The organism is Paenibacillus endoradicis, from assembly GCF_024721975.1.
Window position 1 is genome coordinate 57,672 of record NZ_JANQBB010000008.1, and the last position, 57,671, is coordinate 115,342.

At 38.2% G+C, this 57,671-nt stretch carries 44 protein-coding genes and 1 other annotated feature (1 of these 45 only partly in view); of the genes, 34 read left to right on the top strand and 10 right to left on the bottom strand.

The annotated features are described in order from the left end of the window. Positions 1-348: 348 nt before the first annotated feature. The gene (locus NV377_RS22255; protein WP_258203014.1) at positions 349-1,149 is read left to right on the top strand and encodes a polysaccharide deacetylase family protein; all 801 of its coding nucleotides are present in this window, start codon (positions 349-351) and stop codon (positions 1,147-1,149) included. A gap of 262 nt (positions 1,150-1,411) precedes the next feature. Here NV377_RS22255 and trxB read toward each other — a convergent pair whose 3' ends face one another. Next, positions 1,412-2,347 carry a thioredoxin-disulfide reductase gene (trxB, locus tag NV377_RS22260; RefSeq protein ID WP_258203015.1) on the bottom strand — a complete coding sequence of 312 codons (936 nt, stop codon included), beginning with the start codon at positions 2,345-2,347 and terminating at the stop codon, positions 1,412-1,414. Between the two features lie 345 nt (positions 2,348-2,692). Here trxB and NV377_RS22265 point away from each other — a divergent pair, with 345 nt between their 5' ends. From NV377_RS22265 to NV377_RS22285, 5 genes are all read left to right on the top strand, one after another. After that, the gene (locus NV377_RS22265) at positions 2,693-3,799 is read left to right on the top strand and encodes a GntR family transcriptional regulator (protein ID WP_258203016.1); all 1,107 of its coding nucleotides are present in this window, start codon (positions 2,693-2,695) and stop codon (positions 3,797-3,799) included. Between the two features lie 302 nt (positions 3,800-4,101). After that, complete coding sequence (gene araD / locus NV377_RS22270; protein ID WP_258203187.1) at positions 4,102-4,797, top strand: L-ribulose-5-phosphate 4-epimerase; 696 nt, start codon at positions 4,102-4,104, stop codon at positions 4,795-4,797. A 12-nt stretch (positions 4,798-4,809) separates the two neighbouring features. Next, complete coding sequence (locus NV377_RS22275) at positions 4,810-6,477, top strand: ribulokinase (protein ID WP_258203017.1); 1,668 nt, start codon at positions 4,810-4,812, stop codon at positions 6,475-6,477. A 389-nt stretch (positions 6,478-6,866) separates the two neighbouring features. Beyond that, on the top strand, positions 6,867-8,081 hold the full coding sequence (locus tag NV377_RS22280; RefSeq protein WP_258203018.1) for a hypothetical protein: 1,215 nt from the start codon (positions 6,867-6,869) through the stop codon (positions 8,079-8,081). Between the two features lie 142 nt (positions 8,082-8,223). After that, entirely contained in the window at positions 8,224-9,333 is a 1,110-nt protein-coding gene (locus tag NV377_RS22285; RefSeq protein WP_258203019.1) for a S1C family serine protease, read from the top strand. A 146-nt stretch (positions 9,334-9,479) separates the two neighbouring features. Here the strand turns inward: NV377_RS22285 and NV377_RS22290 are convergent, their stop codons facing one another. Together NV377_RS22290 and NV377_RS22295 are read right to left on the bottom strand one after the other, a co-directional pair. After that, complete coding sequence (locus NV377_RS22290) at positions 9,480-10,421, bottom strand: hypothetical protein (RefSeq protein WP_258203020.1); 942 nt, start codon at positions 10,419-10,421, stop codon at positions 9,480-9,482. Between the two features lie 225 nt (positions 10,422-10,646). Further along, positions 10,647-11,258: a superoxide dismutase gene (locus tag NV377_RS22295; protein ID WP_258203021.1), complete on the bottom strand. Its 612-nt coding sequence runs from the start codon at positions 11,256-11,258 to the stop codon at positions 10,647-10,649. Positions 11,259-11,564: 306 nt separating this feature from the next. On the opposite strand from NV377_RS22295, the gene NV377_RS22300 reads away from it, so the two are divergent. The 7 genes from NV377_RS22300 to NV377_RS22330 all read left to right on the top strand — a co-directional run bounded on the left by NV377_RS22300 (position 11,565) and on the right by NV377_RS22330 (position 16,991). Then, positions 11,565-11,987: a GNAT family N-acetyltransferase gene (locus tag NV377_RS22300; protein ID WP_258203022.1), complete on the top strand. Its 423-nt coding sequence runs from the start codon at positions 11,565-11,567 to the stop codon at positions 11,985-11,987. Between the two features lie 237 nt (positions 11,988-12,224). Next, positions 12,225-12,749, top strand: coding sequence for a signal peptidase I (lepB, locus tag NV377_RS22305; RefSeq protein ID WP_258203023.1), 525 nt, complete (start codon positions 12,225-12,227; stop codon positions 12,747-12,749). 15 nt (positions 12,750-12,764) lie between these two features. Continuing rightward, positions 12,765-13,199 (top strand): ribonuclease HI, encoded by a 435-nt coding sequence (gene rnhA, locus NV377_RS22310; protein WP_258203024.1) that lies wholly within the window; start codon positions 12,765-12,767, stop codon positions 13,197-13,199. A 3-nt stretch (positions 13,200-13,202) separates the two neighbouring features. Then, positions 13,203-14,351 carry a tRNA epoxyqueuosine(34) reductase QueG gene (gene queG / locus NV377_RS22315; protein ID WP_258203025.1) on the top strand — a complete coding sequence of 383 codons (1,149 nt, stop codon included), beginning with the start codon at positions 13,203-13,205 and terminating at the stop codon, positions 14,349-14,351. 81 nt (positions 14,352-14,432) lie between these two features. Then, on the top strand, positions 14,433-14,651 hold the full coding sequence (locus NV377_RS22320) for a YneF family protein (protein WP_258203026.1): 219 nt from the start codon (positions 14,433-14,435) through the stop codon (positions 14,649-14,651). A gap of 34 nt (positions 14,652-14,685) precedes the next feature. Then, positions 14,686-15,279: a GTP cyclohydrolase I FolE gene (folE, locus tag NV377_RS22325; RefSeq protein ID WP_258203027.1), complete on the top strand. Its 594-nt coding sequence runs from the start codon at positions 14,686-14,688 to the stop codon at positions 15,277-15,279. 233 nt (positions 15,280-15,512) lie between these two features. Further along, positions 15,513-16,991: a UDP-N-acetylmuramoyl-L-alanyl-D-glutamate--2,6-diaminopimelate ligase gene (locus NV377_RS22330; protein WP_258203028.1), complete on the top strand. Its 1,479-nt coding sequence runs from the start codon at positions 15,513-15,515 to the stop codon at positions 16,989-16,991. Positions 16,992-17,129: 138 nt separating this feature from the next. On the opposite strand, the gene NV377_RS22335 is transcribed toward NV377_RS22330, so the two are convergent. Then, the gene (locus NV377_RS22335) at positions 17,130-17,834 is read right to left on the bottom strand and encodes a class I SAM-dependent methyltransferase (protein ID WP_258203029.1); all 705 of its coding nucleotides are present in this window, start codon (positions 17,832-17,834) and stop codon (positions 17,130-17,132) included. Positions 17,835-18,122: 288 nt separating this feature from the next. Here NV377_RS22335 and NV377_RS22340 point away from each other — a divergent pair, with 288 nt between their 5' ends. Continuing rightward, a complete protein-coding gene (locus NV377_RS22340; protein ID WP_258203030.1) occupies positions 18,123-19,232 on the top strand; it encodes an NAD(P)-dependent alcohol dehydrogenase in 1,110 nt (369 codons plus the stop codon). 141 nt (positions 19,233-19,373) lie between these two features. On the opposite strand, the gene NV377_RS22345 is transcribed toward NV377_RS22340, so the two are convergent. Beyond that, complete coding sequence (locus NV377_RS22345; protein WP_258203031.1) at positions 19,374-20,360, bottom strand: alpha/beta hydrolase; 987 nt, start codon at positions 20,358-20,360, stop codon at positions 19,374-19,376. A gap of 357 nt (positions 20,361-20,717) precedes the next feature. On the opposite strand from NV377_RS22345, the gene NV377_RS22350 reads away from it, so the two are divergent. From NV377_RS22350 to NV377_RS22370, 5 genes are all read left to right on the top strand, one after another. Next, positions 20,718-21,470, top strand: coding sequence for an IclR family transcriptional regulator (locus NV377_RS22350; RefSeq protein ID WP_258203032.1), 753 nt, complete (start codon positions 20,718-20,720; stop codon positions 21,468-21,470). 420 nt (positions 21,471-21,890) lie between these two features. Continuing rightward, entirely contained in the window at positions 21,891-23,642 is a 1,752-nt protein-coding gene (locus NV377_RS22355) for a methyl-accepting chemotaxis protein (RefSeq protein ID WP_258203033.1), read from the top strand. 365 nt (positions 23,643-24,007) lie between these two features. Then, positions 24,008-25,231, top strand: a complete 1,224-nt coding sequence (locus NV377_RS22360) for an amidohydrolase (RefSeq protein WP_258203034.1) — start codon at positions 24,008-24,010, stop codon at positions 25,229-25,231. A gap of 182 nt (positions 25,232-25,413) precedes the next feature. Next, positions 25,414-26,649 (top strand): peptidase, encoded by a 1,236-nt coding sequence (locus NV377_RS22365; RefSeq protein ID WP_258203035.1) that lies wholly within the window; start codon positions 25,414-25,416, stop codon positions 26,647-26,649. 221 nt (positions 26,650-26,870) lie between these two features. Then, the gene (locus tag NV377_RS22370) at positions 26,871-27,560 is read left to right on the top strand and encodes a SurA N-terminal domain-containing protein (protein ID WP_258203036.1); all 690 of its coding nucleotides are present in this window, start codon (positions 26,871-26,873) and stop codon (positions 27,558-27,560) included. Positions 27,561-27,629: 69 nt separating this feature from the next. On the opposite strand, the gene acnA is transcribed toward NV377_RS22370, so the two are convergent. Then, positions 27,630-30,341 carry an aconitate hydratase AcnA gene (gene acnA / locus NV377_RS22375; RefSeq protein ID WP_308860213.1) on the bottom strand — a complete coding sequence of 904 codons (2,712 nt, stop codon included), beginning with the start codon at positions 30,339-30,341 and terminating at the stop codon, positions 27,630-27,632. Between the two features lie 847 nt (positions 30,342-31,188). Here acnA and NV377_RS22380 point away from each other — a divergent pair. From NV377_RS22380 to NV377_RS22405, 6 genes are all read left to right on the top strand, one after another. Next, positions 31,189-32,412, top strand: coding sequence for an amidase domain-containing protein (locus NV377_RS22380; RefSeq protein WP_258203038.1), 1,224 nt, complete (start codon positions 31,189-31,191; stop codon positions 32,410-32,412). Between the two features lie 108 nt (positions 32,413-32,520). Further along, complete coding sequence (locus NV377_RS22385) at positions 32,521-33,633, top strand: D-alanine--D-alanine ligase (protein WP_258203039.1); 1,113 nt, start codon at positions 32,521-32,523, stop codon at positions 33,631-33,633. 150 nt (positions 33,634-33,783) lie between these two features. Then, the gene (locus tag NV377_RS22390) at positions 33,784-34,098 is read left to right on the top strand and encodes a hypothetical protein (RefSeq protein WP_258203188.1); all 315 of its coding nucleotides are present in this window, start codon (positions 33,784-33,786) and stop codon (positions 34,096-34,098) included. Positions 34,099-34,101: 3 nt separating this feature from the next. Continuing rightward, positions 34,102-35,124: a UV DNA damage repair endonuclease UvsE gene (uvsE, locus tag NV377_RS22395; RefSeq protein WP_258203040.1), complete on the top strand. Its 1,023-nt coding sequence runs from the start codon at positions 34,102-34,104 to the stop codon at positions 35,122-35,124. Between the two features lie 199 nt (positions 35,125-35,323). Then, positions 35,324-36,172: an inositol monophosphatase family protein gene (locus NV377_RS22400; RefSeq protein WP_258203041.1), complete on the top strand. Its 849-nt coding sequence runs from the start codon at positions 35,324-35,326 to the stop codon at positions 36,170-36,172. 183 nt (positions 36,173-36,355) lie between these two features. Further along, positions 36,356-37,630 carry a methyl-accepting chemotaxis protein gene (locus NV377_RS22405; RefSeq protein WP_258203042.1) on the top strand — a complete coding sequence of 425 codons (1,275 nt, stop codon included), beginning with the start codon at positions 36,356-36,358 and terminating at the stop codon, positions 37,628-37,630. Between the two features lie 200 nt (positions 37,631-37,830). On the opposite strand, the gene NV377_RS22410 is transcribed toward NV377_RS22405, so the two are convergent. Further along, the gene (locus tag NV377_RS22410) at positions 37,831-39,456 is read right to left on the bottom strand and encodes a response regulator transcription factor (RefSeq protein WP_258203043.1); all 1,626 of its coding nucleotides are present in this window, start codon (positions 39,454-39,456) and stop codon (positions 37,831-37,833) included. Between the two features lie 2 nt (positions 39,457-39,458). Further along, positions 39,459-41,282 (bottom strand): cache domain-containing sensor histidine kinase, encoded by a 1,824-nt coding sequence (locus NV377_RS22415; protein ID WP_258203044.1) that lies wholly within the window; start codon positions 41,280-41,282, stop codon positions 39,459-39,461. 102 nt (positions 41,283-41,384) lie between these two features. Between NV377_RS22415 and NV377_RS22420 the strand changes: the two genes are divergently transcribed. The 7 genes from NV377_RS22420 (at position 41,385) to yicI (ending at position 52,987) form a co-directional block, all read left to right on the top strand. Next, positions 41,385-42,263 (top strand): carbohydrate ABC transporter permease, encoded by an 879-nt coding sequence (locus NV377_RS22420; protein ID WP_258203045.1) that lies wholly within the window; start codon positions 41,385-41,387, stop codon positions 42,261-42,263. Positions 42,264-42,265: 2 nt separating this feature from the next. Then, entirely contained in the window at positions 42,266-43,093 is an 828-nt protein-coding gene (locus NV377_RS22425; RefSeq protein WP_258203046.1) for a carbohydrate ABC transporter permease, read from the top strand. A gap of 49 nt (positions 43,094-43,142) precedes the next feature. Further along, positions 43,143-44,432: an ABC transporter substrate-binding protein gene (locus NV377_RS22430; protein ID WP_258203047.1), complete on the top strand. Its 1,290-nt coding sequence runs from the start codon at positions 43,143-43,145 to the stop codon at positions 44,430-44,432. 119 nt (positions 44,433-44,551) lie between these two features. Beyond that, positions 44,552-46,552 (top strand): beta-galactosidase, encoded by a 2,001-nt coding sequence (locus tag NV377_RS22435; RefSeq protein ID WP_258203048.1) that lies wholly within the window; start codon positions 44,552-44,554, stop codon positions 46,550-46,552. A gap of 137 nt (positions 46,553-46,689) precedes the next feature. Beyond that, a complete protein-coding gene (locus NV377_RS22440) occupies positions 46,690-48,189 on the top strand; it encodes a glycoside hydrolase family 43 protein (protein ID WP_258203049.1) in 1,500 nt (499 codons plus the stop codon). 5 nt (positions 48,190-48,194) lie between these two features. Further along, positions 48,195-50,585: a GH36-type glycosyl hydrolase domain-containing protein gene (locus NV377_RS22445; protein WP_258203050.1), complete on the top strand. Its 2,391-nt coding sequence runs from the start codon at positions 48,195-48,197 to the stop codon at positions 50,583-50,585. A gap of 80 nt (positions 50,586-50,665) precedes the next feature. Then, entirely contained in the window at positions 50,666-52,987 is a 2,322-nt protein-coding gene (gene yicI, locus NV377_RS22450) for an alpha-xylosidase (protein ID WP_258203051.1), read from the top strand. 333 nt (positions 52,988-53,320) lie between these two features. Here the strand turns inward: yicI and NV377_RS22455 are convergent, their stop codons facing one another. Continuing rightward, positions 53,321-54,106: an SDR family oxidoreductase gene (locus NV377_RS22455; protein WP_258203052.1), complete on the bottom strand. Its 786-nt coding sequence runs from the start codon at positions 54,104-54,106 to the stop codon at positions 53,321-53,323. Between the two features lie 229 nt (positions 54,107-54,335). Then, positions 54,336-54,553, top strand: a binding site (T-box leader). A 40-nt stretch (positions 54,554-54,593) separates the two neighbouring features. Here NV377_RS22455 and argS point away from each other — a divergent pair. After that, positions 54,594-56,273 (top strand): arginine--tRNA ligase, encoded by a 1,680-nt coding sequence (gene argS, locus NV377_RS22460; RefSeq protein WP_258203053.1) that lies wholly within the window; start codon positions 54,594-54,596, stop codon positions 56,271-56,273. Positions 56,274-56,363: 90 nt separating this feature from the next. Here the strand turns inward: argS and NV377_RS22465 are convergent, their stop codons facing one another. Then, positions 56,364-57,020 (bottom strand): DNA alkylation repair protein, encoded by a 657-nt coding sequence (locus tag NV377_RS22465; protein WP_258203054.1) that lies wholly within the window; start codon positions 57,018-57,020, stop codon positions 56,364-56,366. 115 nt (positions 57,021-57,135) lie between these two features. On the opposite strand from NV377_RS22465, the gene NV377_RS22470 reads away from it, so the two are divergent. Further along, positions 57,136-57,671 carry the 5' portion of a bifunctional transcriptional activator/DNA repair enzyme AdaA gene (locus NV377_RS22470; protein ID WP_258203055.1) on the top strand. It continues 49 nt past the right edge of the window, so 536 of the gene's 585 nt are visible here — the first part of the coding sequence; it begins with the start codon at positions 57,136-57,138; the stop codon falls past the right edge of the window.

Sequence of the window (57,671 nt, forward strand, 5' to 3'; positions counted from 1 at the left end):
AGAGTCGAGTGTGATACTTCAAACATTTCTTAAGATGACGAACCTTACATTGATGGTGACTATTGCCTATCGATTGAGTAAGTAGCATATTTACAGTTGCGATTGGTATAGATTATGATGAAACTGTAAATGGTTAACAATTCATAGTGAATGATCGGGGATGTGGGTTCAGGAGATCAACGCTGAATTTATAAGTTGAGATTCCAACATTTTGCAAAATAGTCGGAAATATTCAAGATCATCGAAAGGGCGATGATGGAGTTGATTTTCTGTTGCGCTCTCTCTTAAATGTTTTTTGGAATTAGATAATAAGACTAATATACGATAAATGTCATGGAGGTAGCAGTAATGAATATTCGCTTTGATCGTTTTCCACAAGGTGTGACAAAAGCGATCACATTAAGTTTTGATGATGGTAGAGAGTATGATCGCAGGTTAGTAAAGCTCTTTAATGATTATGGTTTAAAGGGAACCTTTCACATAAATAGTGGGCTTTTGGGGCGTGAAAGCTATCTTAAAGCAAGTGAGGTTGCAGAGTTATTTCAAGGGCATGAAGTCTCGATTCATACGACACATCATCCATTTCTTGAGCAGTCACCACAAGAACAAATCATTTATCAAGTCGTGCAGGATCGTCAAGTATTAGAGGAAATAGTTCGTTATCCGATTAGAGGAATGAGTTATCCATTTGGAACGTATAATGATTCTGTAATTGAGCAATTACAAGCAATCGGCATAGAATATGCTCGTACGACCGCTAGTCATGGAGGGTTTCATATGCCTGAAAATATGTTACACTGGCATCCAACATGTCACCATAAAAATATGCTTGATGTAGCAGATCAATTTTTAAACTTAAATCAGAGACATTCGAGAATGAGTTTGCTATATGTTTGGGGACATAGCTATGAATTCGAGAATGATCAAAATTGGGAGCTAATTAACCAATTTGGTGAAAAGCTAGGTAGGAAGAGAGACATATGGTATGCAACTAATGCTGAGATTGTCGCATATATGAAGTCGATACAAGCATTACGCTTTACGATGGATTGCAAAGTTGTACATAATCCTACTGCTACTGATGTTTGGATAAGTGTGAATGATAAGACTATTGAAGTAAAAGCAGGCAGTATAGAAGATTTAGGCTAATGCCACATTAATAGCATATCGTGTTCACACATGAGTAGACATTTACCTCTTTACAGGTTAACTGATATTGAGCTTGAGATAAGGTTCTGATTGTCAATATTTAATAACAAAAACGAATACCCCCTGCAGATTCACGCCAAGGTGGAATTATCATTCCACCGAAAAGATAAGTAGATGCAACAATACAAAAAAGGGATGACAGTTTGTTACGCAATACATAGCGTAACAAATCTGTCATCCTTTTACTTATGATAAAATGTAATTATTTGGAGATGTGTGTAAGACCTTCTAAGAAGCGTTCTGCTTCAAGTGCTGCCATACAACCAGTACCAGCTGCTGTAATTGCTTGGCGGTAAGTTGAATCTTGAACGTCCCCACAAGCGAATACACCAGGGATGTTTGTTGTCGCTGTACCTGGTTTAACGACGATATAACCATGATCGTCAGTAGTAATTTGGCCATTAAGGAAACCAGTGTTAGGAGTATGACCGATAGCTACAAATACGCCATCTGTTTCGATAACTTCTTCTTCACCTGTCTCATTGTTAAGAACTTTTAGCCCTGTAACACCCATGCCATTAGCTAAAACTTCAACAGGTGTACGGTTAAGTGCCCACTCGATTTTTTCGTTATCACGAGCACGGTCTTGCATGATTTTCGAAGCACGAAGTTCAGTACGACGGTTAACAAGTGTTACAGAAGATGCGAAGCGAGTTAAGAAACCAGCTTCTTCCATAGCAGAGTCACCGCCACCAATCATTACGATTTTTTTACCACGGAAGAAGAATCCGTCGCAAGTAGCACAAGTACTTACGCCACGACCGATATTTTCTTGTTCCCCAGGAATTCCAAGATATTTAGCAGATGCACCTGTAGAAATAATAACAGATTCCGCTACTACTTCTCCCATGCCTTCTACATCAAGTACGAAAGGACGTTTACTAAGATCAACGCTCTTCACAGAACCTGTTTTGAAAGTAGCGCCGAAACGTTCTGCTTGCTTACGCATATTAGACATAAGCTCTGAACCAAGAATACCTTCAGGGAAACCTGGGAAGTTCTCGATTTCAGTAGTTGTTGTTAATTGACCACCTGGTTGCCAGCCTTCAATGACTACTGGTTCCATATTTGCACGTGCAAGATAGATTGCAGCTGTTAGTCCAGCAGGACCCGTACCGATAATAACTGTTTTATGCATAATAGTTTCCTCCGAAATTGATCTAGTCTATAACTGTAATGAAAATAATCACAGTTGTTGTCTTTCTAAGTTATTACAAACTGGAAAGGATGTCAACGAAGTTCATACAACTTTCATCTTATAGGGTTTGATTTTTTTCAGAAGCTATACATCTTTTTATACAACTTAAGTAATATACCCAATATTCAGTGAAAATTAACCCAATTTCTTTTTAAGAATTTTCGCTATCGTAGCGATCTTCGATTGGAACAGTGAATAGTTCTCGTAGTGTCTTATATTGTACGTACAAGTTAACCATGTGCTATACTGAAACCATACAACTAAAAAGCATCGTGAGGTGTACGGATGAAAGATACTCCAAAATACATTCAAGTTAAGGAAGAAATATTACGTTGGATCATTACAGGACAATATGCTCCTCATAAAAAGCTTCCTTCCGAGAATGATATAGTGAAACAATTTGATATGAGCAGGCAAACAATAAGACAAGCCTTAGGCGAATTAGAACAAGAAGGCTGGCTATATAAGGAACAAGGTAAAGGGACTTTTGTAGCGGAGCAAACCACTAATTCATTTCGTAATAATGGAACGGGCATGACGATCGGACTAATTACTACATTTATATCAGATTATATTTTCCCGACGATCGTTAGAGGTGTAGAAGCAAGCGTGCGTGAACGTGGAGCTAGACTTTTATTAGCAAGTACAGATAATGAAAAGCTTAAAGAAAAACAAAGTTTAGAATCGATGTTACGTGAGCAATTAACAGGATTAATTATTGAACCTACCAAAAGTGCGGAAGGGAATCCTAACTATTCCTATTTTCTTGCGCTTGATTCCTTGCGTATACCATATGTGATGCTTAATGAAAGATATAGTGAAGTAGATGCGCCATGCCTTCGTATTGATGATGAATTGGGTGGTTATCGTGCAGCCAAACATCTTATTGATCTTGGACATCGTAGAATAGCTGGATTTTTCAAGACTGATGATTTTCAAGGTATTAGGCGTATGAAGGGTTTCGTAAGGGCGTTCAAAGAGCAAGGGTTAAGTATATCAAGTGACTACATATTACGATATAGCTCTGAAGAAAAGGAAACTGTACCTGCCCATGCATTACATCAATTGCTGAGACAAGAAGTATTTGAGCGACCAACAGCAATTGTCTGCTATAACGATGAATTAGCTGTGAAAATGCTTGATATTGTAAGACAAGAGGAGCTACAAGTCCCAGAACATCTTTCAATTGTAGGCTTTGATGATGCCAACTTAGCAACCGCAACAGAAGTGAAGTTGACGACGATCGCTCATCCGAAAACGCAAATGGGTAGAGATGCGGTGCAAATGCTAATGAAAATTGTTGAACAAGGTGTAGGCGTAACGATGGAAGATAAAGTATATATACCTGAACTTGTTATCCGTGAATCAACGAGCAAGCCGTTTTATCAATAGCTACAGCGAACTCTTAGTACTTTCTATACTAAGGGTTCCTGTAGCTCTTTAACATGCTTCTTATATTATATCTCTGTAACACAGTAGGTTATGCATTATTCGAAATTGCTAATGGGTTAGAAGTATGATGATATAAAAGATAATGAAAATATTTAATAAAAACATAGTGACACACTTGTACGTACAACTTATAATATAATTATCGTGAATTACGTATCCTGTACGTATAAGTTCGTTTTATCGAACTGACACAAGAAGCATAACTGAACGATATGAAACGTTTGAGGAGAGTGAGTATTCGTATGCTAGAACAATTGAAACAACAAGTATGGGAAGCAAACATGGAATTGCCGAAATATGGTTTGGTAACGTTTACTTGGGGAAATGTAAGTGGAATTGATCGTGAATCTGGTCTAGTAGTTATTAAACCGAGCGGTGTACCGTATGAAGAGCTAAAACCTGAACAGATGGTTGTTGTCGATCTTGACGGTAACGTAGTAGAAGGAAACTATCGTCCTTCTTCTGATACAGCTACTCATGTCCTTCTATATAAGCATTTTGAAGACATCGGCGGAGTAGTTCATACTCATTCTCCTTGGGCTACAAGTTGGGCTCAAGCTGGAAAAGGTATTCCTGCACTTGGCACGACACATGGTGACTACTTCTATGGAGAAATTCCATGTACACGTGCGATGACGAAGGAAGAAATACAAGGTGCTTATGAGCATGAGACAGGTGTTGTAATCGTTGAAACGTTTGAACAACGTCAGATTGATCCTAATATGGTTCCTGCTGTTCTTGTAAACAGCCATGCACCTTTTGTATGGGGCAAAGATGCTCATAATGCAGTTCATAATGCGGTCGTTGTAGAAGAGGTAGCTAAGATGGGACTTCAAACATTAGCATTGAATCCACAAGTAAGCCCGATGGATCAAGATTTATTGGATCGCCATTATTTACGTAAGCATGGTGCAAACGCATACTACGGTCAAAAATAGGAGGAGTTAATCATGAGTAAGAAATATGCTATTGGTGTTGACTACGGAACACAATCAGGCCGTGCAGTATTAGTTGATTTATCAAATGGTCATGAACTTGCAGATCATGTTACCCCTTACCGTCATCATGTTATGGATGAAACTCTTCCATCTGGACGAAAGCTTGAGTATGATTGGGCATTGCAGCATCCTCAGGATTATATAGAAGTATTAGAAAATTCAATTCCAGCTGTAATGAAAGCGACAGGCATCGCAGCTGAAGATGTAATCGGACTAGGTATCGACTTTACAGCATGTACAATGCTACCAATTAATGAACAAGGTAGCCCATTATGTTTTGCGCCACAACATGTTGATAACCCCCATGCATGGGTGAAATTATGGAAACATCACGCAGCACAACCTGAAGCTGATGCAATTAATGAAATTGCTGCAGCTCGTGGTGAGAAATGGCTAGCTCGTTATGGTGGTAAAATATCATCGGAATGGATGCTTGCGAAAGTATGGCAAACATTAGATGAAGCACCTGAAATCTACGAAGAAGCAGATCAATTTGTTGAAGCAACAGATTGGGTTATTGGACAGATGACAGGTAATATCGTCCGCAATAGCTGCACAGCTGGGTATAAAGCTATCTGGCATAAGCAAGATGGTTATCCGAGCGAAGAATTTCTAAGTGCATTAGATCCTCGACTAGCGAAACTTACTTCTACGAAGCTTCGTGGTGATGTTGTGCCACTTGGTACGAAAGCTGGGGAATTAACAGCCCAGATGGCAGCTAAGATTGGACTAAGTGCAGGAACTGCTATTGCAGTTGGTAACGTAGATGCGCATGCTGCTGTTCCAGCAGTAGGAGTAGTTACTCCAGGTAAATTAGTAATGTCTATGGGTACTTCAATCTGCCATCTAATTCTTGGAGATACTGAGCGTGAAGTTGAAGGCATGTGCGGTGTTGTTGAAGATGGAATCGTTCCTGGATACTTTGGCTATGAAGCGGGTCAATCCGCGGTTGGTGATATTTTCGAATGGTTCGTTGAAGAGAGTGTACCAGCTTATGCATATCGTGAAGCTGAGCAAGCTGGGGAGCATATTCATGAGTATCTAACTCGACGTGCCAATGAGTTAGTACCTGGTCAATCTGGTCTACTAGCACTAGATTGGTGGAATGGAAATCGATCTGTTCTTGTAGATACAAATCTTACAGGTACTATGATAGGTATGACTTTACTTACTAAGCCATGGGAAATGTATCGTGCGTTACTGGAAGCAACAGCTTTCGGCACTCGTAAAATTGTAGATGCTTTCCATTCTAATGGTGTGAAGGTTGAAGAATTGTATGCATGTGGTGGATTACCGCAAAAAAATAAACTATTAATGCAAATATATGCAGATGTAACGAATCGTGAAATCAAAATCGCTGCATCTAAACAAACACCAGCACTTGGGGCTGCGATGTTTGGTGCAGTTGCAGCTGGAGCAGCAAAAGGTGGTTACGATAATGTTGTTGATGCAGCAGCTAATATGGCTCGTGTACGAGAAGAAACATTCAAGCCTATTGCTGAAAATGTAGCTGTTTACGAAAAACTATATGCTGAATATAATCAGCTTCATGATTACTACGGTCGTGGAGATAATGATGTAATGAAGCGTTTGAAAGCGATCAAAGAGCAAGTAAATTAATATTTATATACTATTCTAAAGTCTGATAGAGTATTTATACTCTATCAGACTTTTTTAGTAGAAATAGTTAAGTAAATACGATAGAATAGATGATTGCGACTTCTGCAATAACATTGTTTAAGTAAAGTGAAACAACGAATATTTTATATCGTATATATGTTATATACAATATAGGAAATAAGTACCAACATTTAAAAATAGATCTAATATCCCACTATTTTGAAATGGAGAACAGTTACTATTTAGTATAGAATAGAACTAAGACTGTCCAATTAGAGAGAGAATAGCGAGAAGTTGAATAAGGTGGGAGCTGAGCATACGTGTATTGTCACCATTGTCAACGAGGTTTTGCTGAAGATGCTATTTACTGTAGCCAATGTGGAAAAAAGTTGCTTCAGCACAACATTACGAAAGAGCAGAGAGTTGGTATTTGGCCAGACGAAACAATTGAATTTATTCATTTAGATGATGTAGAGCATGATGATTCTATAGATCAATTAAGTATACAATCGAATGATGCAGTCATTAGTAATGCTAAATCTGCGAAAGGTTCTTTTGCAATTAAGGTTACGATCGTATTTTTATTATTAATAGTTGCTATTTCAGGGGCATTGTTCCGTTATTATAAAATTGAATTAGATTATAATGAGAAAGTATTGGAACTGCAATCAGATGCAAAGCTTTCTGCGCTTGCAGGCAATTATCAAGAGGCGATTGCATACTTGGATGAAGCTATTTCGATTCGCCCTCAATTCAATCCACTTCAACAAGATCAGAATTTGGTCTATGTAGCGGTTAAAGTAGAACGTATTGCTGCAGAACTTGAAGCGATCATTGAGCGTGGAGATGAGGCTGAGGCTGAAAAGAAACTTGAAGAGTTTAGACAGGAATTGAATGGTTATAAGGAACCTATCTTTGATAAGCAACGAGAAAAACTAGAAGAGTTAAATATGAAGTATACGATACTTAGTTTAACTAATGAGCTTACTACGCTTGGTTCAATATCTGATCTAGGTAACTTATTAAATGTTGTTAATGGTTTAATAGGTGAGGAAGCTGAAGCATTGAGAAATCAAATTATCGATCGTATCCGTACGACTGCGACAGCTGAAGTAAATGATTTGTTAACGAAGAAAAAATTTACCTCCGCCTTAACGACGACAGAGAGCGCACTCGCTTGGGCTCGTGCAGATGATACACTACTTGAACTTAAGCAAAGGGTTAAGCAAGAGCAGACAACCTATGAGTTAGCTGAAGAACAACGGATACAGAAAGCAATGGAGCAAGCAGCCGCCGAAGACTATATTAATCAGACTGCGGCGATTGAGTTAATTGAATATGAAAAGGTAATGAATGAACTTGGTAATATTGTTGTTGTGGCTTACATGAAAAACGTAGCTACTCGCTCTATATTTGATGTGAAGATTGATTATAAAATTGTTGATTCCGCTGGATTAGTAATTAGTGGTGGTACGATCGGAGTAACACCGAGTTATATTGGATCAGGTGAAGGAATGAGCTTCTCAGTAACATTACCAGAAGGTTTAGATTACGAAGAAGAATTAGATGTTACAGTATCAAATGGATCATGGAGTTTAGAGTAATATAATGCTTCCGATGCAACTTTTCTTATAGGAGAAGTGCATCGAGAAGCTAATGAAAAGTTTTAGTGTATGCTTCCGATGCAACTTTTCATTAACAAGAAGTGCATCGAGAAGCTAATGAAAAGTTTTGGGAGGAAGAGACATGAACTGGAAGGCGATGTTGATCAGTCTCGGTATACTCCTTCTGCTCGGTGGAGGTTTTCTTACATATATTGAGTTGAAAGAAATTATTCCGAGACAGTTGAATGGTTCTCCTCTAATAGCTGTAGGTGAGAAGAAAAAATCACTCAAAGATATTATTTTTGAAACACAGAAGTATGTCGTTATGATTGAAACGGATACAGGTATTCAAGGTTCAGGTTTTTTGTATAATGAACAAGGTGACCTCATTACGAACGCTCATGTAGTATCTGGAGTTAGACAGGTTAAAGTCAAAACTGCTGATGCACGTGAATTAATTGGTGAAGTAATTGGTATCAGTACAGAAGTAGACGTTGCGGTAGTTAGAGTTCCGGAACTCGCTAATTCAGGTAGTTTATCACTAGTTAAGTATGAAAAATCTAGTGTTGGTGATGAAGTTCTTTCAATAGGTAGCCCACTTGGTCTGCAAAATACGGTAACGACAGGTATGGTTAGTGGTGTTGGACGAAGCTTACAAATCGCACCTTATACTTACAGTGATTTGTATCAGATATCTACACCGATATCCCATGGTAATAGCGGTGGTCCACTCGTAGATACGTCCACGGGCTATGTGCTAGGTATTAATTCAGCTGGACTAGAGAATAGTTCCATAGGGTTTAGTATACCGATTGTTAATGTATTACCACTAATTGAGGGTTGGTCAAAAGAGCCAATGACAATGTTACCGGGAATTGCCTTGAATGAAGAATCTGAAATTGTCGAAGAGACCAAGCGACTTGATCAACTAGCTAGTTATCTTGTAGCTCACTTCTATGATGCTATTAATATCGGAGATTACGTATATGCATATACGCTTCTAGGTAGTAGTTGGCAAGAAGGTACAAGTTACGTGAAATTTAGAGAAAACTATATTACTACACGGAACATTTCTATTGATGACCAACACATTACCCTCGGTGATGATGAGGCAACGATTACTGTTGTTATTTCAGCTGATGAACGTGTGGATGGTTCTTTCAAATTAACGAAACAACAGATTAGTTTTAGAGTAGGATATGACGATGATCAGTTGAAGTTATTAAATAGCAAAAGTAAGTTACTTCAATAGTTTTGAATATGTAAAGGGCGTACTAATTACCTCTAGCTGAGGAAATTAGTACGCCTTTATTGTAATATGGGCGATCAATTTAAGATCAGTTCAAAATTGCAATGCTTCCATGAAGCAACATGAAGGCCCATCGAATTATTTAACTATTATGTGTAGATCAGATCTACGCTAACTTGGTCATTCGGTTGCAAATTATAATTCAACATGTTGGTTGAGATATTTCTACCATTTAAGCGAATAACATAATTTACATTTCCACCTATGCCTACACCACTCACAAGTAATATTTGTCCTGATGGTGAAAGTTGTATGACACCTGTACTTGCTAGTGCATCGAAGATTGTTAATCCAGGTTGATACATAACTTGGTAAGTTCCAGTAGCATTGGGATATGCGCTGCCACCATTTATCGATACAAATACTGCTTGCGAAGGAGCGGGTGCAATACCTCCACCACCGCCGCCAATAGGGATTGGAATTGGAATCGGAAGAACGCCTCCACCCCATGGTACGAAGGGACCGAAAGGTCCAAAAGGTCCAAAATGTCCATGCCCAGGTCCATGTCCAGGTCCATGTCCAGGTCCATGTCCAGGTCCATGCCCAGGTCCGTGTCCAGGTCCGTGCCCAGGCCCATGTCCAGGCCCGTGTCCAGGACCATGTCCGGATCCGTGCCCAGGACCAGGAGGACGCTCTTCACCATCGTTAATATAGCCTAGAGCAAGCCATTCATCCTGTTCACGAGGTATAGCAGGTGTTGCAATCTGATGAAATAAATGTTGAGAAGCATGTTGCTGATGCGAATGTTGGTCATCGTGGTCGTGATCGTGGTCGTGTTCATGGTCATGATCGTGCCCATCATGATCATGATGATGACCATCTCCTTGTGGATGAGTAGGTAACCAAGGTAGTCCCCACGGCGCGGGCATCCATTGCCCAGGTTGCCCAGGACCGGGCTGCCACCAGATAAACTGTCCAGATTGTGGACTCATTGGCATGTGAGGTGCAGGCATTGCGAAACGATGATTTATTGAGCCACAATCACAAGGCTGATTGAATTGAAAGTTTGGTTGAGGATAGAAATTATTCATATAAGTATTCAAGCTCCTTTACGAAACATATTAGGCATTCGACCTGCGATAGCTTATGCGCCTAATGGGAAGGAGGTGCCTAATCCATATTAATAAGTTCTATAATAAAAGAGAGATGATAGAAAAGTGGGAAAAGAGGCATGTCTGCGAAGTAGTGTACATACAATAAAAGGCAGCTTAATCATCAAATCGATGAGTAAGCTGCCTTTATAGTGAAGAGAGTTATTATTTAACTGCTGCTTCGTAACGTTTACCAACTTCATCCCAGTTAACAACATTCCAGAAAGCTGCAATATAGTCAGGGCGTTTGTTTTGGTAGTTCAAGTAGTATGCATGCTCCCAAACATCAAGACCAAGAACAGGAGTTTTACCTTCCATAATTGGGCTATCTTGATTTGGTAAGCTGTAAACTTCAATTTCGCCGTTAGAAACAGCTAGGAAAGCCCAACCGCTACCGAAACGAGTTGTTGCTGCTTTTGCAAATTCTGCTTTGAAATTATCGAAGCTACCAAATTTACTATCAATTGCAGTTGCAAGAGCGCCAGTTGGTGCGCCACCAGCGTTAGGAGCAATTGTTTCCCAGAACAAGCTATGGTTAGCATGTCCGCCACCGTTGTTACGAACAGCAGTACGGATACCTTCAGGAACGCTATCAAGATTAGCAATAAGTTCTTCAACTGATTTAGATTGAAGCTCAGGAGCAGATTCCAAAGCAGCATTAAGATTAGTTACATAAGTATTGTGGTGACGATCATGGTGAATTTCCATAGTTAGTGCATCAATATGTGGTTCAAGTGCATTGTTAGCATAAGGTAGAGCTGGTAATTGATGAGCCATTAATAAAACCTCCAATGTATATATAGTTACTTAACTTATTATCCCCCATTTGACCTAATAAATCAACATTGATGTTGAAAAAGTCTAATGCTTCAAAAACTACTAAATAACAGTATAAGATTGTGGAAGGATTTTTATGCATTATTCGACAACATATTGTAAATTCAGCAAGAAATGAAGCGTTTTCATTAAAAAAACTTGAAAAAATATGAATTTCCAATAAAAAAAATGACAATTTAAGAAGGGATTTATGTATAATTGTCGTAATATGTACAAGTACTGAACTTTGATAAGTAGGTGTAAATCATGAATTTGCGTTCAATTAAGTTATCGGATACTCGTAAAATTACTGAGTTATTTGAAGAGGTCTTATCAGAAGAATGTTATGAGCAAACCATTGAGGCATTTGGTCGACAGTTAAGCTGGGATAGTGATCTTGTACTTGTCGCTGAGGCTGATGAGAAAATTGTAGGCGTAATAATTGGCACAATAGATAATAATAAAGGTTATTATTATAGAATTGCTGTGTCTCCTTCATATCAAAGACAAGGAGTAGGCAAACAACTTGCCAACGCCTTGAAACAACGTTTCGAAGAGAAAAAAGTAACGAAAATTTACGTTACCGCTGATGAACATAATGAGCCTTTATTGCCACTTTTTGAGTCGATAGGATTTGTAGCATCAGATTTTATCCGATCTTTCCAAAAGTTGAGTATCGTGACAGGCTAACAACATTTATAAAGCATATTCTATGTACATCTATTATGTACACAGGTATGCTTTTCTTATTATATAATGAAAATTTTTATAAGATTGATAGAAGATAGTAGAGTAAGGTATTATTGTAATATTGTAAAAAGTTATTGCTTGATAGAATATAGATGAAGTAGGCACGATTGTATGCGAGATAAGTTAAGCATGACTATTCGCAATTGGCAGGATGTTGCAAGGAGGAAAAATTAGATTATGATAGCTGAATTATGGGATTGGATTAAAACGATTGTTATTGCATTTATTATCGTATTTCTTGTACAGATGTTTTTATTTTCCCTAGCTATCGTCAGCGGGAAATCAATGGAACCAACATTGCTCCATAAAGAATGGTTATTTTCAAATAAAATAGTATATCATATTTCATCGCCGGAATTAAATGATATCGTTGTATTGAAAAATCCAAGAATCGCCGATAATCCTGACGATAAATATTTTGTGAAGCGTGTTGTAGGAAAAGCAGGGGATCATATTGAGATTGTTAACGGTCAACTTGTCCGTAATGGCGAAGTTGTTGAAGAGCCATACACAAATTCAGTGATCGAAGGACAACAAGAGATAGATATCATTGTACCTGAAGGTATGTATTACGTTATGGGTGATAATCGCAAACTTATGATGAGTAATGATAGTCGAATTTTTGGTCCGATAGAAGAAGCGACGATTGTTGGTAGAATAGATGGAATTATATTCCCGTTTAATAAATTCAAATGGTTCTAGGTTGGTGAATATAGATTGAAGGAAGTAATGATATATACAGATGGTGCTTGTTCAGGTAATCCTGGACCAGGCGGTTACGGAGCTATTCTGTTCTTTGGAGAACATCGTAAAGAAATAAGTGGTGGGCAGCGGGATTCAACGAACAATAGAATGGAAATACTAGCAGTTATTAAAGCATTAGAAGTATTGAAAGAAAAATGCCAAGTGACAGTATATAGTGATTCCGCATATGTTGTAAATTGTTTTCAAAAAGGTTGGATTTTTGGTTGGATGCGTAACGGATGGATGAATAGTAAGAAGCAACCAGTTGAGAATCAAGATTTGTGGAAACAGCTATGGCAACTGATGCAGCAACATCGTGTGGAATACGTGAAGGTGAAAGGGCATAGCGATAATGAATTTAATAATCGCTGTGATGAATTGGCCCGAGCGGCAATTAGGAGCTTGTAATAGATGGACAAATGGCAGAAATTGAAAGATGAATTAAAGCAAGTAGCTAGGGATTTGGGGATAGATGCTATTGGCATCGCATCACCTGATCCTTTTGTTGTATTAAAGGAAAGATTAATACGACATCGTGAGTTAGGAAGAGAGTCGGGCTTTGAAGCGAAAGATTTGGATCGTAGAACGGACCCTTCCCTTATATTTGATCGTCCAAAGAGTATCATCGCCATTGCAGTGGCTTATTCTTCTAAATTAGAGAACGCGCCCAAATCAGAAGAAGGTGCTAGGCGTGGTATTATGGCACGTTCTGCATGGGGAAATGATTATCATCATATATTGCGAGATCGAATGCTCAAGCTTGAAGCATGGTTAAGAGAGCGTGAGCCAGATTTACGTAGTGAGAGTATGGTTGATACGGGAGAATTATCTGATCGTGCAGTTGCAGAGCGTGCAGGGATCGGATTTAGTGCGAAAAATTGTTCTATTATTTCCCCTGAGTTAGGATCTTGGATTTATCTAGGTGAGATAATTACTAATTTACCGCTACCACCAGATGAAGAAGTCACTGAGCAATGTGGGACATGTACGAAATGTATTGATGCTTGTCCTACTGGAGCATTAGTCGGCCCAGGAGAATTAGATTCTCAGAAATGTGTATCGTTCCTTACCCAGACTAAAGGTATGATCTCAGATGAACATATGCGTAAAATAGGCAATCGATTGTATGGATGTGATACATGTCAAATCGTATGTCCGATCAATCGTGGGAAGAACTGGACACATCACGAAGATTTGATTCCAGACGTTGAAGTCGCTAAGCCACTGCTTATCCCGCTATTAACGATAGGAAACAAAGAATTTAAAGAAAAATTCGGTTATACTTCTGCGGCATGGCGTGGCAAAAAACCTATTCAAAGGAATGCAGTTATTGCGTTAGGTAACTTCAAAGATTCGACAGCAATCCCCTCGCTAGCAAAAGTACTAACGGACGATCCTAGAGAGGTACTTCGAGCAACTGCTGCATGGTCACTGGGTAGAATCGGTGGAGATGAATCGTTAGCAGTACTAGAATCGGCAATTGCAAGAGAGAAAGATGAAGAAACAATCAATCAAATTAATTTGTCAATAAATAACATTATTAGCTGTAAAAGTAAGTGAAAATCATTGCCTAAAGTGTTGTATCATGATATTATACAGTGATGCAATGCTAACAAAACATTGAAAGGTCTAGGTGAAATTATGGAATGGTATAATTATGTGATTCCGATTGTAACGCTTCTTATTGGTGCAGTGGTTGGCTTCCTTGTCGGAGTATACTATTTGCGTAAGCAGCTTGAAAATATGCAGAACAATCCTGAGATGCTTCAGAAGATGGCAAAGCAAATGGGCTATAATCTGAATAATAAACAGATGCAAAAAGCTCAGAATATGATGAAAAATCAGAAATTCCCTCGATAGTTACTAACGAGGGCAGGAGGGAGCGAACTACTGAATGGCGGGGAAGAAGGATTACGTCAATTCGCAGGTTTCTAGCAACCGAGATAAGATTGAAGAGCATATAACAGAAATCTTAAAATTAATTGGTGAAGATGTAGAACGTGAAGGTTTGCTTGAAACACCAGCACGAGTGACTCGCATGTATGAGGAGATTTTTGCTGGCTATGAAGTTGAGCCACGCGAAGTTCTAGGTGCAATGTTCGACGAAGATCACGAAGAGTTAGTTATCGTGAAAGATATCGTCTATTACAGTCAATGCGAACATCATATGGCTCCATTTTTCGGTAAAGTTCATATTGGATATTTACCAAGTGGAAAGATCGTTGGTTTGAGCAAATTAGCACGTCTAGTAGAAGCTGTAACTCGTAGATTACAAGTACAAGAGCGTATTACCACTCAAATTGCAGACGTATTAGTAGAAGAATTAGACCCTCGCGGCGTTATTGTCGTAGTAGAGGGTGAACATTTATGTATGTGTGCAAGAGGAGTTAAAAAGCCTGGAAGTAAAACGATTACGACGGCTTTACGTGGACAATACAAACAAGAGCCTGCTTTGAGGGCAGAATTTATGACATTACTTAAGCAATAATCTATAAGGTAATTCAAAAAGCGGACTTTGATCGCCTGTTTTATGAACATACTTTTATAAAAGAAACTTCTGAATCGCCTTGTAAAAGGATGGTTCGGAAGTTTCTTTTTTCGTTAATTTGCGTTATTCTTAGGGAGTTAAACAAATGAATTTATAAAGCTTAACGTCAAGAATTAGTTTAGCTATCGTCATCATATATTATATAAGTGATTCATATAAGGGAGTGTTCTGTAATGAAGTTAGAACAGCTTATAAATAAGTTATTATTTACTCATATCATCGGGAATGTTGATGTTGAAGTAGCGGGTATACACAATGATTCCAGAGCAATCAAGTCTAATGATATGTTTGTATGTACGAAAGGTGCGAAGGAAAATGGTCATGCCTACATCCCTCAAGCTATCGCGAATGGTGCAAAGATCATCGTAATACAAGATAAACAAGAACGATATGAAGAAGGCATTACGTATATTCTCGTGCCTGACACGGGAAAAGCAGCCTCCATTATGGTCGATGCATTCTATAGCTCACCAACTCGTCAACTTAAGCTTATTGGTGTTACAGGTACAAATGGAAAGACAACTACAACGAATCTCATCGAGCACATTTTGACGTATCATCAACATAAGACAGGTGTAATCGGTACGATTGAAATACGTTATCCAGGCTATCAAGAAGAAGCTAAGTTAACGACGCCATTATGTTATGAATTACAACGTTATTTCTATAACATGAAACAAGCAGATGTAGACTATGCTGTAATGGAAGTTTCTTCTCATTCGCTTGATCTTGGGCGTATACATGGATGTCGCTTCAAAACAGCTGTGTTTACTAATCTAACGCAAGATCATCTCGACTACCATCTAACTATGGAAGCTTATGGTGAAGCTAAAGGGTTGTTGTTCGCCCAATTAGGTAATGATTATGAGCAAGCAAGTTATGCTGTATTAAATAGTGATGATCCTTGGAGCGAGCGCTATGCTAGAAAAACTTCAGCACAAATTATTACGTATGGTCTTGGTGAAGCGGCATTAGTGAGAGCGACGAACATTAATATTACTGCAGCAGGTACTAGTTTTACATTAACTACACCATTAGGTGAAGTGGAATTATCAACAAAATTAATTGGTAAATTTAATGTATACAATTTATTAGCTGCTATAAGTGCAGTAATTCCTGAAGGTTTAACTCTTAATCAAATTAAAGAAGCAATTGAAGGTGTCGAAGGAGTTCCAGGGCGCTTTGAAGCTGTACAGCAAGGGCAACCTTTTGCCGTAATTGTAGACTATGCACATACACCAGATAGCTTAGAAAATGTATTGCGTACAGCACAACAGCTTGAGCCTAAGAAGTTAATATGTGTAGTCGGTTGTGGTGGCGATCGTGATCGTACGAAGCGACCATTAATGGCGAATATCGCTATTGAAATGGCAGACCATGTTTACTTCACTTCTGATAACCCACGTACAGAAGATCCTGTTGCGATTTTAGCAGATATGACGGATCATCTAACAGAAGGTCATTTCACAACGCATATTGACCGTAAACTAGCGATTGAGGATGCTATTAATGAAGCACAAGCAGGAGATATTATTGTGATCGCTGGAAAAGGTCATGAAAATTATCAAATCATCGGTACGGAAAAGTCGCATTTTGATGATAAAGAAGTAGCGAGAGATCAACTTATAGCACTCGGCTACACGCAATCGTAATGAAAGCGAAATATATGACTTTGTAATAATTGATGTAAAATGTGAAAGACCCCAGAACAATTATTGGACTGTATCGCTCATAGCTAAGAAAAGCTAATTATGAGCGTACAATCTAACGTTCAGGGGTCTTTCTGATATTTATTTAAGAATAGCTAACATACCATCTGCTGAGGGTAGAAAGCGGAATTCGGTAGTCCGTATGCTAACATTCACGCACATTTGACTTAGCTCTTGCTGTAAATTATCAAGATGGGGATATAGTTCATCCTTAAAACCAACAAGAGGATATAGAAGGATAATACCACCCTTTTTGGTTACTCTAATCATCTCTTTGATCGCAGCCAAATGAAATGAGTAATCAAATTGTTCTTGATAAAGGAACAAAAAATGATTACAAATTACACAAGAAAACATGTCATCTTGAAATGGTAAGTTCGGTAGCATTGCATTTACATAAACTTCTCTATCCATATCATTTTTGTAGCTTTCAATAAATTTATCTAACGAATGCTCTCGAATGTCGTCATGCTGTTGTATGTCATGGTAATAGTTCCAAACAAATGCCTCTTTTTTGGAGCTGAGTTTCTCAGAAGCGATAAGTAGCTGTTGCTGCCCAAACTCATATATTTGCTCACTATTTAATTTGTACAGTGGGTCGCATGCCATTGCATCGTATCCTCTATGGATACATTCGGCAGTAAAGGATGAAGCCCCGGCTGCAATATCAAGTATTTTTCCTTTTGCCAACGTAGCTTTGTCTAACATGAACATCGATTGATATTCTTCGAAGGAGCGACATGTCATCGCAACTCCTTGTTGAGCATATAACTCTTTGTTATTCATAATCTCATCTCTCCTAGGCTTCACTAATCTCATCTCATCAAAACTAAACTATTCTGTAGTATATTTCTTAGTGATATTATAACCAGTATATGGATTAAATCAAGAACAATATGAAATATACTTTGGCATTGCTCTATCTAGAGAAATATCTAATTGTCGTCATTATATTACGCAAGTTGGTGATCCATTAGATTAACCTCAATATAATCCGAATAAAATTAAGATAAGAGGGGCTAACTACTTACATATCGAGAAATCTTTCTCGATTTAACTTTTGGAGGTATACTTATGAAAATTCAAGCAATGATTACTACCGACGCAATTGATTTTGAGCAACAAACACTTGTTTTAGATGAGCCAAAAGCTGATGAAGTCTTAGTGAAAATTGTTGCAACTGGGATTTGCCACACTGATGCAACTGTTTTAGACAAATCTATACCTGTTCCTTATCCAGTAGTTTTAGGTCATGAAGGTGCTGGTATTGTAGAAAAAGTTGGCTCGAATATAACGACTGTTCAACCAGGGGATCACGTCGTACTTGGTTTCTCTTATTGTGGGCATTGTGATAACTGTCTAGAAGGTAATGCAGGTGGCTGTGAAAACATGCTTCCCCTAAATTTTGGAGGTAAAAACAAACGAGGCGAAACGCCACTTCACACGGAAGATGGTCAAGATATTTCTCAATTTTTCGGTCAATCATCATTTGCAACGTATGCAACTGTAGGTGAAACAAATGTTGTAAAAGTAGATAAAGAAATCGACCTTCGCTATCTAGGTCCATTTGGCTGCGGTATTATGACTGGGAGTGGGACCGTACTTAACTCATTAGCTCCAGAGCCAGGTACAAGCTTCGTTGTATTCGGTACAGGTGCAGTTGGTTTGTCTGGGATGATGGCTGCAAAAATTGCTGGTTGTTATCCAATTATCGCTGTAGACATTCACGATAGCCGTCTTGAATTAGCGAAAGAACTAGGTGCAACTCACACAATCAACAGCAAGCAGGAAGATGTAACAACGAAAATTAGTGAAATCACTGGTAAAGGCGCACACTATGCATTAGAAACGACTGGTGTTCCAGAAGTAATATTAGCAGGTATTCGTTGTCTACGAGTGAAAGGTGAAATCGCAACAGTTGCTGTTGGTAAACGGGATTTAACACTAAACGTATTCACGGACATCGTTGGACCGGCGAAAACATTAAAAGGCGTTATCGAAGGCGATGCGGTACCACAATTAATCATTCCCAAATTAGTTCAATTCTTCAAAAATGGACAATTCCCAGTGGATAAATTAATAAAATTCTACGAGTTCGACCAAATTGAACAAGCCTTTGCAGATTCTAAAAATGGTTCGACGATCAAACCAATTGTAGTATTAGACAAAACATATAAAGCCTGAGATATCTACCTCTAGTAGTTATTCTAAAAATATAAAACGATCGAAAAATAAAGAAATCCCGCTAGAAAGTTTTCTAGCGGGATTTTCTGCTAAAATCGCTTATAGCTCTGTTTCTGAAAGAAAGTTTGAATCAGTCTGTAATTATATATTGCTTAGAAATTCAGATATATTTTTCATATAACGATTAGGATCTTTGCGGAATAACAATTCATGTTGACCATTTTCGATAATCCAAAGACTTGAATATTCCGTTTGCTGATTGGCAGCAATTTTCTCTGCAATATGATAATCAGCTTTATTGTCTGACGTACCATGAATAATATATAGTGGGATGTCGTAATGTTTGTTAAGAATCGATTGTGCAGGTGTATTTGAAAAGACATGATTCGTCCATAATGGTAACAATTGACTGATGATTGTCGTAGTCGGATACTTAGGTAAATTTACATATTGTTGCAAATTCGTATAAAGTGTATCAGGACTAGGTAAAAATAAACTATCGAGTATAAGAGCATCAATCTGGTCGGATTCTAAAGCTGCTTGTAATGCTGTGCCAGCACCCATAGAGAAACCCCACACAATAATCTTCTCAGCGCCCCGCTGCTGGGCATAATCTACTGCTGCGAGTAATTGACTCTTTTCCTCGCTCCCCCATGTAGCGGGAGCGCTATATGCCTTAGAAGCATAACCATAATCGAACATAATAACATTATAATCGAGCTCATTCATAAGCTCGGCTAAATCGTACATTGGTACCCAAGTCTCTTCTCGATTCGCACCATAACCATGACTTAGAATAATAGTTTGTTTGGATACGGATCTGCTTTCTGAGATATTCGCTGGAATATACCAACTATCTACCGTTGTTTCACCACTTCTACTAGGATAAACAGCAATTTCATAGGATAATTTTTTTTCATCGAATGGGTTCGATTCCAAAGGTGGAACGTAAGGATATGCTAGATTCCAAGCAATAATAGCATGACTTACTAGTATAATAATTGCTAGAAATGAAAAGATTGCAACAACAATGGCAAGTAGAAAATGTCTGAAGCGAGTGTTTTTTCTATGCTCGGGTACGATAAGTTGCGTAGTACGACCCTGTATTAATTCGATGCCACTGTCCATTATTTTCACTTCCGTTTCATTAGCATTGATGTCGTTACTAATAATGCTAGACCCCAATGGAATTACTGTCAACCTACTATGAGCTTTTGTAAAGGAACTGTAATATAACTTCCTTCAGAAAAAGAAATATTAATTTACAGAAATAAGATAGATGAAGTATACTTAATGAGAACGAATATCAATGGATTTGAAAATAAGTTTTATACAATGAAACGAAAGACTGCATGGGCATGTCATAATATAAATAGATGTAATTCAAGGGGCAAACGAAAAGTTTTAACTTATGCTTACGAAGTAACTTTTCTTAACTTAGATGTAACTCAAGGGGCAAACGAAAAGTTTTAGGAGATGAGAAAGATGGAGCAAGGTAAATCTACTGTTAGATCGGTTGAGCGAGCATTGGATCTATTATTATGTTTCACGCTAAAGCCTTCATGGGCGATGACGGAACTTGCTGGGCATGTTGGCTTACATAAAAGTACAGTTCATCGTATGCTTGCGACACTAGAAGAAAAAGGATTTATCGAGCGTGATCAAATAACTGAACGATATCAACTAGGATTGAAGGTATGGGAGCTATCATCGAATTTGGCACCTGAAAGTGATCAATCAACGATGTGGCAAAAAGAAATGGAACGTTTGCGCGATCAACTAGGAGAAACGGTAAGTATATATGTACGATCAGGTGTGGAAAGAATTCGTATTCAATCTGTGCAAAGTCATGAACCAGTTCGTCGTGTTGCTCCAGTAGGTGCACGCTTTCCGCTTTATGCAGGGGCATCGAGCAAAGTGCTTATTGCATTTGCTTCTCCACTGGAACAGCATGAAATATGGGAGCATCCATCATGGCAATTACGTGAAGGTAATAATATGGAAACATATGAATCTGAGTTGTTAGAAGTAATGGAGCAAGGTTATGCGGTAAGTTTTGAGGAACGTGAAAGTGGAGTTGCAGCAATATCTGTGCCGATTTTTGATCGTGATTGTGGAGTGATCGCGGCATTAGCTGTATCAGGACCATCGAGTAGATTGACAATGGAATCGATGAAAGACTTTGCTCCGATTTTGCAAGGCTCAGCAAAGCGAATGAGTATGATGGCGAGATTATAGTTGTCTAATTGGAGTTATATAGCATAGACCACCTTTAAATTCTATCAAAGGTGGTCTGTTTTTTATTAGATAAGTAGTAAAAAACTATTTATCGAAGTTAAGTATTATTAGGTTGTCATTGTAGTAAAAATCAAGAAGAAAATAAATACTTATTAAGTATAAATAAATTAATAGTCCTATTTAGTGATAAATGTCATTGATAATTATAGGTAATTATTACCATCTAGTCAATTGATCTATACAATAAGATATTTTTATCCGATATATTAATTAGCACTTAACAAAGACGGAAGAGATGCATGCTGATAAAACTCCTAATATTTTTCTAATATGTATAAAGGTATGGAGCTAACAATTATCATGTAAAATAACGTACGTTCAGTTAGTGAATACATACAGGAAATAGGGAGTGTGCTGATTGTGATAAGATGGATAAAAAGCAGAAGTCTTGTAGTTACATGTTCCATTGTATTGGCAATAATATTAATTGCATTAAATGCTATAACGGCTTCAATTTCTTACTTCGCTCAAAAAGATGAAGTATATAAAGAATTTAAAGAGGTGGGTAGCAAACTGGCAGGTCAGGCACAAGCTAATGCTAACCTTATTGAAACAGTAGCATCATCTTTAAAGGCTGGTCAGGAAGGACCAGAGAATGAGTTAGCCATAATAAGAAAATTACTGAATGCAATGGTTGATGATGATGTACTTACAAATGCTTATTATTTTTCTGTAGACACTATTGATAAAGATGGAAATACTCAGCTACAGTTTTTGCAAAGTAGTGAGAATCTAGCGCAATCAGGTTTTGATTCTGGTTCAGCCTATATCTCAAACGATATATATACTGAAGCATATAAGAAAACACAGCAGAAGTATGCTGGACTTTCGCAAACTTACAAAGATGATCTTGGTACATGGATTGCGTATATGAGTCCAATTATGGACGGAAATGGAAAAGTAATTGCTGTTTTTGGTCTGGATTTTGACTATGATAAAGTCGAAACACGTATCAATAAGTTGTTATTAAAAAGTAGTTTAATTGGATTGGTATGTTCATTATTGGCAATTTTTCTAATCGTAATACTAGTTCGAGTGGCGATTAAACCATTGCGTGTATTGGCAGCAAGTTCTAAGAAAGCAGCACTGGGAGATTTGACGATTCAAGTACCAGTTACATCTGACAATGAAATTGGACAAGCATCTCAAGCATTTAATGAGATGATAGTTAGTTTACGTGATTTGACCATTCAAATTGAACAAACTTCTCGAGAAGTGTCGGATTCATCGACAAGTTTGAAAGAGACAGCTGGGCAGACAGAAGCTGCAACGAATGAAATTGCTACAGCGATACAAAGTGTGGCAGCGAGCGCTGATACTCAACTTGAAAGCTCGAAGGAATGTCAACGTGCCATGATGGAGATGACTATTGGAATTCAGAAAATTGCGGAGTCATCATCTGTTGTATCTGAGCTGGCAGCGGATACGTCTGACCTGGCGATGCAAGGCGAAACAGTTATTAATAAAACAGTAGAGCAAATGAATACGATTGAGCAAAGAGTATTTAACGCAGCAGAGGTCATGCAAGAATTGAATGATTCAAGCAATCGCATCGGTGACATTCTATCCCATATCGCTGATGTAGCTAATCAAACGAACCTACTCGCATTAAATGCATCGATTGAGGCAGCCCGTGCGGGTGAGTATGGAAAAGGCTTTGCGGTAGTAGCACAAGAAATTCGTAAGCTAGCAGAACGCTCGAAAGAATCATCTAATGAGATTTCTGAAATTCTTAATGAGATTGGAAGTCGCTCGGAGCACGTGACAGCGTCACTATCAAGTTCAGCGAATGAGACTAGAATTGGTTCTGAATTAGTGAATGCATCAGGTGAATCATTCCGCTTGATTCTTCGTTCAGTGAAGGAAGTATCAGAACAAGTACAAGAAGTATCGGCAGCATCTCAGCAAATGTCTGCGGGCAGTGAAGAAATTGCTGCTTCATTAGTAGAGTTAGAGCGAATGGCTCATCATTCAGCATCTAATTCTCAAGAGGTTGCAGCTGCATCTGAGGAGCAGTTAGCATCTGTTGAGGAAGTAGCAAGCTCATCTGAGCAGCTTAGATCGTTGGCTAGTGAACTAAGAAAAGCTGTTGGGAAGTTCAAGGTTGAGTAGTGAGTAGGTAGGTATAAAAGAGTCCCATTGAACGTAACATATAAAATATTATTAACATAACAAAGATGAAAAAGCTCTCGGAATCATGATGATTCCGGGAGCTTCTTCTATACTGATATTACGATTGAATAATTTTCGTTTGAAAGTGGCTATGATACCATAGAATTATATACTAAAGAAATAGGTCGCTTATTATACGATACATAATAATATTTGTTCTTTTTGTGCTGTTAATGGGATGTCAACAGCATGAGTGTTTTTGGGTTACACCTTTGGAACATGAAAGGGCCAAGCAGTATATTGCTATAGAGCGTTTATTAGTAGAAGTATAATGAGCCTGAATTTCGCGAAGGGAAAGATAACACATGTTGAATAATTCATATTGGTTAACGAATGTAATGTTGGAGCAGGGTTATATTTTTGAAAATGAACAGGTGGCGGGTACGAGTACGAAGCGTTGCCATATTCGAATTGAAGGTAATATCATTGCTGAAATTATTGGAGCAGAACTAGAGCTACAAAGTAATCTTCCCAAATACGATTGTAAAGAATTATTGATGCTACCTCCTTTCGAGGAGGCACATATTCATTTGGATAAAACATATTATGATGGACCGTGGAGAGCAGTAAAAAAAGTATCAAGCATCTTCGAAAGAATTGAAGAGGAGAAAGTATTGTTACCGTTGCTCCTTCCAACGGCCCAACAACAAGCTGAGAGCATCTTGACGCTTATCCAGGGATTTGGTGCTACACATGTGCGTTGTCACTGTAATATAGAGCCTGTTAGCGGGCTGCAGCGTTTAGAAGCGACTAAGAGTGCCCTTGACACATTCTCTAGTAAAATATCTTCTGAAATTGTAGCTTTTCCACAGCATGGGCTTCTCCGTTCAGATTCTGTTCAACTCGTAAAGCAATCTTTGGCAGAGGGAGCAACTCTTGTAGGGGGAGTAGATCCATTCTCAGTAGATGGTGACATAGAGAAATCACTTCAGACGACGGTAGAGCTAGCGGTATTGAATAATGTTGGCATTGATATTCATCTACATGATGGGAACGATGCAGGTAAGCAAACACTGATGCATCTAGCTGATCTGACCGAAGAAGCAGGATTACATGGCAAGGTAACGGTTAGTCATGCGTTCTGGTTTGCAGGTGCCGACCCCATTGAAGCACTGGAAGTAGCTAAACGGATGGCAACACTTGGTATGTCTATTACATCAACCGTTCCGATTGGCAGAATGATGATGCCACTTCCGATGCTCTATAATAACGGAGTCAATGTGAAGCTAGCAACGGATAGCCTAACGGACCACTGGTCTCCTTTTGGAAATGGAGATCAATTAGAGACGGCAGGACTATTTGCCAAATTGTATGGGCGTAGTGATGAATTATCGCTTTCACAAACACTTGGATTCATTACAGGGGGAATAACGCCACTCGATCAAAAAGGCGAGCAGGTATGGCCGAAAATTGGGGACATCGCAAGTTTTGTATTGCTGCAGGCAAGTTGTTCGGCAGAAGCAATTGCACGAAGATCAGAGCGACTAGCAGTATGGTATGAGGGACGTCTGGTGAGTGGTACATTGTAATTTTTTCTTTTTTGCTAGATCTTTAAGCTTCGTACATTTTGTTCACAGAACGATCACTTTTATAGGGATCTAATCAGCTGTTTCACGATTTGTGCAACATCCAAGAAAATTTTCCCGTTTTTAAATGAGTAAGCAAGTACGCCAACTACAATAATTCAGGCACTCAATTGGAGGAAAATCAGATGAACAAAATGTACAAGATGCTAGCGACAACGTCAATTCTAGCCATGACAATTATTCCGCTTACTGCAAATGCGCAGCACGTTCCACCCCCTACGATTCATAATGGACAAGGGTTAATTCAACATCAAGCGAAAGTTGTTCCAGCTACGATGGGCTTAGTAACTAATTTCGTTAACGATAAGTCTGGCAAATTCATTACTGTATTAGGTCGAGGTCTTGCTGTAACTGATCAAAGCGAGATTGTTCTATCGATTACTAAAGATACAAAAATTATTGATTCTAAAGGTAACAAAGTGGCATTAAAAACGATTATTGATGAGAAAAGAGTTGTTAAAGCATTTTACGGAGGTAATATTACTCGTAGCCTTCCGGCACAAGGAACTGCACTAACGCTCGTTGTTCAGGATTACACCTTCCTTGGGATAAATGGTGTAGTATCTGAAGTGAGGGAAGACAGTATTGTAGTAAAAGGGACAGACCTCTACTCATCAAATGAAGAGACGGTTATTCTACGATTTGCTAACAAAGCTCAAATCTTAGATCAAAATGGCAAAGTAATTAAAGCTAGCGTAATAGAGCCAGGGATGAGCGTTAAAGCATTCTATGGCCCTGCTGCTACAATGAGTATTCCTCCACAATCAACATCTAACTATATTTTGGTGAACACAATTATCGAAGAAAACGCTCTTGAAAATGCTATTGGTACAGATGGTATTATCACGAGTGTAACAGATAATCGTATTACGGTAATTGGAAATCCAATGGAAAAAGGCGGTACAGATTATGTTATCTTATCCGTGGATGAGAAGACTCAAATCGTGGACGAAGATGGCAATAAATTAACGCAAGCAGATTTGAAAAATGATATTCGCGTCGATGCTTACTATAATGGAGTAATGACAATGATCTATCCAGCTCAAACTCACGCGGATAAAATTGTTGTAAAAGCAATGGAAACGAATAAAGTCGAAGGCACAATTATAGCATCGAACCTTACTGCGGAAGGTCAGGTCTATGTTGATATCAACTCTGACCAATCTAAGACTAACGATATTATTCTAAATATCTCAGATAAGACTAAAGTGATCTCAATGTTTAACAATGGTGCTGATTTGAAAGTCGGTATGAAAATTACAGCGTACCACGAGTCAGCGATGACGTTTTCTTTACCTGGTATAACTAATGCTGAAATTGTGATCGTGAATTCTGACGATAATGCAGTAAATACTCAATAATTTAGTTCTGCTAATAGAACCGCTCCCTAATGGTTAGAGATTAATCTAACAGTTGGAGGTGCGGTTTTTTTGTGGCTATTTTTAATTTGAAGCATAGTAAATCCAATCATGAAGGATATTTTAAAATGTAATATATGGAAATTAGTTATGTTATAATACGTACAAAGGTCAAATGAATTTTGTTATAGATTAACGAAAAAGTCAATCTAGGAGGTGCTAATTTGGAACGAAGAACGCTGATAAAGCTTTTCGTTATTATTTTTACACTATTAGCAGTAACATTATCCTATTTCATTTATCAAAATGAGCAAACTCGTTTATCAAATTCTGTCATAAGCATCGCTGGAAATGAAGAGATCATTCAAAGCTACTTTAATAAAATATATGATGAATCTATAACTGACAAAGGTAAAGTGATAGCGAAAACAGCTGATTTTCAAGTAACAAAATTTGATTTTTTGTATAGTAAATATTCTACAGAAATGTTTAATGAGTTAGGTGCCAATACGAAAAAGACGAATGATAAAAAAATTATTAATAATCTAGTTGCAAGGCAGCTTATGATCGTAGATGCTAAAAGTAAAGGGATTACTGTGGAAGATGATGAGGTAAATACTTTTATTGAAACGATGAAAGATGATTTCTTGAATAGCGAACAAGTTGATGTACAACAAAATGATACATTAATATTATTTAAAGCTTGGGCGCAAAGTGCCAATCTAACATTAGAACAATTTATAGATAGTGAGCTTCTTCGTGACCAATATGAAGAAGGAGCGTACTTTTCAAAATTGTATGAATATCTTAGTACTGAGAAAATCGTGACCTCTATGAAGGATTTTGAAAAATATCAGGATGATCTGTTTGATAAGCAGAGAAGAAACATCGACATTACGTACAAAAATATATAACACAAAAAACAAGAGGTAAGCTTCCGCTGTCGGATCGCTTACCTCTTGTCTTATATTTTATTCCATTAATTACATGTTAGCAATCATTTGACGAAGTACTGTTTGAAGAATACCGCCATTATGGTAGTAATCAACATCAACTAGAGAATCTAGACGAACGATAGCGTCGAATTCAAACACAGTACCATCTTCACGAGTCGCTGTAACCTTAACTTCTTGGCTAGGTTGAACATCGTTAGAAAGACCAGTAATATCGAATACTTCACGACCAGTAATACCTAGAGTTTTCCAGCTTTCTCCGGCTTTGAATTGAAGCGGAAGCACGCCCATACCTACAAGGTTAGAACGGTGAATACGCTCAAAGCTTTCAGCGATAACAGCTTTAACCCCTAGAAGGTAAGTACCTTTAGCAGCCCAGTCACGAGAAGAACCAGTACCATATTCTTTACCAGCGATAACAACAAGGTTTTTACCGTCAGCTTGATACTTCATGGAAGCATCATAGATAGACATCACTTCGTTATCAGGTAGGTAAGTTGTTACGCCGCCTTCAGTACCTGGAGCAACAGCATTACGGATACGGATATTAGCGAAAGTACCACGCATCATAACTTCATGGTTACCACGACGAGAACCATAAGAGTTAAAGTCTTTACGATCTACACCATTATCGATCAAGTATTGTCCACCAGGGCTGTTCACTGTAATGTTACCAGCAGGAGAGATATGATCCGTTGTTACGGAATCGCCCATTAATGCAAGTACGTTAGAGCCTTTAATATCAGCGATCGGATTCAACTCTGTACCAAGGTTAGAGAAGAATGGAGGATTTTGAATATATGTTGATTTCTCATCCCACTCATAGCTTTCGCCTTCTGGAACATCAATAGCATTCCAACGCTCATTTTGTGTAAATACGTTCTCGTATTTGCTATTGAACATTTCAGGGTTAAGTGATGAAGCAACGGCTTGCTTAATCTCTTCATTTGTTGGCCAAATATCTTTCAAGTATACAGCTTCACCTTGTGCGTCATAGCCAATTGCTTCAGTTGAAAGGTCAATGTTAACCGTTCCAGCAAGAGCATAAGCGACAACAAGTGGAGGAGATGCAAGATAGTTTGCTTTAACTTGAGCATGAACACGACCTTCGAAGTTACGGTTACCAGAGATAACAGCTCCAACAGTCATATCATTGTCAGAAATAGCTTGGCTAACTTCTTCTGGAAGTGGACCAGAGTTACCGATACATGTAGCACAACCATAACCAGCAACATGGAAACCAAGAGCTTCAAGTGGTGCGATTAGGTTAGCTTTGTTCAAGTATTCTGTAACAACTAGAGAACCAGGAGTTAGAGAACTCTTCACGTAAGCAGGCTTAGTAAGGCCACGCTCTACAGCTTTTTTAGCTACTAGACCAGCAGCAAGCATAACGCTTGGGTTAGAAGTATTCGTACAGCTTGTAATAGCTGCGATTACAACCGCACCAGTTTTAAGTTCTGTTTCAGCACCATTAGGATGCTTAACTGGAACGCTTTGTGCAATTTTCTCTTCAGATAGACCGTAGCCACCTTTATCAACTGGCTTGCGGATAATATCGTTGAAAGCATCCTTCATGTTCGTAAGTTCAACACGGTCTTGCGGACGTTTTGGACCTGCAAGAGACGGTACGATTGTAGAAAGATCAAGCTCGATAATATCTGAGAAAATAGGATCTGGAGTTTCATTCGTACGGAACATATCTTGTGCTTTATAGTAAGCTTCAACAAGCTCAATTTGATCTTCTTTACGACCTGTTTGACGTAAGAAAGAAAGTGTCTCGCTATCAACTGGGAAGAAACCAACTGTAGCGCCATACTCAGGAGCCATATTAGCTACTGTAGCACGGTCAGGAAGTGAGATGTTAGATAGACCAGGACCGAAGAACTCAACGAATTTACCAACAACACCTTTTTTACGAAGCATTTCAGTAACAGTTAGAGCTAGGTCAGTCGCAGTAGCACCTTCAGCAAGGCTACCTGTTAATTTGAAACCGATAACTTCAGGCATAACGAAGTATAACGGTTGACCAAGCATACCTGCTTCAGCCTCGATACCACCAACACCCCAACCAACAACACCAAGACCGTTGATCATTGTTGTATGAGAGTCAGTACCAACAAGAGAGTCAGGGAATACAACTGTTTCGCCATCAATTGTTTTTGTAGCAGCAACAGATGCAAGATACTCAAGGTTAACTTGGTGAACGATACCAGTTCCTGGAGGAACGGCACGGAAGTTATCAAATGCTGTTTGTGCCCAACGAAGGAAACGGTAACGCTCTTCATTACGCTCAAATTCAACTTTAGTGTTATATTCAAGAGCTTCAGGAGTACCGAAAGCATCTACCATAATAGAGTGGTCAATAACTAGGTCTACAGGAACAAGTGGATTGATTTTCTTAGGATCGCCACCTGCTTTTTTCACTGTGTCACGCATTGCTGCTAAGTCAACAACAACAGGAACACCAGTGAAATCTTGCAATACGATACGAGCAGGGATAAATGGAATTTCTTTATCTTCACGACCATTAGCCCAGTTCGCTAATTGTTTTACATGCTCAGAAGTAATTGCGCGACCGTCGAATTGACGTACTGCTGCTTCTAGAAGCACTTTAATAGAGAAAGGAAGTTTAGAAATATCAGTGAAACCTTGTTGTTCTAATCCACCAAGATGATAATAAGTGAATTCTTTACCGCCAGAGGTTAATGTGGAACGAACAGAATATTCATTTTGAGTAGCCATCATGAGTCTCCTTTTTGTTATAAATTCGATTTAGTTTCACAGAGTGAAACTAAATTTCAAAAACCGTATATGTATAGTATAGCTGTAAAACTACATGGACGTAAAGTCATTTTGTAAGCTTTCTCATAAATATTGTTAAGCATCCCTATAAGGATGAGATTTAATTGTAGTTACCAATATAGGTGGGTTCTAGCGACTCAATTATACAGCACTTCAATTGCATCACTTCATGGTGTTTCATCTCCATAGACCAGAAAAATAGTGTCCATATCACCAATTTTACACAATTCGTCTCCATAGACCAAAAAATTAGCGTCTATAGCGCCAATTCGGTACATTACGTCTTCATAGACCAGAAAAATAGTGTCTATAGCGCCAATTCGATGCATTTCGTCTCTACAGACCAGAAAATTAGCGTCTATACCGCCAATTCGGTACATAACGTCTTCATAGACCAGAAAAATAGTGTCTATACCGTCAATTTGGTACATTTCGTCTCAGTAGACCAGAAAATTAGAGTCTATAGCGCCAATTCGGTACATTACGTCTTCATAGACCAGAAAAATAGTGTCTATAGCGCCAATTCGGTACATTACGTCTTCATAGACCAGAAAATTAGCGTCTATAGCGCCAATTCGGTACACTTCGTCTCAGTAGACCAGAAAAATAGTGTCTATACCGTCAAATCCACGTTCTTTCACAGTGGACAAGAAAATTTTCTAATCACGCATTAGGACGGGCTAGTAGTAACAATTTCTACATGTATTTGCTAGTACTCGCATATAATGAACCAGTTATTCATACGTTGTGCTTGGACGGAATGATTATATATGTTGGGAGGGAAAACATGAGTAGGTCATCAGCTAATACAAAGCGTAAACCGAAAAAGGACCCGAGAGTTAAGAAGCAGGCTGTATTACATGCTACACAGGGGACAAGAGTACAGTCACAGCGACAGTCCAACAATTATATTTCTCATACATTGCAGCAATCCATTATTCCTGTAATCAAAGCATCATTGCCCCCATTAAGCTCGGCTAATCTCAAAGAACGTAAATTAGATTGGAAGCCAGCATTACAGCAATATATAACAAGGTACAATCAAGCTGAAACGGATCAATTTGCACCTCGCTTGAATGACTTGTATAGCGATGAAATACATCAAGAACGAGTAGAAGAAAGACTTGAACGTGTTCGTGAACGTGAACTATTACGAGGTATTCATGCGGAAGGTAGCGAAACCAAGGCAGAAATTATACAAGTGAATGAATTAGATCGAGAGGTTGTTGTACATCTTCGTCTACATGTGAAAAGAAGGTTGCAACAAGATGGTCAACAATATATAGAGGAACGTCATGATCATGAACGGGTATGGTTAATGAACGATCATGATAAATGGTTAATATCCAAAATTGAACCGATTATGTTAGAACGAAAACCTCGGTTTGGTGGAGCAGTTATGGATTGGAATTCTGAACATGAAGCGGAAGAAGAACCGCCTGTCATTGCAGTACCATACTTAAATACAGATCTTATTCCTAATTTCCGTAGAGTGACACAAGGGAAACGCTATCGGCGTGATCTAGTCGTTGCATACGCTGATCAATGGTGGAATAAAGGAAACCCTACTTATGATGAATTTGATTCAAATTGTACGAATTATGTTTCTCAATGTATCTTTGCAGGTGACGTACCAATGATCTATACTAATAGAAGAGATAGTGGATGGTGGTACAAAGGAAGACAGCAAGGTAAAGAATGGTGGAGTTACAGTTGGGCAGTTTCTAAGGCATTGGCATCTTTACTCATGAAACCACGGAAGCAAGGTTTACGGGCTATTGAGAAAGAATACGCTGATGAGTTAGAACTCGGAGACATTATTGTGTATGACTGGAATGGAAATACACGATATCAGCATACGACTATTGTGACGGCATTTGATGCGAAGGGTCAGCCGCTCGTTAACGCTAATACAACAGCAGGCAGACATCGTTATTGGGATTATAAGGATTCGTATGCTTGGACACCTAATACACATTACCGCTTCTTCCACATAACCGACTATGTATAATAGATAACGACACTAATATTCCATGTCTTATATTTAGATATCTCATTCATTAATCGTAGAAATTATAATCAAACATATCATTATAATGATAGTAGTGGAGGCAAAGTAATGGGAAGCAAAGTTAAGGTAGGCCTTGTATACGGTGGTAAGTCTGGGGAACATGAAGTATCATTGTCCACCGCATTTGCAGTAATGAAAGAATTCGACTATAACAAATATGAGATTAAACCTTTCTATATTACGAAGCAAGGTCAATGGATTACTGGTCCATCGATGATAGAGGCACCTGCATCTGGCGAACAATTACGCTTTGAAGCTAGTGAAGCATCAAGTAAAGGAACAACTTACGCAGCATTATTTTCTATTTTTAGCGCACTAGACGGTGTGACGCATGAACAACAAGTCGATATCATGTTCCCGTTGTTGCATGGAACATTTGGTGAAGATGGAACGATTCAAGGTCTATTTGAAATGGCAAATATCCCCTACGTTGGGACAGGAGTACTTGCTTCTTCTGTAGGCATGGATAAAGTATTCATGAAAAAGGCATTTGCTGATGCAAATCTTCCGCAATGTGTATTCCGTTATTTTACAAAAGCACAATGGCTAAAGGATCAATCATTCTTCTTAATGGAATGTGAAATTGCTCTTGGTTATCCTAACTTTGTAAAGCCTGCTAATCTTGGTTCTAGTGTTGGAGTATCTAAAGCTAATAATCGTGAAGAACTTATAAAAGCTATTGATTATGCCTTCCGCTTTGACCGTAAAGTAATTATTGAAGAATTTATAGATGCACGTGAAGTAGAAGTTAGTGTATTAGGAAATGATGAACCTAAAGCATCTATTGTTGGTGAGATTATTTCATCTAACGACTTCTATGACTATAAAGCGAAATATATCGATGGTAAATCAACAATGGCAATTCCAGCTAATATAGATGAAGCCAAAATGACCGAGCTAAGAGAAATGGCAGTTACGGCATTCAAGGCTATTGATGGAACTGGATTATCTCGTGCAGACTTTTTCTTAGAAAGAAAAAGCGGTAACATTTATATTAATGAGCTGAATACATTGCCTGGATTTACACCGTTTAGTATGTATCCATTGTTGTGGCGCGAAAGCGGACTTAATTACCAACAATTGCTTGACGAGTTGTTGAATTTAGCTTTCGAACGTCATGCGGCTAAGCAACAAATTGATTTTGTTGGCGATAATATGTAAAAACTACTTTATACGATGCCCGTCCCTGCTACGGTGGGAGACGGGTGTTTCTGTGATTAGCTAGCAATATGGTATACTTAATGGAATACAAGCATGGCCATTAACATGATGAATAAACATTATAAATATATCGAAGGTGAGGAAAAAATTATGGGATTTCAGTCTGAATTCAACTCTGTATGTAAATTCAAATCTGAGCAAGAGCTTTATGAATTGTTAGAGTACGGTAAGGGTAAAATGGTAAAGAAAGGTTTCAGAGTTTATCCGACTGGTCAGAAGGTTATTGCCTACACACCAAACAATGAAGCAATTGCGATTGTTCTCATATTGGCATCTATCGCTGAAATCAATTTCCAAGGCGAAGAAGTTACACAAGTTGAGATGGAGCTTATTCGTAAATTAACAGAAGAAGAAGCACGCGTGCAAACGGCATTAGCGTATGAGATGTTCTTCGGAGAGCGGTAATATATGAAAGTAAGATTTGGGTTTGTCGCAATGAGTGTCATCCTTGAAAATGCATCCCCATCGAAGACGATGACGTATGCTAGCTTTTCTAAGCTTAATGATCGTCAAGCTGCGATTGGGCGACTTGAACAGATCGCTCAACAAAATTTACATAGTACGTTACGTTTGTTGAAACACGCTCATGGTAATGATGTTAAGCTTTATCGGCTCACATCTAAACTTATTCCACTTGCTACACATGATGGATTGGCTGGATGGGACCCATATCCGATATTAGCTGACGATTTCAAAGCGGTCGGAGACTACGCGTTAGAAAAAGGGATCAGAGTATCACTTCATCCCGATCATTTCTGCGTATTAAGTACACCTCGACCAGAAGTGCTTGCTAATTCTATTAAAGATCTTGAATATCATGTCGACATGCTGGAAGCAATGGGATTAGATGAACGTTCTAAATGTAACATTCATATGGGTGGTGCTTACGGAGATAAGATCACTTCCAGTGCTCGTTTTATAGAACAGTTTAGCAGCCTTCCAGATAGGTTGAAGCATAGAATTACGCTTGAAAATGATGATAAAACATTCAATGTAGAAGAAACTTTAATAGCAGCAGAAGCGGTTTCGGTGCCGATGGTGCTTGATATCCATCATCATGCGGTTAATCCTGGTCATATTACTGACGAAATGCTTACGGAACAATTTTGGCCACGTATCCAAGGAACTTGGGAGAGAGAATTGCATCGATTGAAACTATCTAGCTTAGAGCAACTTCCGGTGAAGATTCACGTTTCCAGTCCGAAAAGTATATCTGATCCAAGAGGGCATGCTGATCTTGTTGAAGTAGCTCCTGTCCTTAAATTCCTGAGAGCTATTGCTTCAAAGGCGAGTCATGTTGATTGTATGTTAGAGGCGAAGTCAAAAGATCAAGCAGTATTTCAATTAATGGACGAGTTGAAGCAACTTGCACTTACATCAGATGACATTTCGATTATCGATGATGCTAGTATTGAAATAAAGACACAGTAAACAACTTTCCCTATTGTTGTTGAGCTAGAATATTATTTTTCTAAGTTTCTACGGCAATAGGAGATTTTCACATATAAGATGTAACCGTTTTCGAAAACTATATTTGAAGAGACCATGAATTTATAATAATATGAATGAGAATATCGAGTAAATGATAGAAAACAATCAAAATTAAGTGAAGAGAGAAGAGTGATAGATCGTGAATGAAGAAAAATTGCCTCCAGTTGTTGGCATTAAGAGTTTCACAGCTGTCGCCATTAATAGTGCAGCAAAAGCTGGAGAATGGATCAAAATAAAGCTAGGTAGCTTTGAGAATCTAGAATTAAAATATTCTACTGCGGATCTAGTTACCGAAATCGACAAAGGGTCGGAACGTTTGATTCGAAAATTAATTGGAACACATTTTCCTGATCATGCTTTTCTAGGTGAAGAAGGTGTTGAGCCTGGTGCAGAAGCATCCTCAAAAGCTATTGCTGATGTGAAAGATGCTGAATATTTATGGATAGTTGATCCTATCGATGGTACAACCAATTTCGTGCATGGATTTCCATTTTTCTGTGTATCAATTGCATTAGCTTATAAGGGCGAGGTCATCGTTGGAGTTATCTATGATCCGATGAAGGATGAGCTTTTCGTAGCTGAAAGAGGTAAAGGAGCTTATGTACACGGTAAAGTACTGACTGTATCCAAGGATGCAACGTTGCAACAAAGTCTTATTGCTACAGGCTTCCCAGCAGACCAAAGGTATGCACTACCACTTAATATGAAGAGCTTACAACATCTTGCACCGAAAGTACGTAATATTCGAGTCTCAGGCTCAGCAGCGCTTCACATGGCTTATGTAGCAGCAGGACGTCTTTCAGGTTTCTGGGAAATGAATTTGAACAGCTGGGATCTTGCAGCAGGTTCACTTCTTATTCAAGAAGCGGGAGGCACGGTAACGGATATTGCGGGTAACCCATATACATTAGAAGTTCGCAATATTGCATCTTCAAATGGGATTATTCATTCAGAGTTAGTTGAGGAATTACAAAAGTCACTACTTTAATAACCTTTGTGAAATTATAAATAATAATGAAGTTTAGATGTTATGAGCTAATTATGAATTGATAGATTTGACAATATAGTGAATAATAGTTGTGATGTAATATTACAAATAGTGATATTTCTCACGGTGTGCGTTATTAAACTACACTAAGATTAGAATATATTAGGGTAAAGGAGCAAAAATATGAAAATTCGTCAAAGCATAGTACGGAAATTCGTGCTTGGTATAACGCTTGCCTCTTCAATTACTTATGCAACGAGCGCATTTATTTTACTTGTGATGGATGGAATGTTTGAAACAATACCAACCTGGTTGTTTGTAGTAGGAACCCTTGCTTTTGGGGTGTTTTGGACAGGATTATTCGGTTATTTTGCTGCGAAATGGTTACTTCGGCCTTTACTCGCTGTGACTAATAATGTTACTGAAGCGGCTACAGGAAATTTGAATGTAGCTTCAGTAGAGATAAAAAGTCGAGATGAAATGTATCAACTTAGTGTGGCTGTAGATACAATGTTACGTCAATTCAGAACAATAGTAGAAAGTATTAAAGAGAATTCAGCACAAACGGATAAACATGTTCAGGAATTGCAAGGTGCAGTCAATCAGTCAGCAGTTCAACTTGAAGGATTGACAGTTCAATCTGAACAGATTACATCTGGTACGAGTATGCAAGCTAGTTCTACTAACTTACTATATTCATCTGCAGATGAACTATATCAATCTGCACTTCATATGCAATCTGAGGCAAATGTTGCTAAACAACGTACGGAGGAAATGAATCGCGCTGCGACTCAAAGTGAAGAAGTATTCCGTTCACTTGTAGATGGCATGCGCAAGTTAGAAGCATTGAACAAAGGTTCTTTAGAAACGATCGACCAACTAAGTCAGCTAGCAGAAGAAATCGGAAATATTTCAAGTGTGGTTGGCGGTATCGCAGATCAGACACATCTGCTCGCCTTGAATGCAGCTATTGAAGCAGCGAGAGCGGGAGATGAAGGTAGAGGGTTTGTCGTGGTTGCTCAAGAAGTTAAGTCTTTAGCGGATAGTAGCGGTCAAGCTGTTGGTGAAATTCGTACATTAATAGATCAGGTTCAGCAAGGCGTTGCTCGTGCTGTGCAATATATTACAGAGCAATATAAGCTCTCTAGCCAAGAGGCAGAGAATGGTGAGAAGTTTGCACAGGCTTTCCATGAAGTGAAAACAGATGCTGTAACTGTGGCAGTTACGGTCGAGAAAATGGCTGAATTACTTGCAAGACAAGCCGTTCAAGTAGATGAGTCACGTGAACAGACAAGTCGTGTAGCACAAGTGGCAGAGAATATTAGAGAAGGCGCAGAACGCGTTCATGATACGTCTCAACAACAAGCAGCAGTGATGGAAGAAATCGCTGCTTCGACTGATGAATTACGTGTGAAATCAACGGATCTTCTGCAGAAAGCAGCTTACTTTAGAACTTAAAATTATACAATGATAAAACCCGAGAGTGGAATGATTCCGCTCTCGGGTTTTTTGTCGTGCTTTACTGTCTCACTTCATATACTTGTATTGAGAAAGTAGACTTAAAGAATAAATCAATCTATTACTGCTAAAGTAATTTTAGCAATTCTAATTATTTAATGAAAATGAAATTGATCATATGTGGAAATTGCAAAAAATGTTTATTGCGATAAAGTTTTTCGATATTCATTTGGCGTTAATCCTTCATGTTTTTTGAATACTTTGCTGAAGTACTTTACATCTGGTATGCCTACCATTTCTGCTATTTTATTAAGTTTAATATTGCGATTTAACAATAAAGATTTTGCTTTATTCAAGCGAAAGCTAGTTACATATTCCGTGAAACTAATAGCATATTCTTGCTTGAATTTTCTTGAAATATATTCACGACTAATTAGAAAAGTATCAGCAATTTCTTGTAAAGTAAGTTCTTCATTATAATGAATCTCTATATACGATACAATATCAGAAAATGAACGTGACTTATTTTGTTGAATACTAGTAATTGCTTGCGATAGGTTCAAGTTAAACTGCAATACCCATTGTCGCCAATCATGTAATTTAATGCTGTAATCGTTGATGTTTGGTGGAATATTTAATGTATCTTGATGTTCCAGCATAGTTAGCAACTCGTTTTTTTGATTGTTCGAAATTTCTTGTAATAATGAGTTACGAAAGCTAAACATATCATCTAACCATAAGTGTAATAAGTGAGGGCTAATGTAACCGTTATTCATAAATTTTTCTATACAGGATATGGAATATTTCTGGATTAAATGTTGATTGCCACTTAGTAAGGCAACTCTCCATTCCTCCTTCACATCAGCAAAAGAATAAGCTACATTATTTTGGAATTGCCTTGTTTCACTACCATCATGCAAATAGGATGCAAAATCGAGCAGATTACGATGATCTAATGCCGAAATCGCTTCGTCATATTGTTTAGCTAGACTAGTTGGAAACTTGACTAGCGTCGTTGTACCGAAGTGGAACTTGCGGGAAAAATGGATATATATGGCATTATTAATTTTGTTTGTGATGAAAGCTCCATTCACTTTATTATCCCACAATAGTAAAATGATTTGATCGAATGAACCCCAGTATTTAAACGCTACGCCATTAAAGTTCCCTCCGATGCACTCATTACAAATATTTTCAATAGCGTAAAGTAAAAGATCCACATCGTTACCGAACCTATCTAATAAAGGTTGGTCTGCATTGTTAATTTGTAATATAACAAGTTGCGCATTAGTAATTTGGTTTGGAATAACAAGATCTTTTTTCAATCGTTGTATAGTGTAGTTAATATTTGCAGTATCATTAATAAGCCCAGAAAGAAGTTTCTCATCATGTACTGGCTTAAGTTGATTAAGCATTATCGATTGATTGAATTGGATTTGGCGAGTATTTTCCTCAGCTAACCATGCCTTAATAGCTGTAGCTACTGCAGAATTTATAATATCAGCATCGATTGGCTTTAATATATAATCGATCCCGCCACATTGTACTGTATTACGCATATATTCAAAATCACCATGTCCACTTATTACGATAAATTTACAAGTTTTTGAGAATTTTTCTATCCAGGTCATTAACGCAATGCCATCACCGGCATCCATCATCATATCCATAATGACAATCTGAGGTTTGTAATCACTCATCATTTCGATTGCCTTGTTCCCACCATCTGCTTCTTTGATTTCATTAATCCCATGTTCTTCCCAATTAACCAATAACCTAATCGCTTTTCGTACGCGAGATTCATCATCAACTATTAAAGCTTTCATTATTATTCACGCTCCAATGTTACTTGTGCAGGAAAAGTAATCATGACAGAAGTCCCTTTGTTTTCAGCATTATTACCAATTTCTAAAGTTGCTTTATTATCGTAAAGTAGTTTTAATCTTGTTAGTACATTACTTAGACCGATAGAAGGATGTGTCGTATCTTCATTGCTATCATGATCAATATGGTTAATTAAATTGATCGCAGTATGCTCTAGTTTTTGATTTAACTCATGCAATTTTTCAGGGGCAATAGGCAATCCATTATTGCTTATTTTGATATATATAACGTTAGCATGTAGTGCATTGACCTGAATCATTAATTGCTGATTATCTTTATTTCGCTCAAAACCATGCTTGAAATAATTCTCTGCGATCGGTTGTAGTATCAACTTTGGTACAGGCAAAGATAGTAAAGTTTCATCAATAGTATATTGTACTGAAAATTGATTTTCATATCGTTCTTTTTGCAATTCAATATAAGCTTTGACATGATCAAGTTCATCGTTTAGCTTAACTACTTTGTTGTTGTTGTGCATACTATACTGCATCATTTTAGCTAGAGAAGAAAGTAGTTTATATATTCGATCATTATTTTGTTCTAAAGCTAAAGTTCCGATAATTTGCAAAGTGTTATTGAGAAAATGTGGGTTTATTTGTGCTTGCATTGCCTTTAGTTGGTTATTTTTACTGGATAATTCTAATTTATACTCCCGTAAAACTAAGTTATTAATCGTTTTCATCATTTCACGAAAACGATTAATAATGTTACTAATTTCATCTTGATTCTTCACGGATGGAATAGCGACATCTAATTGTCCGGTTTGAATTAAACTCATATATCTTGAAAGCTGACGTATCGGCATTGTAATACGAATAGAAATGATGACGGTTGCAATAACAATAGTAATTAATGAGATGGTCAACAACAATAAGTTAATCGTAGCAGCTTTTTTTGTTTCTTTCGTTAAATATGCGATAGGTATTTCCTTCACTAGTTTCCAATCGGTTAAATTGGTTTTTATTTTTTGATAGACAAATAAACTGTTTTCTGATTCAAAATAATCTTGAAGTTGTTCATTAGCTAGCACACCTTCGTCGTACCAATTAGAAGCAAAAGGTTGTCCGTATTGCGTAGCATCATCACTGTAAATTAACTGGTTGTTATGATCAATAATATAGAACTTTTCATCGCCCGAATCATACAAATTATGAACAATGTTAGTAATGGCTTTAATATCAACATCAATTGCTAAGTGACCTATCACCTCTGTGGAAGGTATTTTTTGTATTTTTTTTTGCAAAGTAAATACATGACGAGCAGTATAGTTGTTAGTTGTTAATGATGTTAATCCATACGTATGGCTTAAATGGGTAGGTAATATTTGTTCGTTAGTATCCGTGGTGGGATATACATCGATATTATGGTTACGACTAGGTGTGTTTAATGTAACAAGCGTTGCTTTGTTATTTTTATTTTCATATAAGTACACTTGATACACATCAGGAACTACAGTTGTCATGTAACGCAATGAATCATAAACACGCGATTCACTAAACATATCATTGTAGCCACCTTGAATAAGCGATTGAATCGTATAAATATTAGAGCTTGCTCGATTTAAATTATCTAATAAAGTTGATAAATTATTCGCCCCTTGAAAGAGTAAGTTCATATTTTCTGAAGCCACTCTTTCTTTTAGAGATTCGTTCGTATAAAAATAACTGACGAACATCGTAGCTGAAATGGGAATAATAGTTGCAAGTAATAAAAAAACAATTAACTTACTTCGAATCGTTTTAAACTTCAATCTAACACTTCCAATCAATATTTTACCCCTTTTAGTTCACGCTAGTAGGTATTTGTTTGTTCTTCATATCACTATAATGACATTAATATAGCATAAAAGAGTTAAGAAGGGAGATACCTCATGAAAAAAAGACAGACGGAATGGGGACTGCAATCGTTCTTTGTTGGACCCGTGTTTATATTCTTCGTTCTTATTATGATAGTACCATTTGTATTAGGGATGTACTATTCATTAACGGATTGGAATGGTATCGCAAAAACAGTCAACTGGGTAGGATTTAGTAACTTTAAAACGCTTTTCACGAATGATTCTAACTTTTGGGAGTCGTTTTTATTTACCGCTAAGTTTACCATTGTTGGTGTAGTGTTGGTTAATATAGTAGGCTTTGCTTTTGCATATTTATTAACGAATGCATTAAAGCTACGGAACGTTATGCGTACGATTTTCTTTATGCCGAATGTTATTGGCGGCTTACTATTAGGGTTTATATGGCAGTTTATTTTTGTAAAAGGGTTTGATACCGTTTATAAACTTACTGACTGGTCATTTTTTGGACTAGCGTGGCTAGGTGATCCAACTACTGGATTTTGGGGTATTGTTACTGTGTTTGTATGGCACTCAGCTGGTTACTTGATGGTAATTTATATATCATCTCTAACTAATGTACCGAAAGAAGTTGTTGAAGCGGCAGAAATTGATGGAGCTAATCGCTGGCAAATGTTGCGCAGTATTACGATTCCTTTAGTCATGCCAGCAGTTACGATTTGTTTATTTTTAGCTATATCTTGGTCATTTAAAATCTTTGATATTAACTTATCGTTAACCGCAGGCGGACCGTACAAATCAACAGAATCTGTTGCTATGAACATTTACAATGAAGCGTTCCAAAATAACCGTTATGGACTTGGTACCGCGAAAGCATTACTGTTCTTTGTGACAGTAGCTATTATTACATTATTCCAAGTTCGCTTAACGAAAAGTAAGGAGGTAGAGGCATAACGATGAAACCATACAATGGTAAAACACTCATTCTAGAAATAGGGATGGTGCTAGTTTCACTCGTTTTTCTCGCACCGTTTTACTTCCTTTTAGTAAACTCTGTCAAACCTTTTGGAGAGATTATGTCGGATGCTGCAAGCTGGCCGCAAGTTTTTCAGTGGGAAAACTATACTAAAGCTTGGCAATTAACTCGTTTTCCAGAAGCGTTTCTCAATTCTTTTGTTATTACAGTTGTCGGAGTAGTGTTAATTGGACTAATTAGTTGTATGGCTGCTTACCGAATGGTTCGTGCTAATACAACATTTAATCGGATTTTTCTACTCGTATTAGTTGCGGCAATGGTCGTACCTTTTCAGACGATTATGATGCCACTGATTCGTGTTATTAGTGAATTAGGTTTAATGAATTCGAAAGCAGGGTTGATTATTAGTTATTTAGGGTTAAGTACCCCGATGGCCGTCTTTCTCTTTCATGGATTTGTTAAATCGATTCCATTAGAAATTGAAGAAGCGGCTACTGTTGATGGTTCTACTCGCATTGGCGTCTTTTTCCGAATTGTATTACCAATGTTGAAGCCGATGCTAATGACGGTCATTGTATTGAATACATTAGCTATCTGGAATGATTACTTGTTACCATCGTTAATATTGCAAAAACCAGATCTTAGAACGATCCCATTAGCAACGTTTTCGTTTTTCTCAGAATATACGAAACAATGGGATCTTGCGCTGCCGGCATTAGTACTTGGCGTTACACCAGTTATAGTATTTTTCCTGTTTTTACAACGGTACATTGTAGAAGGAATAGCAGCCGGCTCAGTCAAAGGGTAATAACCTAAATGTTATTATAAATTAATGAAATTAAAGGGGGATTAATTCAATGCAAAAGAGTAAAATTTTCAAATTAGTACCTATTTTGTTGGCTATGATACTAGTATTAGCGGCTTGTGGTGGTAATTCGAATGGTGGTAATGGAAACAAACAAGCAGATGGATCACAAGAGAAAAAGACAGTTACCGTGTTCCAATTTAAGACTGAAATTGTAGAAGGATTACATGAATTGGCAAGAGCGTTTGAAGCGGAACACCCAAATATTAAAGTCGATGTACAAACAGTAGGCGGTAGTGGCGACTACGAAGCTGGATTAAAAACAAAGTTTGCTTCCGGTGAAGGACCAGATATCTTTTCCAATGGTGGTTATTCAAAATTACTGTTGTGGGAAGAACGAATCGAAGATTTATCAGATCAACCATGGGTGAAAGACATTGCACCGGCAGCGGCTGATCCGGTTACTCTAGATGGGAAAGTATTTGGCTTGCCTCTTAGTATGGAAGGATTCGGGTATATATATAATAAAGACATTTTTGCAGAACTAGGAATTGATCCGTTGCCAAAAACATACTCTGAGCTAGAAGCAGCGGCTAAAACAATTGCTGAAGCTGGCATAACTCCATTTGCTAATGCATATTACGAGTGGTGGTTAGTTGGTAGTCAAGGCGTTAGTGTAGCATTTAACAATCAACCAGATACGAGTGCATTTATTGATGGATTGAATGATGGAACAACTACGATTGCCGGCAATGAGCACTTTTTGAATTGGGCGAAATTGATGCAATTAACATTAGACTACGGAAATAAAAATCCATTGACAACTGACCATAATACAGCTGTAACGATGTTTGCTAATGGCGAAGCAGCCATGATGCAACAAGGTAACTGGACGCAAAATATGATTGATAGTATTAATCCTGATCTGAATATGGGCGTATTACCGATGCCTATTAGTGATGATTCAGCAGTAACGAGCAAAGTAACAGTGGGTGTCCCTGTCAACTTAGTCGTTAATAAAGATTCAAAAGTAAAAGAAGAAGCAAAAATATTCTTAAATTGGCTTGTAAAATCTGATATGGGGAAAGAATATATTACGAAAAATTTCAAATTCATTCCAACGTTAACTACAATTGAAGCGACTCCAGAAGATTTGGGAGAGCTTGCTACTAGTTTGGTTGAATATGTAGATCGTGGTGAAGCATTCCCTAATATTTCTGGTAAATATCCAGATGGTGTGACACAAGAATTTGGTAGTGTCATTCAAGAGTTTTTGGCAGGAAGAGTGGATGCACAACAATGGACAGAAAATATGCAAGCTGCTTGGGATAAACTAAAATAATAAATTATATATTTATGTAGTATCGGGCTGTTCCAATGAAATCATTTGATTCTGAGGAACAGCCTTTATGTAAGTAAATATAATCATTCGCAAACAGCTAGAAATGGAGGGCTTAGGTGATGATTGATCGGATGCAAGTAGGCGTAGTTTATTATCCGGAACAATGGGATTCAGCTAGATGGGAAGCAGATATTAAGCAAATGAGAGAAGCCGGAGTTACCGTTGTTAGGTTGGCAGAGTTTGCGTGGTGTCGGATGGAGCCTGCACCAGAAAAGTATACTTTCGATTGGCTGGATGAAGTAATTGGCTTGTTTGCTCAAAATGACATAGCAGTTATTCTCTGCACACCTACTAATACTCCGCCTCGCTGGCTGACAGATCAACATCCGGATGTTCTCCCTATTAATGCAAGTGGGATGACTACACATGCTGGTGTCAGAGGTCATCGTTGTTTCAATAGTATCTCATTAAAATATTATGCAGCATCTATTATTAATCAGATGGCTATTCGTTATGGGTCACATCCAGGAGTTATCGGTTGGCAAATTGATAATGAATTTTGGATGCTGGATTGTCATTGTCCTCGTTGCAATACGACATTCAGACAATGGTTAATCCAAAAATACGAAACAGTAAGCAAATTAAATGAAGCGTGGGGGACGATTGTCTGGAGCGGAGAATACAGCGACTGGCAACAAGTTACTGTTCCTTATGGAGGTTCTCGCTTTCAAAACCCATCTTATTTACTAGACTTTGCTAGGTTTCAATGGGATATGATGGAATTGTTTTTGACAGAACAAATAAATACTATTCGTCAATATAGTAAGCAGCAGTTTATAACCCATAATTTTCACACATACCCACCACGGTTAAATCTACACCAGCTTGGTCGTGCACTGGATGTTGCTTCTTTTGATTATTATCCGAATACCGATCCTCATAAGCAAACAACTGGTCCGTATAGCGGAGCTTTGTCGCTTGATGTTACACGAGGTATCAAAAGAAAAAACTTTTATATTATGGAACAACTTAGTGGTGCACCAGGTTGTTGGTTTCCGTCATGGCGAGCTCCTTATCCAGGATTTATACGAGCTTTTACTTGGCAAGCTATTGCAAAAGGTGCAGATAAAGTATTACATTTTCGCTGGCGCTCGGCAACAATTGGAGCGGAGCAATTTTGGCAAGGGTTAATTGATCCGAGTAATGTGCCAGGACGAAGATTTTTAGAGTTTTCGCAATTGGCACAAGAAGTGAATCGCTTGTCGCCGAAATTAATAGATACGACATTTCAGCATCAGGTAGCTATTTTAATGTCACATGAAAATATGGAAGCGATGCGTATACAGTATCAATCGGACGGCTTTGATTATTACGAAAATATAAAAGATTATCACCGTATATTGACCAAATTGGGTGTCGGCTGTGATGTCATAGAAGTGGGAGCTCCACTCGATCAATATAAACTAGTAATCGTGCCAAGCTTATATGTAGTAAATGAAGAAACGGCTAATAGGCTTGAACAGTTTGCACAAGCAGGAGGTACAGTGTTATTAACATTTCGTTCTGGAGTGAAAATGGAGAATAATCATCACATCGAAACGATGCTTCCAGGATATTTGCAGAAAAGCTCAGGTATTTATGTGGAAGAGTATGATGCAATTGGTCAAAGTACTCAAGCTATTCGAGATGAAGATGGAGAGACATATACTGCTTCTATCTGGTGCGATATTGTCAGTTTACAAGGTGCAGAAGCGATTGCTTGGTACCAAGATGAATTTTACAGTGGTACACCAGCAATAACCTGTAACCGAGTAGGCAAGGGGAAAGTGTACTATGTAGCTACACATCCAGATGAAGCTTATCTTCGTAAGTTAATAACCCGCTTAGCTAAGGAACAGCACATAAAATATGATGCTAACTTACCAGACGGAGTGCAAATAATAGAACGATTTAACGAGAGTAACAAGTACCTCTTTATTATGAATCTGAGTAGAGTGGATGTAACAGTCCCACTTGAAAGTCCAGGTTATAGTCTGCTTAGTGCAGAAAAGAGAGAAAAGAAGATAGAGCTTGCACCTTATGAATTAGATATTTTAGAAATACCTTTGTCTTCAGGATGATGCTTCCGAAGGGGATTTTTTTGTTTTCTACGAAGTCTTTACAAGTAGCTAAAAGTTTAAGTATATGCTTTCGAAGCGAACTGTTTTCTATAAAGAATATACAAGTAGCTAAAAAAAGTTTTCAGGAGGCGTGAACAATGAAATTTCAAAATCCGATAATCCCAGGATTTTATCCTGATCCTAGCATTTGTCGTGCCGGTGATGACTACTATATTGTAACTAGCTCTTTTGGTTATTTCCCAGGAATTCCAATTTGGCATAGTAAAGATCTCGTGCATTGGCGGCAAATCGGTCATTGTTTAACAAAAGAAAGTCAGTCGCAGTTAGAAGGAGCGAAAATTTCTGAAGGAGTTTGGGCACCAACCATTCGTTATCATCAAGGACGCTTTTATATGGTTACGACAAATGAAAAGAAATGTGGTCATTTCTACGTGTGGACAGACGATCCTACGGGCGAGTGGTCAGAACCAATCTATGTAGATCAGTCAGGTATTGATCCATCCCTTTTATTTGAAGATGGCAAAGTTTATTTTACTAGTACAGGGACAGAACACGGAATTGGTATTTATCATTGTGAAATTGACATTGAGACGGGTGAGAAATTAACGGATACACATTTCATTTGGCAAGGTACTGGGGGGAAATTTACAGAAGCTCCTCATTTATATAAAATAAACGATTACTATTATTTAATGTGTGCTGAAGGTGGAACAGAGTATGGACATACAGAGGTAGTTGCCCGTAGTAAATCTCCGTATGGACCATTCGAGTCATGTCCGTATAATCCCATTCTTACTCATCGTAGTTCAGGTCGTAAAATTCAATCGACCGGTCATGCTGATCTAGTACAAGCAGTAGATGGAAGTTGGTGGGCAGTGTTTCTAGGTGTACGTCCAGTCGCTTATCCATATCGACATCACATTGGTAGAGAAACATTTTTAGCTCCTGTCCACTGGACAGAAGATGGTTGGCCGATAATAGGCAATCAAGGTACGGTTGAATTAGAAGAACTAGCTCCAAACTTACCATTTGTGAAGTGGGAGCATAGGTCTAATCGAGATGAATTTACTGATGCTTATCTCAATGATTGTTGGACATTTATCCGTAGCGGAGTACAAACGACATGGTCTTGTTCGGAGAGAGAAAGCTTTCTAATGATTACTGGTTCTTCCGATCGCTTAAATAGTGGTGGTTATCCTGCATTTATTGGGCGCCGGCAACAACATCATAGATGCGAAGTCACGGTGAGAATGGAATATGATCTTCATGAGGACGATGAAGCGGGTTTAACCGTATTTATGGATGATAGGCATCATTACGATCTTGCATTGACTAAAGTTAATGGTCAAATACAGTTTGTATTGCGAAGGCAAATTGGTAGCTTAATCGACGAAAAATATTCCAAACCAATAGATGGCACGGATGTGGAAATACGGATAGAAGCAACTAAGGCAGACTATTTATTTTATTACCGAGAAGGCAAAGAGCAGTGGAACAAGATAGGTGAAGGGGAAACTCGTTTACTATCTACAGAAGTTGCTGGCGGATTCACAGGAGTGTTTATTGCAATGTATAACTATTCACGTTATAAAACAAAAGCATATTTTGATTGGTATGAATATGAGGGTAAGGAGTAGATCACATGATAGAGACAACTAAAGATGAACAATATATTATATTGAACAGCCCGGTCGTTATGCCCAAAGCATCAGGTTTTTTATGGAATGATCATATGATGATGGATGTTAATTGTAGAGGCTATACTATTTCACAATTTATGCAACCTGAACCAGCAAAATATTCATATGCTCCCAATTTAGAAATGAAAACATTTATGCAGCCTGAACAGCCTTATTATGCTCATCATCCAGGACGCTTTATATATATAAAGGATGAGGAAAGTAAGGAGTTATTTTCAGCTCCGTATGAACCTGTACGCGCCATGCCAGACCAATACCAATTTATTGTTGGGAAGCATGATATCTCTTGGAAAGTAGTATTTAACGATATAGAGCTAAATATGTCGCTTTCTTTATCACCTGAAGAGCCTATTGAAATGTGGAAAGTAACAGTCAAAAACAACTCGAATAGAGAGCGGGAAATTAGTATTTATCCGTCGTTTACGATTGGATATATGTCCTGGATGAATCAAGCTGGTCAATATGAGGCCGATCTACAGGGAATTGTTTGTACCTCGATTACTCCCTATCAAAAGTATACGGATTACGAAAAAATAAAAAAATTAAAAGATATGACTTTTTTATTAGCCGATAGAGCGCCACTTAGTTGGGAAGCGAATTGGGAAGTGTTCGAAGGAGAGGGAGGCATCACTGCTCCGTCAGCGTTAGCAAATGAAACATTAAGTAATAGTGACGCTCGTTATGAAACACCTGCTGCTGTCATGCAATATTGCTTTACATTGGATGCGGGAGAAGAAGAACAACTTCGCTTCTTATTCGGACCTGCTCACAATAAACAAGATATTGCAGCGATAAGAGATAAATATTTTGTGAAAACGAATGCAGGGGGAGAAGACGGTTTTGCGATAGCGCAGCAATCATATAAGCAGTACATCGAGCGTGGGACAGGTAATATGACGATTCAAACTCCAGATACTTCCTTTGATCAATTTGTGAATCATTGGTTACCGAGACAAATTTATTATCATGGGCAGACGAATCGTTTAACTACAGATCCGCAAACTCGAAACTATTTGCAAGATAATATGGGAATGAGCTATATTGATCCGTCAACCGCGCGTCAAGCTTTTCTTACTGCCATGCAGCAACAAGCTGCGAGTGGTGCCATGCCAGATGGAATTGTTTTGCATAAAGATGCAGAGTTGAAATATATCAATCAAGTACCGCATACGGATCACTGTATCTGGTTACCGCTTAGTTTAATAACCTATTTAGATGAAACAAATGATTATTCTATTTTAGAAGAACTAATTCCATTTAAGGATGATCCAAAGCCTGTTAGCGTGTTTGAACATATCGTGCGTGCGATGAATTGGTTAATCACGACGAGGGATGAGCGCGGACTCAATTATATAGAGCAAGGCGATTGGTGCGATCCTATGAATATGGTTGGCTACAAAGGTAAAGGTGTTTCTGGGTGGCTAACGATCGCTTCCGCTTATGCTTTTAAAGTATGGGCAGAGATTTGTGAAAATGCTGGACAACCAGATGTTGCAGAGCAGTTCAGAACAGAAGCAAAACAGACAAATGAAATAGTGAATAAATATTTGTGGGATGGAAATTGGTACGCTAGAGGGATAACCGATGACAATGTTCTGTTCGGTATTCATACCGATGAGGAAGGTAAAATATTTATCAATCCTCAAGGCTGGTCGCTAATGAGTGGAGCAGCAGATGAAGAAAAACAACCGAAAATTTTACAAGCGGTAGAAGAGTTATTAGAAACTCCATATGGTGTGGAAAAATTAGCGCCTTCATTTACAAAAATGCGTGAAGATGTAGGGCGTGTAACGCAAAAACATCCGGGTAGTGCGGAAAATGGTGCAGTATATAATCATGCGGCAGCTTTTTATATTTTTGCTTTATACCAAGTGGATCAACAGGATAATGCATACCGCTTATTAAGAAAAATGATTCCTGGTCCAGATCTAGCTGATATTATTCATCGTGGTCAATTACCAGCTTTTATACCGAATTATTATCGCGGGGCTTACCGTCAAATACCTCGAACTGCGGGAAGATCGAGTCATTTATTCAATACAGGGACAGCAGCTTGGGTTTATCGCTGTATTATTGATGGACTATTTGGCGTGAAAGGAAGTAAGGATGGACTATCGATTTCTCCTCAGCTTCCGTCTGACTGGCAAACGGCATCGATTCAACGCCAATTTAGAGGTGCAGAGTTTCATGTTGTAATTGAGCGACATACAGATGTACAAGAAATGGCTATTTATGTGGACGATCAGGTCATAGAGGGTCATATTATTAAAAATATCCAAGCTGGTGAAAAATATGATGTCCTTGTAAAGTTACCGCAAACAGATATGCAATAGTATTAGAGTGACTAGTTATTTAAAGTGATGCGGTTTCATTTATTGATAATTATAACAATGTAGATAAAGGTGGAGAAACGATGAAGTTTACTGATGGAAATTGGATGATCCGTGAACAGTATGAGGTGAAAAGTGCAGTAGAACCATATGATCATTTTATAGAAAATAATGAGCTAACTGTGCACGCATCTCCACGTCCAATACTCATTCGATCCAATATATTGAATACGCCGTTGTTAACCGTTCAGTTTCATTCGCCAAGACCTGGAATTATCGGTGTAAAGTTAGTTCATTTTGATGGCATAGAACCACGTGGACCGCACTATGTTTTGACTCCAGAGACGGGCGATTATGTGCATATCGAAGAAACGGACAATGAAATAATATTTACTAGTGGTTCGTTACGTGCTCATGTGCTAAAAGGGGAAGAGTGGAATATTTCATTCTATCGAGGAGAGAAGCGACTGACGGGTAGCCGAGTGAGGTCGATGGCCTACATCATAGAAGGTAACACAAAGACATATATGCGGGAAGAATTAGACTTAGGCGTAGGTGAGTTAGTTTACGGATTAGGTGAGCGATTTACTTCTTTTGTGAAAAATGGTCAAGTGGTTGATATGTGGAACAAAGACGGTGGAACAAGCTCGGAGCAAGCGTACAAAAATGTTCCATTCTATATAAGTAATGAAGGCTATGGTGTATTTGTTAACCATCCAGAACTTGTTTCCTTTGAAGTTGCCTCGGAAAAAGTGAAAAAAGTGCAGTTTGCAGTAGAAGGAGAATCGTTGGAATACTTTGTTATCGATGGTCCGGATATGAAGGATGTATTAGTGAAATATACAGACTTAACCGGCAAACCGGCATTGCCTCCAGCGTGGTCTTTTGGTTTATGGCTGACAACGTCGTTTACGACTAGTTATGATGAAGAAACAGTTAATACATTTATTGATGGGATGGCTGAAAGAAATTTACCGCTCAGTGTCTTTCACTTCGACTGTTTTTGGATGAGCGGTTTTCATTGGACAGATTTTACTTGGGATAAACAAACGTTTCCAGATCCAGTAGGGATGCTGCAACGCTTGAAAGCAAAAGGGATGAAAATCAGCGTATGGATTAATCCTTATATTGCCCAGCGCTCTAAACTGTTTGCTGAAGGAAAGAAACATGGTTATTTGCTCAAAAAACCTGATGGTAATGTGTGGCAGACGGATATGTGGCAAGCAGGAATGGGAATTGTCGATTTTACCAATCCAGCCGCTTGTGAATGGTTCGCCCAATATTTACGTGATTTGATTGATCAAGGCGTCGATAGTTTTAAGACTGATTTCGGTGAACGAATTCCAACCGAGGTTGTGTACTATGATGGTTCAGATCCACAAAAAATGCATAATTACTATGCGTATTTGTACAATAAAGTTGTCTTTGAAGTATTGGAAGAAAAATTAGGTAAAGGTGAAGCGGTAGTATTCGCTCGTTCCGCAACGGCTGGTGGTCAGCAGTTCCCTGTCCATTGGGGTGGAGATTGTAATTCCGATTATGAATCGATGGCAGAAAGTTTACGTGGCGGTTTGTCATTAGGATTATCTGGATTTGCCTATTGGAGCCATGATATTGGTGGTTTTGAAAATAAGCCGCAAGCCGATGTGTTTAAACGTTGGTTGGCATTTGGTTTGCTTTCTAGTCATAGTCGTCTTCATGGAAGCAAATCGTATCGAGTGCCATGGGTATACGACGAAGAAGCGGTAGATGTTACTCGTTATTTCACTAATTTAAAATGTAAACTGATGCCTTATTTATATAAATCGGCAACACAGGCGCATGAACAAGGTATTCCTATGATGCGTGCGATGGTGTTAGAATTCCCTAATGATCCTGCAGTAGAGTATATTGATCGACAATATATGTTGGGAGATCATTTGTTAGTAGCTCCAGTCTTAAGCGCAGATGATGTTGTAAAATATTATTTGCCGGCAGGGAAGTGGACTCATTTCATAAGTGGTGAAGTGATAGAGGGTGGAAAGTGGTTAAAGGGAGAATATGATTTCTTCAGTTTACCTCTATATGTTCGTCCGAATACGATCGTCGTACATGGAGCGAATGATACTCGTCCAGATTATGACTATGCTCTTGATGCGACGATAGCTATTTATCAGTTAGAAGATGGAAAGCGCACCGCTACTACTATTAATAATGCGAGTGGACAAGTAGAAGTGAGCGTGCAAGCGGCGAGAGAACAGGATAAAATAACGATAGACGTTGCAGGCAGTGGTAAGCCATTCTCTATTCGAGTTTATGATGATAAACAAGTAACAGCAATCGATGGAGGAATTGGAGAAATCATCGACGGGATAGTTAAAATTCCAGCTGGTAAGGAACAAATAACGTTAACGCTACAATTATAAACTGCTCCATGTCTAGTTGATAGTATAAAATACAAAATAGTTAGATGAGAAACCTCAGCTCATTTGAACAGAGCTGAGGTTTTTTGCTATGCAGCCTCAAAGCTTGGAATTGACTTGCGCTCAAGCGGACATTACAACCCCAAAAGACGGAGCACTACTTACGTAAGGAGGAAACGCAAGTGTACAAGTTGGTACACGCGTACTTACAATGTTTTTGCAAGAAACATACATCGGAAGCTTATACTAAAGTTCCCAGGTTCGCTTCATATTCGATGCTGACTAAGCTACGTTAGCATAGACATTGGTATCTAATTCCGCTTTTTGAACTACATCTCAAAGAAGTGTTTCAGCTCCATCGATAAATACCTCACTCCCCGTCACATGGCTTGATCTTGAGGATGCTAGAAATAGTACTAGATCAGCAACTTGTTCAGGCTGGCCTGGGGAGTGTTCAAGTGGCTGGCTTCCTTGAGGGTATGTAACTGGAATTTCAATTTTACTCACTTCTGGTTGGCGGAAGGTGTTTTCTCCAATATTCGTTGCAATAGCTCCAGGGCAGATGACATTTACTCTAATTTTGTAGCGAGCAAGTTCTAGTGCTGCCATCTTTGCGAAGGCAACTTGACCAGCTTTGGAGCTACTATAAGCAGACATACCGAAGCTTGAAAATTTGCGACTACCATTAATTGAACTTGTAACGATGATGCTACCACCATTAGTTTTCATATGAGGGATGGCATATTTTACGGTTAGAAAGGTACTTTTAAGATTGGTAGTTAATGTTTCATCCCATTGCTTTGGCGTAATATCTTCAATAGGGGCTACAGTACCGTTAATTCCCGCATTTGCAAAAATAATATCTAGCTGACCAAATTTCTCTACTGCTTGATTCACTGCCTTCTCCACACGTTCTGGATTAGCAACATCGGTATCGATGAATAAGCAAGTACCTCCAGATTGTTCAATATGTTGGACGGTTTTTTCTGAACGCTCATTATTCAAATCAACTAATACAATTTTTGCCCCTTCTTGTGCCATCAGTAGCGCTGTTGCATGTCCGATACCGGAAGCAGCACCAGTAATTAATGCGACTTTTCCTTTAAGTTGTTGCTGATTCATTGTGTATACCTCCTGAACTATTTATGGTTGCTATTAGACAAAAGTATTTGCGATCATGATGTATTGTTTTACAAGCATTTCTATTAAGATGACCAATTACGAGAGAAATACCCATAAATAGTATCAGTCTAAACAATAAATTAATAATGACTAAATAGAGAGACCTCTAAAATACTAATAAGTTGACATTTATAATTTGAATATGTAATATACATTAAAATTGAATAATTAAAAGTCAGTGATAAAGAGAGTAATTCATTGGAACTGGATAGCGAATTAGGGATAGTGAAAGCCTAATACACGACCAATGGATGAACCGCACTTTTGAGATATTTCTTGAACAATGAGTAGAGAAAATCGGGGAGACACCTCGTTAACAACGGAAAGCGGTCACTTATAAGTGGCAACTAGAGTGGTACCACGGGAAATTATGCTCTCGTCTCTTATTTAGAGACGGGAGCTTTTTTATTTGAGAGGAGAAAAGAAGATGATCTATGAACAATTGGCATCTCTTATTGCCCAAGCATTAAACGATGAATTATCGAATGAAGAGGTTGAAACATTACTAGAAAAACCAAAAAATTCGGAGATGGGGGATATAGCATTTCCGTGTTTTACATTAGCGAAAAAGCTAAGAAAAGCACCTCAACGCATTGCATCAGAATTAGCAGAGAAGCTACAAGCAGAAGAGATTCAAGAAATAAATGTAGTAGGTGGGTATGTAAATATATTTCTCAATCAAGAGAAACTTACGAATCATGTATTACATGCCATCATGAACAATAAGGATCAATATGGCTCAAGTCCATCAAGAAAAGAAAATGTAGTCATTGACTACTCTTCACCTAATATTGCTAAACCGTTCTCAATGGGACACTTAAGATCAACAGTAATTGGGCATGCGCTCGCTAATATTGCTGAAAAAAGTGGATACACGGCAGTTAGAATTAATCATCTAGGAGATTGGGGTACACAATTCGGCAAATTAATCGTTGCTTATCGACTGTGGGGAAATAAAGAGGCTATAGAAGCGTCCCCAATTCAAGAACTGTTGAAGATTTATGTGAAGTTTCATGATATGGCTGAAACGGATGAATCGTTGAATGAGCAAGCACGTGCTGCCTTTAAATCACTAGAAGACGGTGAAAGTGAAGCACTTGCCCTGTGGAAATGGTTCCGTGACGCTTCACTAACTGAATTTGAGACCATCTATCAAATATTAGGGATAACGTTTGATTCCTATACTGGTGAAGCATTCTACAATGATAAAATGAAACCGATTGTCGCAGAGTTACAGGAGAAAAACCTGCTTACATTATCAGATGGTGCATATGTAGTGGAAATGGATGATCAAATGCCGCCATGTCTAATTACGAAGACGGATGGAGCGACATTGTATGCTACGCGTGATTTAGCAGCAGCTGTCTATCGTCATAATGAATATAACGCAGTGAAAACATTTTATGTAGTAGGTAATGAGCAGTCGCTTCACTTTAAGCAATTGTTTAATGTTCTTAACAAGATGGGATATGAGTGGGCGAATGAGTTACAGCATGTTCCATTTGGTATGATGCTGAAAGATGGCAAGAAAATGTCTACACGAAAAGGAAAGGTTGTTTTGCTAGCTGATGTATTAGCAGAAGCGGTCGATACGGCAATGCTGAACATCGAAGCGAAAAATCCAAATTTAGAGCAGAAGGCATTAGTTGCGAAGCAAGTTGGAGTTGGAGCAGTTATTTTTAATGATCTAAAAAATGATAGAATGAACGATATTGAGTTCTCTCTTGAACAAATGATGAATTTTGAAGGGGAGACAGGTCCATACGTGCAATATACATATGCTCGTATTTCATCAATTCTTGAAAAGGGGAACTATAAAGATCAATCCTTAGACTTTACAGCTTTAGGGGAATACGCTTGGCCAATTATAGTTATGTTAGAACAATTTCCGTTGACGGTACAAAAGGCTTTTCTATTAGCAGACCCATCACAAATCGCAAAATTCAGTTTACACTTAGCTAGAGCATTCAATAAATATTACGCTCATACAAAAGTGTTAAATGATGATGAATATCAGCAAATGAAGTTAGCATTCGTTCATTGTGTAGCAATAATTCTGAAAGAATCATTAAGAATGCTTGGAATTTCAGCTCCAAATAAGATGTAATAACAACACGAATAATTTCAGGAGATGCTGCTTGTTATCGCGGTATCTCCTTTTTTTATGTGGCTTGATAGGTTTTGGATGCAGCAAGAGTTAAAGATATTTACTAGCTTCTCGGATACTTAACGGTGCAAGTTGCTCTCGATACTTCTCAATGAAATCACTTACCCATTGAGGGTTAGTTTTACTATAATCACGTAAGCTCCAGCCAATTGCTTTATTGATAAAAAATTCAGTTTGTCCAAGATTATTTGTAAGAATCATATTTAGTAAGTCGGTGTTTGTCTTTTCCTTGCGTGAAAGCTGGTGATCGATAGCGATTCTTCTAAGCCAAATGTTTTCGTCGGTACTCCATGTAATCATTAACTGTTCTACCTCAGTATTAGCAAGTGCAATATATCCGACTAACCCATCAATTCCGTCGACAGTATCCCACCATGACTTTGATATTGCTAGTCTCTTCAAATGGGGAATATCTGTAGCAGTAAGATATTTCTTCATAAGCATTAGATAATCAAGTGCTACATATTGATACTCTCTAAACGGACGATCCCAACATTCATTAATGAAATTCCAATCGATCTGTTTTTCTTTCTTTGCTTGTTGGAAATATGGTTTATGTAATGCTTTTCGCATCGGAGTTGGAATTCCTAGAAAAGCGAATTGATCTCGCATGTATGCACTCATTTTTACAGCTTGCTCAGCATTCCCACTATTTTCTATGTCTATTATTAAATTTGTAAAATTCATCGTTTGCTCTCCTTTAATCTATATATTTTAAATAATTTCGAATTGTTGCGATTACAACGTTAAATAGGATCACTTATGTTGAATTAAGCTATAATGAAATTGAGGTGAGCAATTGATGGTAGTTACAAGCGTATCGGATGAGCAATGGCAAGCAATTATAAATAACGATTTGTCTTATGACACACAGTTTTGGTACGGTGTACATTCTACCAAAATTGTATGCAGACCTTCTTGCCGTTCGAGAACGCCTCGACGTGATGGGATTACAATATATGATAATATTCAATTGGCACTCGCGCAAGGTTATAGATCTTGTAAGAGATGCAAGCCAGAAGGTATAACTGTACCACAGCAACAGTGGATAGACAGCGTGCAACTATGGATTGACGAGCATTTGCATGAACAATTAACGCTCAGTAAGATCGCCACACATAATCATAGCAGTCCTTATCATTTACAACGTGTCTTCAAACAACAATTAGGCATTAGTCCTAACGGTTATATTCAGCAGCAAAGAATGAAAGAAGCTGCACAATTACTTGTAACAACTAAGCTATCCGTTACAGCAATTGGTGAACAAGTTGGTATGGAAAATGCTACTTATTTCAATACATTATTCACGAAAATTATGGGGATTAGCCCATTACAATA

Coding starts and splice junctions, on each gene's coding strand:
- NV377_RS22255 (WP_258203014.1), top strand. CDS start 349: ATGAATATTCGCTTTGATCGTTTTCCACAAGGTGTGACAAAAGCGATC.
- trxB (WP_258203015.1), bottom strand. CDS start 2,347: ATGCATAAAACAGTTATTATCGGTACGGGTCCTGCTGGACTAACAGCT.
- NV377_RS22265 (WP_258203016.1), top strand. CDS start 2,693: ATGAAAGATACTCCAAAATACATTCAAGTTAAGGAAGAAATATTACGT.
- araD (WP_258203187.1), top strand. CDS start 4,102: ATGCTAGAACAATTGAAACAACAAGTATGGGAAGCAAACATGGAATTG.
- NV377_RS22275 (WP_258203017.1), top strand. CDS start 4,810: ATGAGTAAGAAATATGCTATTGGTGTTGACTACGGAACACAATCAGGC.
- NV377_RS22285 (WP_258203019.1), top strand. CDS start 8,224: ATGAACTGGAAGGCGATGTTGATCAGTCTCGGTATACTCCTTCTGCTC.
- NV377_RS22290 (WP_258203020.1), bottom strand. CDS start 10,421: ATGAATAATTTCTATCCTCAACCAAACTTTCAATTCAATCAGCCTTGT.
- NV377_RS22295 (WP_258203021.1), bottom strand. CDS start 11,258: ATGGCTCATCAATTACCAGCTCTACCTTATGCTAACAATGCACTTGAA.
- NV377_RS22300 (WP_258203022.1), top strand. CDS start 11,565: ATGAATTTGCGTTCAATTAAGTTATCGGATACTCGTAAAATTACTGAG.
- lepB (WP_258203023.1), top strand. CDS start 12,225: ATGATAGCTGAATTATGGGATTGGATTAAAACGATTGTTATTGCATTT.
- queG (WP_258203025.1), top strand. CDS start 13,203: ATGGACAAATGGCAGAAATTGAAAGATGAATTAAAGCAAGTAGCTAGG.
- NV377_RS22320 (WP_258203026.1), top strand. CDS start 14,433: ATGGAATGGTATAATTATGTGATTCCGATTGTAACGCTTCTTATTGGT.
- folE (WP_258203027.1), top strand. CDS start 14,686: ATGGCGGGGAAGAAGGATTACGTCAATTCGCAGGTTTCTAGCAACCGA.
- NV377_RS22330 (WP_258203028.1), top strand. CDS start 15,513: ATGAAGTTAGAACAGCTTATAAATAAGTTATTATTTACTCATATCATC.
- NV377_RS22335 (WP_258203029.1), bottom strand. CDS start 17,834: ATGAATAACAAAGAGTTATATGCTCAACAAGGAGTTGCGATGACATGT.
- NV377_RS22340 (WP_258203030.1), top strand. CDS start 18,123: ATGAAAATTCAAGCAATGATTACTACCGACGCAATTGATTTTGAGCAA.
- NV377_RS22345 (WP_258203031.1), bottom strand. CDS start 20,360: ATGGACAGTGGCATCGAATTAATACAGGGTCGTACTACGCAACTTATC.
- NV377_RS22350 (WP_258203032.1), top strand. CDS start 20,718: ATGGAGCAAGGTAAATCTACTGTTAGATCGGTTGAGCGAGCATTGGAT.
- NV377_RS22360 (WP_258203034.1), top strand. CDS start 24,008: ATGTTGAATAATTCATATTGGTTAACGAATGTAATGTTGGAGCAGGGT.
- NV377_RS22365 (WP_258203035.1), top strand. CDS start 25,414: ATGAACAAAATGTACAAGATGCTAGCGACAACGTCAATTCTAGCCATG.
- acnA (WP_308860213.1), bottom strand. CDS start 30,341: ATGGCTACTCAAAATGAATATTCTGTTCGTTCCACATTAACCTCTGGC.
- NV377_RS22380 (WP_258203038.1), top strand. CDS start 31,189: ATGAGTAGGTCATCAGCTAATACAAAGCGTAAACCGAAAAAGGACCCG.
- NV377_RS22385 (WP_258203039.1), top strand. CDS start 32,521: ATGGGAAGCAAAGTTAAGGTAGGCCTTGTATACGGTGGTAAGTCTGGG.
- NV377_RS22390 (WP_258203188.1), top strand. CDS start 33,784: ATGGGATTTCAGTCTGAATTCAACTCTGTATGTAAATTCAAATCTGAG.
- uvsE (WP_258203040.1), top strand. CDS start 34,102: ATGAAAGTAAGATTTGGGTTTGTCGCAATGAGTGTCATCCTTGAAAAT.
- NV377_RS22405 (WP_258203042.1), top strand. CDS start 36,356: ATGAAAATTCGTCAAAGCATAGTACGGAAATTCGTGCTTGGTATAACG.
- NV377_RS22410 (WP_258203043.1), bottom strand. CDS start 39,456: ATGAAAGCTTTAATAGTTGATGATGAATCTCGCGTACGAAAAGCGATT.
- NV377_RS22420 (WP_258203045.1), top strand. CDS start 41,385: ATGAAAAAAAGACAGACGGAATGGGGACTGCAATCGTTCTTTGTTGGA.
- NV377_RS22425 (WP_258203046.1), top strand. CDS start 42,266: ATGAAACCATACAATGGTAAAACACTCATTCTAGAAATAGGGATGGTG.
- NV377_RS22430 (WP_258203047.1), top strand. CDS start 43,143: ATGCAAAAGAGTAAAATTTTCAAATTAGTACCTATTTTGTTGGCTATG.
- NV377_RS22435 (WP_258203048.1), top strand. CDS start 44,552: ATGATTGATCGGATGCAAGTAGGCGTAGTTTATTATCCGGAACAATGG.
- NV377_RS22440 (WP_258203049.1), top strand. CDS start 46,690: ATGAAATTTCAAAATCCGATAATCCCAGGATTTTATCCTGATCCTAGC.
- NV377_RS22445 (WP_258203050.1), top strand. CDS start 48,195: ATGATAGAGACAACTAAAGATGAACAATATATTATATTGAACAGCCCG.
- yicI (WP_258203051.1), top strand. CDS start 50,666: ATGAAGTTTACTGATGGAAATTGGATGATCCGTGAACAGTATGAGGTG.
- NV377_RS22455 (WP_258203052.1), bottom strand. CDS start 54,106: ATGAATCAGCAACAACTTAAAGGAAAAGTCGCATTAATTACTGGTGCT.
- argS (WP_258203053.1), top strand. CDS start 54,594: ATGATCTATGAACAATTGGCATCTCTTATTGCCCAAGCATTAAACGAT.
- NV377_RS22465 (WP_258203054.1), bottom strand. CDS start 57,020: ATGAATTTTACAAATTTAATAATAGACATAGAAAATAGTGGGAATGCT.